Source organism: Xanthobacter sp. BG11Y11_SDJG, from assembly GCF_057364445.1.
Genome location: NZ_JBNFNU010000003.1, coordinates 1 through 51195 on the forward strand (window position 1 = coordinate 1; position 51195 = coordinate 51195).

Consider the following 51195-nt stretch of genomic DNA (forward strand, 5'->3'; position numbering starts at 1 on the left):
GCCCAGCCGGCAGGCGGCCGACCGCCTCGTCAGCGTGCTCGACCGGCCCGCGGCGCGCGACCCGGGACGCGGTGGCCATTGACTCCGCGCTACCTTCGCGGATAGCCCGGCCTGATGCTGCTCTATACCGACGCGGAGCGCCGGGACGCCGCGGGCGCGCCGATCGAGGGCGTGTTCAAGCCCGCCTTCAACCGGCATCTGCTGGAATGCTGCCCCTATTTCGGCGCGCTCACCGTGGTGCGGGGCGCGCGGGCGCGGCAGGTGGGGCTGCGCACGGACTTCGCGGGCGCCGCGCCGTACGACTTCCTGCTGCGCTATCTGGACGGGCTCGACGCGGAGGCGGTGCGGCATCTGCCGCGCATCGCCTATGGCGGCCCGGACCTTCCGGCCGGCTTTGCCGACGCCGAGACCGGCGCGCGCGCCGCCGCCGCTTTGTCGGAACACCTCTCCTTGCCGGTGGAGACCATCGAAGGCGGGCGCTTCCTGCGGCCGCTGTTCCCGGTGCCCGAAGCGCGGCCTCTGGTCTCGATCGTCGTGCCGACGCGCGACCGGGCGGAGCTGCTGGGCATGACCCTGCGCACCCTGATCGCGCAGACGCACTACCGCAATTTCGAGATCGTCATTGTCGACAACGGCTCGGTCCAGCCGGAAACGTTCGCCTTGTTCGACGAGGTGAAGGGCCTGTGGCCGGCGACGCAGATCGTGCGCGACAGCGGCAACTTCAACTTCTCGCGCATCTGCAACACTGGCGTCGCCGCGACCTCGGGCGCGCTCATCCTGCTGCTCAACAACGACATCGAGGTGATCGACGGCGCCTGGCTCGACGAGATGGTGGCGCTGATCGCGCGCCGCGACCACGGGGTCGATACCGGCGTGGTGGGGGCAAAGCTGCTCTATCCGGACCGCACCATCCAGCACGGCGGCGTCATCGTCGGCCTGTTCGACTATGCCTCGCACTGGTTCGCCGCCTGCCAGCCGGAAGCCGAGGGCCAGGAAGGCCGCCTCCTGGTGCGCCAGGATCTGAGCGCCGTCACCGGCGCCTGCCTTCTGATCCGCCGCGACGTGTGGGACGAGGTGGGCGGGCTCGACCCCGAGCGCTTCCCCGAGGACTGCAACGACATCGATCTGTGCATGCGCGTGCGCCGCGCCGGCTACAATGTGGTGTGGACGCCGCACGCGCTGATGATCCACCACGAATCGGCCTCGCGCGGGCGCCACCGCACCGCCGAGCACCGGGCGCGCCTGCGCCAGCAGCACGCGCATTTCGAAGCGCTATGGGCCTCGCACGTGTTCGTGGACCCGCACTACAATCCCAACCTCAGCCGGGTGAACCTGTTCGCATCGGTGGGCAAGGCGCCGGAGGGCCCGCGCACGGCGCGCGGCCCGGAGGTGCGCGGCGCCCGCTGACGCCGCAGGTGACGCCGCCGGCGCGATCCGGCGCGCAAAAGCGCGCAAAGACACAGGCAAACCCGGCGCGCAAAAGCGCGCCGGGGCGGCGGCGGCTCAGAGGTCGTAGCCGCGCTTCTTCATCTCGGCGCGCACACGCTCCAGCACCTCGGCATTGACCTTGGCGCCCCACACCTGGATGCCCTGCACGGTCTGCTGGACGATGGCGGGGCGGTCGGTGACCAGCTTCTTGCCGGTGGCGGTCTTGTAGAAGGCCAGCGCCTCCTTCAGCTCAGCCTCGGTAAAGCGCGTCGCGTAGGCGGCGGCGAGGATCTGCACCACCTCGCTTTGGCGCTTCTCGAACTCGGTCCGGAGCGTCTGGGCCACCTCCGACAGCGGCTTGGCGAGATCGGGATTGGTGGGCACGAAGGAGCGGGCGGCACCGTTGACGATCTCGGAGATCACGCCCTCGAAGGCGCGCGCCTCGCCGTTCGCCACCACCAGCTCCCGCGCCACGGCGATCAAAGCGGGGGACGGCTGCGCCGCCGCCTGCTGGGCGCTGGCGCTCCCCGCCTGGAACAGCGGCAGGCCGATCGGCGCCGCCGTCAATGCGAGGGCCGCCAGGAAGCCGAAGCCGGCGCGGCGGGCAAAAGTCAGTTCGCGCATGGAAATCTCCGCAATAGATGTGTCGCGCTCCGGAAGCGGGACCGGCCGGTGGATCGTCCGACCGGTGGGCGCCTCCAATGATTGAACCGGGCCGCGCCCCGCTCAGAAGCTGGTGCGGTCGAGCACCACGATGCCGTCCGTGCCGGCCAGCACGGCGCGGGTCGCGAGCCCGAGGAACAGCCCGTGCTCCACCACGCCGGGAACCTGCGCGATCGCCTGGGCGAGCAGCGCCGGATCGCCGATGCGGCCGAGATGGGCGTCGATGATGAGGTGCCCCTGATCGGTGACGAAAGCATGTCCATCACCGTCCCGGCGCAGCACCAGCGCGCCGGCGCATCCGGCCTCTTGGATGGCGTCGGCGAGGCTGCGCTCGATGCTGGCGACGCCGAAATCCACCACCTCCACCGGCAGCGGGAAGCGGCCGAGCGCAGCCACCTTCTTCGAGGCGTCGGCGATCACCACCATCTCGCGCGCGGCGCGGGCGACGATCTTCTCGCGCAGCAGCGCGCCGCCGCCGCCCTTCACCAAAGCAAGCCCCGGCCCCACTTCGTCGGCGCCATCGATGCACAGATCGAGCGCGCCCGCCTCGTCGAGGGTGGCGATCGGCACGCCGAGGTCCACGGCCTGCTGGAGCGTCTGCTCGGAGGTGGGCACGCCGAGCACGTTGAGGCCCTCGCGCACCCGCTCGGCCAGAAGATCGACGAAATGGCGCGCGGTGGAGCCGGTGCCGAGGCCGAGGCGCATGCCGTCGGTCACGAATTCGAGGGCGCGGGCGGCGGCGCGGCGCTTCAGGTCTTCGGCGGGGGCCATGGACGCTTCCGTTCTGGTTCGGTGGGCGCCGCACGCCGGGCCGGCTGGCCCGGCGGTGGCACCGGTCCTCGGCTCTAGCCTCGATCGCAGGCGCGGACAAGGGACGCGACGCCCCATCCGTGCATTTGCCCGCATTGCGCGCGCCCGCTAGCGCGAGCGCCGTCCGCGGCCGTCACTTGGCCGGCGGCGTGCAGAGCAGGATGGGATCGGTCTTGCCGCTGGCCTGGGGCGCGTCGCGCACGTAGCAGATGCTCATCTCGCCGGTGTCGCGGTTGACGCGGAAGATGCCGGTCTCGCCCGCGAAGCGGGTGGGCACGAGGTCGTAATTGCCGTCCGCCTGCGCCCCGGCACCGTCGCCCTGGGCGAAGCAGCGGGTGATGCCGGCGAAGCTGCCGGCCGGGCGCTCGAACTGGCACACCGACATCTCGCCGGTCTTGCGGTTGACGCCATAGACCCGGTTGGCCTCCGCCGACGGCGGCGAGGCGAAGCTGTAGCCGGCGGGCGCCTGGGCCGCCGCGGGCCCGGCCAGCGCCGCGCCCAGCATCAGGACGCCGAGCGCGCCTGCCCCCACCCGTCCGGTCCGCCCGAAGCCCCAAGCCGCGTCAAGACCCATCCGCATCGCCAAGCCTCCTCGTTCACGCGCGAAAGGCGAACGCCCCGCCGCGCGGCTGCGCCGCCGGGCCGCAGGACGCTGGCGCCAAAAAGCGGCAGGATTTAAGGCAAGGGCGGCGACGACACGCCCCGAGTGACCAGAGCCCCAGGAAGCCCAAGGACGCCCGATGCCTGAAACGCCCGTGATCGCCTTCGACCTCGACGGAACGCTGGTCGACACCGCGCCCGATCTGCTGGACACGCTCGACGTGGTGCTCGCCGCCCACAGGATCCCCAAGGTGGACCGCGCCGCCGCCCGCAACATGATCGGCGGCGGCGCGCGCATGCTGATCCGCCGGGCGCTGGCGAGCGAGGGCATCGCCCTGCCGGCGGAGGAGGTCGAGGCGCTGAACGCCCAGTTCCTCGCTTATTATGCCGACCACATCGCCGACGGCTCGCGGCCCTTTCCCGGCCTCCTGGAGGCGCTGGACCGCCTCGAAGCGCGCGGCGCGCGGCTCGCGGTGTGCACCAACAAGCTGGAATATCTCGCCCGGCTGCTACTGGACCGGCTGGACCTGACGGGGCGCTTCGCCGTCATCACCGGCGCCGACACCTATGCCAAGCCGAAGCCCGACCCGCTGCCGCTGCTCTCCACCATCGCCGCCGCCGGCGGCAGCGCCGGGCACGCCGTCATGGTGGGCGACAGCATCACCGACGTCAGCACCGCCCGCGCCGCCGGCGTGCCGGCCATCGCGGTCTCCTTCGGCTACACCGAGACCCCGGCCCATGGGCTGGGCGCCGACCGGCTGATCGACCATTTCGACCAGCTGGAGGCCGCTGTGCTCGCCCTGCTGGCGCGCGAGACGGCGTGAACCGGCGCGGGGCGGGACACCGGGCGCAGCCCTCTGCGCACCGGCCCATGGGGCTGGGGAAACCGGAGGCCGCCCCTTGACAGTCGGGGGCCTCCCGCCCTACATCGCCCGTCTCGCGACTGGTGCGGGCGATTAGCTCAGCGGGAGAGCACTCCCTTCACACGGGAGGGGTCACAGGTTCAATCCCTGTATCGCCCACCATTTTTCAAGCACTTAGCGACTGCCCTAAAAATCAGGCCCAAGAAACAGCCCAAGAAATGCGGGTTATGGGAGGACCGAGCTATGGCTGAAGTCAGGGATATCGCTTTGGGCGAGACGCCTCCCCAAGATGCTGACTGGGTTCTGGTGGAGCAAACGCCGGGTGGCAAGTTCACCGCGAACGGGTCCGCGGCACATCGCACCGGGGCGACGTTTTTCAACCCGTCGTCGTTTGATACCGAAATAGCAGCACTCGACGCCGCCCTCTCATGGGCGAACGAGAATGACGTACCTGTGGTCTACGTGCGCGGCCGCTCACGATCATGAGAGGACCGGAGCTCTCACAATATGGGGCCCACGTTCAGCGGGCCCCTTAGTTTAGCAGCAATAGCCCGTCAGGCGCCGTAACCCAGGCCCGCCAGCAGGTCTTGCTTAAGCTTTCCGGCCTTCTGCCAGGACTGCGATACCGCATAGTGCAGGCGCTCCAGCTGTCCGGGGTCGATCCGGAAGCAGTGCTCCTCACCCTGGTGGTGTTCGGGCTTGTCGCCCTCCATCCGGCCTTCGAACATGTTCGTCAGCAAGTCCCATACGACGCCAGCCGAGTTCTCCACGTCATAAAACGAGCTTTCGAGATCTCGGATCCGATCCAGCATCGCCTCGGCCGAGGAAGCGTTCTTGCGGGGCGGGCTCATGCTGCACCGCCTGCCAGGTGCCGCTTGATGGCCCGGGCGAGGCGCTCGCGGGCGTACCGCTCCGCCCGCTTGGCCTTCTCCAGAGCCTCGAAGGGCTTCTTGGTGGCGACCATCATGCGCGTCCAATCCAGGGTGTCGCGTTCGACATGCTCGATGTCGTGCTTCCCCTTCCAGGCGTTGTAGGCGGTCTTCAGCTCATGCTGAGCCTCCTTGCGGCGCCCCTCGGCCTCGTGCGCCTTGATGGCCATGTCCGCGACGGTGAGGGCGGACGTGATGTTGGGGATGTCCATCAGGCCCTCCCGTCCAGGAAGCTGCGGAGCGTGTCCACAATGGACAGCGGCCAGCGCACCTGCTGGTACATGCCCATGTTGTTGCTGTAGGCGCCGGCATCCAGCGTCCCGCCGGCCTGCTTGCCCTTCTCGGTCAGCGCCCACCGCGCCTTCCCCTTGTGGGTCGGCTCCATCATCTGGAGCCCCAGCTGCTGCAGATGCAGGTTCACCGTCTGGGCGGAGATACCGCCGAGCCGCCGCCCGACCTCGGTAGCGTTCAGCAGGATGTCGTCGGTGGTGTCGCTCAGCCGGGGGATGCCGAGGGCCTCCAGGTGGTCGAAGCCCGTGAGGCGGGCCGTGGCGAGGTTCGCCGCGATCAGGGCACGGGAGCCGTCAAAGCCGGCCATCTTCATGAGCTTGAGGTTGTGGGCCATGGTCAGGCGCACTTCCTTCGCGGTCGCGTCCCCCGCCGGCGGCGGCAGAGCGGTGCCGGACTTCACCATGAAGTAGGTGTCCTCCAGCTTCGAGAACACCTCCCACGCCGTCGGGCTCTCCAGGAGCTTCGCGTGGCGCAGCGCGCCGGCTTCCGTCCAGAGGATCAGGTGCGCAGCCTTCGGAGCGACCAACTCGCTGTCGGATAGCTGGTCCTTGAAGCCCTTCAACTCGCGGCCGGTGAGCTTGAAGAAGTGCGTGCCTTCCTCGAACCGCTCGCCGTTTCTCGCGTGACCCTGCTGGATGCGGATAGGCTCAACGCCGTAGGCCTTCGCGAGCTGCTCCGTCGTCATGACGGGCTTGCCGCGGAACATGATGCGCGGGCCGGGGCCTTCCCCATCGCCGCCGTTTCCGGTATTAACGAGACCGTTCATCGTCACACCTCGTGATCGTTGGATTGAGGGCGGCGACGGGGTTCGTTTCCTAGGCGCTTCCCGTCGCCGACCCTGCTCTCAGCCCCGATGGGGCCCACCATCCGATCCATCCGTTCCCGAATGCACCGGAGCACTTCGCTGTTGAGCGAGGCGCCGTTGCGCTTCGCCTGATCCTGGAGCCACGCCACTATTGTGCCTGGAGCCCGGAACTTGATCTGCTTGTCTGTTCGCACCTCTCGATCCTTCACTCTCCGTTAACCGTAACCACGGTGGTCCATTGTCGTCAAGACCACGGTGGTCCATACTTCCTACATGGCACGCGAAGATCCCCAACTGAAGCTTAGGCTCCCCGCCGATCTAAAGCAGCGCATAAGCGAAGCTGCTGAGGCTAATAATCGGTCTTTGAACGCAGAGATTCTGAGCGCGCTGGAGCGAGTGTTTCCCCCACCTCCAGAACCAGACCTTATTCTAAGCAAGCTCGATTGGGCCCTATCTTTGCTCAAGAAAAACCCTAAACATAAGGAAATGTGGGTTTATCTTAATCATAGCGCCAAAGAACTTGCTTCTCTTATTGAGTCGGCGCCCGCGACTGAGTCAAAGACCCGCAAACTCAATTTGGGGGATTAGCCCGAGCCCGGCTTTCCCCGGCGACGGCCTCCAGGCCTTTCTTGATCAGAAACCGGATCGTCTCAGATCGGCTCGCGTGGCGCGAGGCGAACCGCACGTCGTCGATCTGATCGATTTCCGATGTGGTGAAAGGCGCGGTGAGCAACTTTGTGTCGCCGCTCCCGTTCGGGACGCTTCTGCGACGCGGCACTATGATTCCTCCTTGCTAACCGTTAACGATAATCACGATATCCGTTGGCGAGGAATGTCGTCAACGATTAATGACGAGCTTCACAACGAAAATCGTCAACGGAGGCTTCATTGATATCCGCAGCCCAATCGAAAGCCGCGAGGGCATTGCTGGATTGGTCTCAGACTGATTTGGCCACCGCCTGCGGGCTTGGTGAAAGCACCATTAGAGACTTTGAGAAGGGTAGGCGCACACCCAGCCGCGAAACGCTTGCGGCAATCGAGGGCGCATTCCAAGATCATGGCGTTATATTCGTTACCAACGGAGAAAAATCAGACTTCGGAGGCGAAGGGGTTCGTTTCGCCATTGCCGATACTAAAGATCAAGATAATTTTCAGCTACTCGTTGCGACAGAATCTCTTAATGCCATGAAACTGGAAATAATTAATTTCGAAAAAAATTAAAAATTCGTTTTCGGAAGACGGTGAAGAATTTTCAAAAAGAGTGGCAATGATTAGAGTTTCTTCTAGCTTGAAGAGCGCTTATCAGGATTTGAAGCGAGAATACAATTCTCTCTACAAAACAATTCATGGCGTCGATCTATCGGACGATGACGACGACTTTCCATTCTAGAGGAATAGGGGCGGCAGCCGGGATGCCAACTCGGGGAGAGCTTGGCGTCAGTTGAAGCATCGCTAACCGAATGCGCTGCACAAATGGACACATATCTTCGCGTCAGATCAAGGCGTGTCCCGGGTCCTATCATGACACCACGAGCAACCAACTGAAATTATTGGTAATTCCCACGCCGCTCTATCTTTCAGATTTGGCGGTCGATGCCGCATCGCAATAGCATTAGGCGCAAGCCGTTGGAATCCAGTCGTTTTTTCTGATCGGTCTTCAAAACACAAAAACCCCGCCCTCCCACAGGAAGGCGGGGGCCGCAACGGGTTCCGACTTCGCCTTTATGCCGCAGCTCGCCGCTTCGCCTGAAGCTTGCTCGCCAAGTGCTTCGAGATCCGCTCCACAAGGTCGTGCTGGACCGAAGCCGCCAGGACGAAGTTCCGGCCTGTCATCACCTCTTCCCAGGCCTGGCGAAATCAAAGTCGTCCATCGCCTCGAGCAGGGCAGAGCCGGCATCCCTCCATTGGACATGCTCGGCCAGCACTTGGCAGAGGGACTCGACGATGGTGGCGCGGACCCACCCCTTGTTGCCGTCGCCGGTCTGGGTGATGCACTGGAGCGCTGAAATAAGCGTCTCGCGGCCGTACGTCTCCAGGCAGCGCCGGAGCGCACCGACGGCTTGTGTCTCGCCCTTTCTCGTTCTCGCCATGCAGAGGTTGCGGCGGGTGACGAAGACCTCAGCTGCAGCGCAGACGTTGGCGAGCTCTCGGGCCTGCGGGTCGCCGGCGGTCAGCCGAGCATGAAAGAGCTGCTGGGGCGTCGTCTTGGTGACGTGCCCGTTCACGGCTGCGAAAGCCTCGGCCTGCTTAGCTCGATCGGCCTGAACGACCTGGCACGGCACGCTTTCGATGTTCCGGAGCATCGCCGCCGTGGTGCGATGCTGACCATCTACGACCGCGAACTTCCCGCCTTCCACTGGCGCGACGATCACCGGCGCGAACTTGGACCAGTCGAAATTATCAGCGATCCGGCGGATATTTGAAGTTCCGCGCCGTCCGATTTCCCGCTGGTACTCCGGATCGACTACGAGCCGTTCCACCTCGATCCACTGAAGCATCGGCACGGGGCCCGGGTGAAACTCCCCCTTCGGCAAGTCGAACCCTTCTGTTGAAAGCTCCTTGAACATGGCGTCCTCCTTTTTTTGGGCACGGAAGCAGGCTCCCGGCAAACGAGGCTGTCATGCTGTGAGCGCGAGATGTCCCCGGTATCCCAGTGGGCAGTGCGGCACGCGATCTTACGAACTGCCGCCGCTCTGCGAGCCCCGGCGGCATGCGGCTGCCAAACTTGGGGCCTACCGGGCTACAAGGCGATAGCCGAACCTTGGCTTGCGATGTTGTACACCGGCTACACCGCAACTCTAGCAACACGATAGAGTAGCTCACGACTAAGCGTTCGCATTCTAACATTTTGTATGCATAATGAATTTGGGTTCAACTGACCGATCGAGAGGGTGGTATGAAAGAGTTGCTCGAGCGAGCGGCATCTGCCGGCGCACTGTCCTATGAGCATCTCCATATCCTCCTTGACGCAATGCCGGTTGCAGTGTCGTGGGCGAAGCTGCCTGGCGGGGACATCAAGTTCGTCAATCGGACCTTCAAGAAGTTATTCGGATATAATGATGGGGACTTTGCAACGGCGGATGAATGGATAGAAAGGTCCTATCCTCGCGAAGTTGATCGCGTTAAAGCGCGCGAGAGATGGGGCAGACTATGGGTTAATCATTCTGCTGATATATTGGAGATTGATGCATTTGATATTGAAGTTCTTTGTGCAGACAAGACCGTGAAAACCGTCCAACACAGGGGCATCCTGCTGCCAGCGATTGGTGTTGGAGTAGCTATTTTCGATGATGTTTCTCAGCGACGCATGATGGAGGATGCTTTGCGTCGCATCGCCTTCGAAGACACGGTAACCGGCTTACCGAACCGGCGGGCACTCCAGCATTATTGGGCTGACTGGGTCGCAACGAAAGGCGCCGCTGGAGAAGAGGCAGCTCTTTTGCTCCTTGATCTCGACGGGTTCAAGTCGATCAATGACAGGTTCGGCCACGACGCGGGTGATGCCGCGCTCAGGGAGGTGGCTTCACGAATGAGAGGCAGCGTGAACACCACCGACTTCGTCTGCCGAATCGGCGGTGACGAGTTTGTCGTCTATTTGCCCGGCCTAAGAGAGCCGCAGCAGGCTCAGCGGGCCTGCTGGCGCATCCTCTCCGAATTGAGCTTGCCCTGGTCGGCTTTGGAACCGCGCGTTGGGTTGCAGGCCAGCATAGGCATCAGCATCTTCCCCCAAGACGGATCGGACTTGCGCGATCTGCTTAAATGCGCGGACGCAGCACTCTATCGCGCGAAGGCGACGCATCGCGGCGGGTGCGAGTGGTTCCGGGTGCCGGACGCAGCCTAGCGGCGCGTTGTGGGCGACGAGCACGAGTTGCATTGCAGGCAGGGGCCGCGCCATAGTCCGTCCGTAACGTCCGCCTCCGCCCGCAGGTCACGCCCACGATGACCCCAGATAGCGCACGCGCGGCCATTGAGGATGCCCTCCGCCGTCAGATCGGCCCTCTCCCGCCCGGCACCATCACCGTGGTGCGCGACGACAGCGAGCCCGGCTACAACTGGACCATCCAGGTGCATGGCGGGGGCACAGCGCAGGCAGACGGCGCCGCGCTCACCCACCACCAAGAGATCATGGCGCGCTTCGAGGCGGTGCGGAACGCGAACCCCATTTTGGATTTTGCACAGGGTAGCGCGATAAGCCCTATCCCGAGTAATCTGTTCCGCGCCTATCCAAGCCCTGACCGGGTAGGCGGTGAGCCGGGCGTCCTCCCCCCTTACGGGGCGCCCGGCTCACTCCCGCGACGGCGATGGTTCTGCAGGTGCTTGCACCTCAACTCTTGCGGCCGGAGGCTCCTTTGTCGGCGCGTGTGCCAAGTACCGGTTCAGGCATCTGTCCAACGGAACGGCCACAGCCTCTACGCCGCACCAGGATGCCATACCAATCAGAAGTATCAGGACCAGCACAAAGACCATCAGCAGCCCGTACCAGGGGAGTAGCGTGGCAAAAAGCGCCATCGCAACAACCGCCAAGGTAGCCGCCCACAGAAATCGCTCCGTTCTTCGGGCATCGCGCTCTGCTTGTAGAGCCTCTTCCAAAGAGGCTCCGCTCTCGGCGAGGCGAGTATCCTTGGCTCCCTTTGAAAAGAGCCCATCACTCACGCGTGCGAGCCCTGAATTCGTCAAGAATGTCGTCCTGAGGAATGCCTACACCAAGCTCTCCCCCTGTGTAATTCTTCGCCCAAGCCCCGCTATTCCAATGGGTAATCGAAACAAGTTCGCCGGGGCTTTTGTCGATTAAGTCGTCACAGGTCGCGCGAAGAGACTTCTCTTCCGGGGTGCCGGAAATATCAGCCGCATCGAAGAAAATGTCCTGGATCGGGTTCGCGCCGAACATCCTCACCCGCCGATACAGATCCGGCTCAACCGGGCCGTACGCCCACGCTTCAAAGCGGCCATTAACCAACGGCTTTCCGGTCCATCCAAGATGGGCCATGTGCGCAAGATAGAGAATCTTCTGGAGCTTGAGGTTCGTGACGCGCCATCCGCCGCGCTCGCAAATATAGCGAGCGGCATCCGAAACGCTGATCATTGCCGCCTCCTGAGCGGCGCCCCACGCCACCGCTATATACATATTACCACAATCCACAGCATATTCCATGGGTGTGGATAACCGATAGTTAAGCGCCCATCACTCCCCCCGAACCCGATGAACGGCTCCGGCGCGGCATCCTCCGGCGCGCGGCGCGACTCGCACCAGTCGTCCCGCGCGGCCGCCACCAAGTCGGCCGCCATCATCAGGCCCGTGCGCTTGCGGAGAGGCACCCTCAGCACCTGGCGGCCGTCGCCATCGGCGAGCGGCACCACCAGTTCGACCGGCCGGGCGTGCGGACGATGTAGGGGCCGATGTTGGGGTGAGGCGTCGGGCCGCCGTTCATTTGGCGAGCGGCGGCAGGGGCGGCAGGGTCGGCGGTGGGCCGTCGCGCCAGATCCGCGCCCAGCGCATCAGCGCGTCGCACAGGCTCATGCCGATGAGGCCGAGCACAAAGCCTACCATCCCCTCAAACGACGCCGGACTGATCTCCGGCGAGGCGAGATAGCGCGCCGCGAAGGCCGCGCCCGCCGGCGTGCAATAGCCGGCGACGATGGTGCCCACCACGGCCGTGGAAAGGTGGCGGAGGGGAGACCCGCCGGGGCGGGTGAGCGAGCGCGCCAGACCGCCGGCGGCGCCGGCGAGCAAGTGAGCGAGCTTGACGCCGAGCACGGTGGGATCGGGCGGCAGATCGGCCATCAGCGCCACCCACACAGCTTGCGCCCAACGGCGTTGTGCGCCTTGGCCTGGCGGATGGTGTAGTCGGTGTCGCTCTTGGACCAGCGTACCGGCTTCGCCGAACGGCAGAAAACGTCAGTCCCGCCGGAACCCGTCGTCGTCGCGCAGGCGCTCAGGGTCAGAATTGCGGCGATCAGCGTCAGCGCGCGCGCGCTCCGCCTGCTGGACGGCACGATCTGCATTGGCCCGCTCCTTTTTGGCCTGTTGAGCGGCGCCCTTGCGCACGCCGATATGATGGATGGCGATGGCCGCGGCGCCGGCGAGCCAGGCCAGCGCCGGCTTGAGGCCGAGCGCGGACCAGAGCGCCACGAAGCCGGCGGCGCCGGCCGAGACGATGAGCGCAAGCCACCAGTCCCCGCCGCATAGCAGCGTCGCGACGAGGCTCACGGCCGCCGCAGCGGCCGGCAGCGCCCAGCCGAGGCCGAGCGCTGCCGCCCACTTGGCGGAGAGGAGAGCGAGGAGCGCGGTCATGCCGGCACCGCATCGTCCGGCTCGGCCGAGGTGCCGAGGTCCGGCGCCTTGAGGTCGAGCGCGTCCATGATCTCCGCCGCCTTGGCCTTCGCCCACTCGCGATAGACGAAGCCGAGGACGCCCACGAGCGCGCCGGCCACCATAAGGATCATGAGCACGGTCGCCGCGGTATCGCTCTTGTCGGCCAGCGGCGTGAGCGCATCGGTCGCCGTGGTGATGCCCGTGGTCACGACGCCGCCGGAGGTGAGCGCGTCGCCGATCGACTTCGGCGGCGGGGACTTGGCGGACGAGGCATAGGCCTTGCCGCAGGCCGTGGCCGTGGGCATGGGCAGACGCACCGATCCGGAGGCGATGGCCTGCCCCAGTTGCTTCGCCTCGGCGACGCGGCGGCCCCACCCCTTGCCGAAAACATCCCAGGTGCGCAGATTCTTGAGCATGGCGAGGCGACGCGCCTGGATATCGGCAATGACCGCGTCGTGGTCCTGCACCCGGTCCAGCGCGGCGAGGGTAGCCGGGCCGAGCACGCCGTCCGCCGCGATGCCCAGCGCCCGCTGCAGCCACTTGGTGGCCTGCGCCGGGCCGGAATTCACGGCGCCGTCGAACACCACGTAGTCGATGCCCGCCGGCAGCTTGTCGCCCTGAATCAGATCCCAGTAGCGGCAGCGGTAGATGTCCTGCAACTCGCTTTCCTCAAGCTGCCGCACGTCGCGCGTGGGCAGTCCCTTGGACCGGCGGTAGTCGTCATAGACCCGCTTAATGACGCCCTTCATGGTGGGGCCGCCGGGGTCGCGCGGATGGTTGAAGTAGCCCCCCTCGTGCACCAGGACAGCCGCCAGCGACGGCGCGAAATTGCTCGCGACCATAGGTCACCTCTCAGATTGTCAGGAGTGGGCCGCGCTCAGGCGGCAGGGGTCACTCTTCGACGAACGGCGGGTGAACGACGCTGTCATGAACCACGGCGTTCGGGCGCATCGCGGCGCCGCCGGCCGGTTCGTCCCAATCCGGTCGGTACTCGCACATGGTGCACCAGGGCTGGCCATAGGCGTCCAACTGGGTCAGCACGGCAGGGCCGTGGAACGGCCGCCACGACTCGGGGTCGCTCGTGCCTGCGCCCGCGTTTTCGTTCGCCCACGCCGAATAGGCGTCGCGCTCGGCCTCACCCTCGGAGGTGGCGGGCCAGATCAGGACTCGTTGGGGACCGGACATGTCAATACCTCTCCTGTAGGAGCGTGAGGAGCGCCGCGGCCTCTCCGGAGGAGAGTGGGTTGGTGACGAGGACGCAGGACACGGAGCCCTGCCAAAACAGCGCCGACAGAGCCAATTGCGCGAACATGGCGGTCCGCGCGAGCGAGGTGGACGGGACGCGGGCTGCGCTCACCGGCGTGTCGCCGTCCACCGATAGCAGCGCATCGGTCCCGGTCGCCTGCAGCCTCATGACGTGATAGCCGCTGAGGTCCGTCGTCGTTTCGGTGATGGGAACGCCAGCGCTGCCGGTGCCGACCACGCCACGGGCGCGGTTCACGCCACTCGCCACAGTCCGGTAGACGCTGCGCGCCTCATTGGAGTTGCTGGCCGTGGCGCCGTAGGAGAACAGGCGCCGGTCGGTGACATCGGCCGCGAGAGCCGTCTGGTTTGCGAGCGTCCAGATTTCGCAGGGGCTGGCTCCGCCGGGGTATGGCGAGCTTTCCGCGGACAGGTAATCGTCGATGCCGTCCGCCGTGACGCCGGGGCCGCCGGCAAACGAGTTCGCGCTGTAGATCGGTCGGGTCGTCGCCCCGCCCGGCGTCAGAGACAGCCCCGAGATCAGGTCGGCCCACGCGGTCACAGCCGAGCCGGAGAGCGTGAGCGACGCGCGGTTGGTCGCGTCGAACTGGCCCAACAGCTTCGCCGCGAGCAGGGCCTGGACCTGTTTCCAGGGAGGGTCGGCACCACCCGCCAGAGGCCCGAGGCTGTGGAGCCGCCGGAGGCCGAGCTTGCGCATCAGGCCACCGCCTTCGCCGCGACCTTCTCGCCGACGGCGAGATAGAGGTCCACCGAGCCGCCGGCGGGCACCATGACCTTCGCCGAAGACGCCGCGGTCTCGGCCGTCGCATCACAATCCGGCGTCGTGCCGGTGGCGAGATAGGCGTCCGCGTCGACGGTGATGCTCGCCACCATGTCCCGGTTCTGCGCCATCGCGGTCGTGAGCGCGCTGCTGGTGGTGTCCGCGCCGCTCGTGAAGTCGAGCACGTCGGCATAGACGGCCCGGCCGAGGACGCTGGAGCCCTTCGGAGACTGGAGGGCGACGCTGTGATAGGAGACGTAAGCCTTTGCCATGACGTGATTTCCTCAGTAGCCGATTGCGCGCCAGAAAAACCGACGGCGGTGCTCGCGCCGGTGGCGCCACCGGCGGCGGTTTGGCGCAGATACCAGGAGAACGAAGACGCGTTCGGCTCGCCGTCCAGGATCGCGGCATAGGAGGTCGCCGCGCCGCTGGAGCCGATGATCTCGAAAAAGACGCCGGCGCACGCGTTTGGAAAGGCCGCCGCGAAGTTGACCGTGCCGCTCGACGCCCCGGCCGCCACCTTGCCCCCTTTTCGATCACCCCGCTGGGTTCGGTCTTGGTCCATGTGGCCGCCTTCGTCGCCGGGCTTTTAGCAACGATCGCCTGCGCGGTCCGCTGCGGCGTCATGAGCTTGTCGGTCGCGGTTCCGGCCTCGGCCGTCGACTGGTCCGCGATCGCGGCGCTGGCCAACTTGGCGAAGGTCAGGATGCTGTCGGCCACCAGCGCGGCGTCGTCGATGGTGGCTTTGGTGGCCAGCGCGGCGAGGCCAAGCGCAGTCCGCTGGGCGGCCGCATCAGCGGCCTCCAGCAACGCGCGGCCAGCGACCGTCGAATTGCCGGTGTGCAAGGCGCCCGCCCCGGCCCCCGGCCCGCATTGCGTCAAATCGATGTGGAATCCGCGCGCGTCGCCGCCAACCTCATAGATGCGCAAGTACGGACCTGATGTGTCGATGACGACGCTTCCGGCAAGCGTCGAAGCCTCGGATTTTTCGAGGAAAATCTTTCCGCCCTCGCCACCCTGCTCCTTCGCAACCGCGCCGGAGATTTCGTCCACCACCCCGTCATCGTTGGCGTCGTAGGTAACCTTGAACATGTCGCCCACGAGGCCGGCGGCGTAGATGTCGTCCGCCAGCGCCTCCAGGTCGATCGCCGCGGCCACCGACAGCACGAAGGCGGCGAACGTCACCCGGCGCATGGCCTCCGCCTGATCGCCGAGCGCTTCCAGATAGACCGGCACATGCGTGCGGTCCGGATCGTCGACGCTCGGGTCAGAGGCGAGCGCGCCCCAGTCGTTCGCGACGGTGTAGGCGCCGGCCGCCTTGGTCACGGCGATGCCCTGCGCGCCCCACACCTGCGCCGGGAAGCGGGCCACCACCCGGCCCTTGATCGCGGTGCGGTCCTGCTGGCCGACGGCGACCTTGATGTTCGGGAAGCTGGTCATCGCGCCACCACCCCATCCACCACCGGCACGACGCCGAAGAAGAGCTGCTCGGTGACGCCCTCGATGGTCACGGTCCCGCCCACGCGATAGGTGCCGGGGCAAAGCCCGATCATCTCGTCTCGCGTGAAGGTCCATTCCGCCTTGCCAGGCGCGAGAACGACGATCTTTCCGTTGTCGGTGGTGGCGGTGAGGACCGGATTGCCGCAGTCGTCCGTCACCTGAACCACGATGTCGGCCGAAGACAGGTCGATAGCCTCGCCGCTGTCGGCGTCGGTCAGGTCGATCACGTCGGACCAGTCGGCGCGGTTCGAGACGCGCGCGAACATCACTTCGAGCATGGCCGCCTCAAATCTTGATGTACCAGGACATAAGCAAGTCCGGCTGCATGTTATTGTGGGCGCTGCCGCCGCCCTTTTCCGTCTCGCTGACGGTGATCACCGGCGTCACCTCGGAAGTTTCCTTGGTGCCTAGCTGATTGATAGAGTTGTAGAGGCCGGCCCCGGCCGCAACGTCGGTGGCGTTGCTGCCGTTCACGGTGTGCTTGTGCGGCGCCTGCGTCGCCGAGACATCGTGCTTGTGCGCGGGGATCTGCGCGAGCGTCAGGGTGTGCTCGCCGGCGCCACCGCTGGAGCCGAGCACGTTCACGCCGCCGCCAGAACTGGTGATCGAGGCCGCCGGGATGCGCCCTGATGCCGAGCTGCCCATACTGTCGAGGCCGACGATCGCGCGGCCGCGGCCATCCGGCAGTGCGATGGTCTTGTTGGCCGCCCAGTCCGCCGCCGCATTAGCGCCGCGCCCGCCGGACACGGCGAGGTTGGCGTCCTTCTGCCACAGGTGAAGGAACAGGGCCTCGTAGTCGTCGGACGCATAGTCCGCGCCGGACGCCGCAGGCCCCATGGTGCGGCCGTTGAGAAGCAGCCATCCGTCATGAAAGCCGGTGTCGTAACGCCCTTTCACGTCGCCGGTCTGGAACAACGCGCGGGCGTCCACCGGCGTCACCGGGTCGCCGCCCCCGCCGCCGCCCTCAGTCGGGCCGATCACCGGGATGCCGTCCACGTCGAAGGCGAGCGTGCCGTCTTCCATCGTGAGGCGCGCCCGGTAGAAGGTGCCGTCCTCGGCCAGGAACACCGCCGGCACGCGCCCATAGGCGTCGAGCGAGATCGGGTGCGGGTGCTCGATGCCTACGGTATAGTCGCGATAGGTGACGAGCGGGGTGCTGGTGCCGCCCTCATAGAAATAGAGCTTGCCGCCCACGGCCGGGAGCCCGGTGCGCGGGTCGAGCTGCTGCTGAAGCGACAGGTTGAACAAGCCGGGCATGAGGGCCTCACAGGAGGGCGCAATGGCGAGCTATCCCGTCCCTGAAGAACTGGAGCGCGCGCTGGACAGGTGGATGGAGCAGTTGCGGGAGCCGCCACCGGACCGCGCTACGGCGCTGGTGTGGGCGCTCCAGGACTTCTTGATGGGTCAGGGCGTCGTGCCCTACGACGAAGAGCCGGAGGGGGACTCCACCGAAGGTTGAGGCGGTGCTACGGTCCAGCCCTCAACCTGGGGAGGGTGGGATGGACGACGCCGAGCGGATCAAGAAGCTCGAAGATCAATTCTGGCGGCTGACGGGGCGCCTCAACGTCGTCGAGCAACTATTGAGAACGCAGATCTTCGACCATGCGAACTCGACCCAGGACAACCCGTTCCAGTGGATCCAGGCATATGTCGCGATGGTTGGCCGGGCGTTGAAAAACCCCACCATCGACATCCCTGCCGAGGACGCTGCTCAGCGAGCTTTTGAAGAAACGAAGCTGGCTATGGAAGAATTCCTAGAGCGCCTCATCATCGAATCTTCAACTCTCAGAGGCGCACCCAGAAACGAGGGATAGAAAACGGCTCGTTCGACCAACGCCGGACGGAAATAACCCAAGGCCCGATCTTGATGCACATGAGCGTTCTCCTATGAAATGGATCGTTGCGGCAACGCTGGTTTCCGGGATCGCGCTTCCTACGCAATTGTTCGCATATGCAAGCAATTGCAAGGACGCGATTGACCAATACAATTCAGCCGTCAGCGAAATTGATTTCACACTTAGGCGATACGTCAACTGCGTGAGTGGCAGTAACGGCAATGATGATTGCAGTTCCGAATTTCGGCGCCTGCGGAATGCTCAGGATGACTTCGAAACCGCCGTGTTCGACATCAGCACCTACTGCCGCCGGTAGCACTAGATCCGGGTCGGTATGGCGCGCTCGGGCGGTCAATCGTCCCCATCGCCTGCGGCTACAGCGGCGCGCGTGTAGACCCGCGCAAGGCTGATGGCCTGTCCCTTCGTCGGCTCGCCCGACACCTTCGCCAGCAGCGCCCGAGCGCGTTCGGGATTGAGCATCGCGTCCTTCACGATGTCGTCCACGCTCGCGAGCCCGGCCTGTCGCATCGCCTCGATGACGCGGCCATAGTGCGCACCGGCACCACCCCCCATCGCGCCACCAAACACGCCGCCCACAGCCCCGCCCGCCGCCGCTCCCATGGATGCGAGAGCGCCTGGAGACAGGATTCGGGACAGCCAGCTTTGCGCGCTGCTGGCCTTGGCGACGCCCAGGGCGTCCTGCACGCTGTTCGATCCGCCGGGCAGCTTCACGGCCATGATGGATCGATTGGACCGCTTCAGGTCCGCCGCGATGGCATGCAGCACCATGATTTCCGGCCCGGACAGCACATGCTTCAGTGCGGGCACCGACTGCCGCATGAACTGCTGGAAGGCATCCGAGCGCATCATGTCCACATTGGACGTGGCGCCCTCCATGTTGCCGACGAAGCGCAGGCTGATGTAGTCCGCGACCGCCTTGCGCAGGCCCTCCCGTGCCTCGGGGTTGCCGGCCGTCTCACGGGCCAGGCGCGCCATCTGCTGCACCTGGTCTTGCCGGCTGAAGATGCCGCCGATGGTGCGCGTTACGTCGGCCGGGTCGTCCAGATTAAGCAGGCGAGCCACGGCGCCCTTCTGGAAGCTGTCGATCTGCTCCTTCCGGAATGCCGCGAGGCGCGCGAGGGTCTCCGACGCCTTCACCGGATCGGCGAGCATGGCGTTCACATCGGGGATGGCCCTGAGCGCATCGGCGTGCACCTGGCGCCAGCGCTGCACCTTGGCGGGGTCCAAGGTCCCGTCCGGCAGCATCGCGTCCCGGCGCAGGGTGGAGATGGCGTAGGCGCGGACCTGAGCCATGGAGCCGGGATGGGCGGCTTTCAGGTTCTGCATGGCCTCGAAGCCGCGCGGGCCCGGGCGGAAGAACCGGCTGGGCACGACGCCGGCCGGAAGGGCGAAATTGTCGGAGGCGCTGCCCCGCATGACCTCGCCCACCGGGCCTTCGTCATAGGTGCGGGCACGCTGCTGCGTCGCCTGCGAAGCCTCACTCAGTCGGCCGGCGGCTCCGTCGTCGAAATTGGGCTGGAGGTCGTCGGGGAAGAGGCCAGAGCCCTGTACTCTTTCACCGCGCGGATCTTGGCCAGATCGCCCTCGGCCCTGCCAGTTTGCTCCAGATGCTGGAGAAAAAGAGGTCGATCCTGCGGAGGCATTTCCAAAAGAGCCTTCTGCAGTGCTCTGCCCCAACGCAGTTTCTGAGGGTCGCTGTTCACGCCACGTTTCCGTCCACTTCCGGATATTTGCGGCGATGGTGTCCTCTTCGGACATCGCGCCGGCCTGCACCGCCCGCTCTTCCATCGCCGCCTTGGCCGCCACCGCGCCCTCAATATCGGCCTCGATGGCGCCGCGCAGCTGCGACAACCTCCCATATACACGGGTCTTGCCGTGCCGGTCGAGTTCCTCGCGCATCGCTTCGGAGACGCGGCTGCGCAGTGCAGCCATCTCCCGGAACTGGACCACTTCGGGATACTGGAGCGCGACGACGATGGAGCCGCGCTCCTCCCCCGCCAATGGGGCGGCGGACTTCTCCAGGCCCCGGACGATGTCGCGCGCCGCCTGCCGCGTGCCAGAGGCGTTGAGGTTCAGGCTGCCATCAGGATCGACCGCGTCCCACAGAGCGTCTTCCCGCGCCTTCACGGCCTGGCGTGCCTCGGCCACCTGCTGGCGGATGCGCAGGCCATAGCTCTCGGGCGTACCCGTCCCGCCGAGCCTGTCGGCCGTGGACTGGGCGGCCTTCATGGCGTCGTCGACCGTCTGGCCAAGCGACTGGTCCAGGTTGGACAGGTTCTGGCGCAGTGCCTGCACCACCTGTTCCGGCGCACCCCTGGGCTGGATCTGCTCCATGGCGCCCACGCGGGCCGTGTTCTGTTCGGCACGGCGCTGCATGAACTCGGCCGGATTCTGCGCGGCGCTGGCGCGTTCCAGGCCGCCGAGGCCCATATCCCCGGTCGCCTGGAAGGTCGTCGGCTTAGAGCCTGGCACGATCTCGTTCGGCCGCTCCAGGGCATCCCGGACGGCATAGGGATCGCTTGCCGCCTGATGCAGCCGTTCACCGGCCGCGCGCTCCTGCGCCGTCGGGTCGGAGAGGCGGAAGTCCCGCCACGCCTGAGGCAGGCCGGCAACGCCGCGCCCCGCCGCTACCGCGCCGACGCCGACACCGGCGCCCGCCATGCCGCCCACGGTCTCGGCGAGAGGCTTCCACGGTTCCGGGACGACCTGCCCCGCCATGTCGGCCGCCGACCCCCGCCGCGGCGCCCACGCCGGCATTCACCGCCACATCGCCCGCCGACGCCGAGCGGCCGAAGAGCCGCCCGAGCATACCCATGGCGCCCTCGCCGATCACACCTGCTCGGCCGAGCGCACCCAGTGCCGCTTCCGGAGCGAGCATGCCACCCCGCGCCCCGTGCCGGCCGCGCGCGCCAGCTTCTCTTGGGTGCTGGTGGCCTGCACCTTCGCCGGATCGTTCACGCCCACGGCCTCGCCGGTGCGCGCCAGCCACCGGCTGGAGCCGGGAAGGTCGGTCCGCGCCTGGGGCAGCTCGGCGCCGGTGGCGGCGTTGATGCCCTGCACCGCCTTGTTCGTGATCCAGGTGGCGGCATCCACCGGTGCTCCCAGCGTCGAATAGATGGCATCGTTCGCGCCGGCCGTGAGGTTGCTCCACAGGCCGGACGGGGCCGGCGCCGAGGGCTCCTGAGATGGAGCATCCGGGAACTGCGCCCACGGGTCGTTCTGAGGCACGGCAGGCTGAGGCGCGGCAGGCGCGTCGGGAAAGCGCGCCCAGGGATCTTCGGCCATCACGGCACCACCTTCTCGCGGCCATCAGGCGTGATGAAGCGCGTTCCACGGGGCAGGCGCGCGGCCTCCTCCGGGCTCGAAACCCGAACCGGCGCGCCCTGCACGCCCGGCCGCGCACGATCCTCGTTCTTGTCGGACCCGGGCGTCGGCGTCGGAGGCACGTAGTTCTGCGCATTCGCCATGGTGCTGTTCGGATCGCGTGCGACCTGCTCCAGCTTCGCCAGCCCATCCTTGATCGCGCTCCGGAACTCCTCAAGCGCCGCTTTGAAATCGGCCGGGTTCTGCGCCGTATTGAGGCGCGCAAGGGCTGCCTCCGCCTTCCTGCTTTCGAAGTCCGTGATCGCACCGCCACCCTTGAGCGCCTGACGCGCCTGGAGGAAGGCACCTCCGGATAGCTGGTCAATGCGGGACTGCACCCGGGCCGCCTCTGCCGAGACGTTCGGCAGGCGGGACATGAGCGGGCCGAGCATATTCGGCAGGTACGGGTCTTGGGCGAGGTCCGTGATCTGCTGGTCCATCAGCGCGACATTGCCCCGCTGGGCCGGAAGCTGCGCAGCCGCTTCGCCCTGCGCCGTCCCCTGCGCCTTCGCCGCCGCGGCGGCCTGCACGTTTTTCGGGATCGTCTGCGTGACCTGCCGGGTGACGGGATCCGTGAACACGAAATGGGTGCCGGTGTCGCTGACGATCGGCTTCCCCGAGAGGGTGACGCCGGGTGGCATCTGCGCCGCGCGCATGACGCCATCGGAACCGAGCTGGAGCGCGATGGGGTTGTTGTCCTTGTCCACCCCGTAGATCGGGTTCATGCCGAACTTGGGCTGATCCCCCTTGCCGGCGCTCTGCCGCGCGATGTCGATCTTCTGGCGCTGGAAATCGTCCTGGATCTTGTCCCGACCCCGCTGGTAGGCGCGCTCCTCCGCCTGCTGCCCGAGGCCCTGATAGACGCGCGCACCCTCCAGATCGCCGGCGCCGAGAAGACGCTGCGCATAGGTCGGGTTCACCGAGCCGTCGGGCAGGTACAGGTTCTCGGCCGCGAGGCTCTTGCGTGCGTCCAGCACGTCGCTCTGCCGGCGCTGGGCCCGCCCGTCGTCATAGGCGCCCATCAGCCGGTCAGCGTAGCTCGCGATCTGCTGGCCCTGGTTGACCTGCACCGGGATATGAAAGTTCGGAACCTCCCAGGCCATCGATCACACTCCCAAGCCCATGAGGCGACTGATGGCCGCGCTCCAGTCCATCGAGCCCGGCGCCTGCGCGTCGGGGAAGAACGTGCCGAGCGGCGAGCCGGGCCGGAACATGGGCGTCGGCGCGGTGCCGGCGGTCGCCGCCGTGTTGCCTGCCATGTCGGTGCTGCTGGCCGCCACCGGCCGGCCCTGTGGCTGCTGTCCACCGCCCGGCGCGCCGATCTTGCCGAACGCCTGCTGGATCACCTGCGCGTGGTCGCTGGAGCCGGTCGAGAACTTCGGAACGTCCCACGCCATAATCAGCCTCCAAAGCCGAGCAGGCGCGCGCCCAGCGACGCGCCGCCCATGATTGCGCCGAGCTGGTTCCCGCCGACGTTGTATTTGTTCATTTCCTGCTCGGCCAAGGCGCTGCCGATGCCCGTCTCGGTGTTCCAACCGATCTGGCCCTTAGCCATGCCGGTGCCGTAGAGCCGGTCGCCGAGCGTGGTGGTGATCGCCGCCCGCGCGCCTGTCGTCTGCCCATACTGGTCGTTCAGGCCGCCCAGCCGGTCGAGCCAGGAATTGTAGTCGGCGTCGGCCTGGCCCATGGCGTAGCGGATCGCGTCCGCGCTCGCTCCGCCGGAGGCCAGGGAGCCGGCCGCGGCGCGCTGGCGGTCGAGCGCCTGGAGCCCCTGCTCCATCTGGAAGTCGTAGCCGGGCGTCGTCGTGTAGGAGCTGCGCGCTGCAGCGGCGGCATCCGCTCCGTTCAGCCCCAGCGCGTCGGCATAGGTCCGATTGGCCGAGGTGCCGGTCTGATCGAGCTGATCGTAATAGCCGAGGGCCTTGTCCGACTGTCCGGTGTAATCGGCCTGACCCTTGTCGATCTGCTTATAGGCCTGGACGCGCCCCTTCTGAAGCCCGCCAATCTGGTAGCCGGCCGCCTTCTGCGCGGAATCGTTGGAGAAGAGGTTTTCGAGGGCCATCACAGGGGCTCCACGGTCGTGCACACTTGGCGCAGCAGGCGGTCAAGCGCCGCGAAATACTGCGCCCAGTCGCGGTTCATCATCCCGTTCGCGCCCACCACCGGGACGGTCGCCGGGTTCGGCATGGCGGGCAGTTTGGAAAGGTCGGCCATCAGCTTTTGCCCTCAAGCACAGCCATGTTCCCGCCCAGCAGGCCGACATAGACGGGGTCGGACACCTCCACCCGCCAGCGCCGGCCTTTCACGCCCGTGCGGCCGGTCCGGTTCAGCGTCACGCGGGTGTTTCCCTTCGCCTGCCGGCCGAGTTCGCGCATGACAGGCACCGACCAGACGTAGCCGCCGTCATCGGTCCACGAAATCCAGCACTGGGGGTCGGTCTCGATGGGCTCGGCGCCAGCGGCCCGGCCCGTGCCCACCACGAAATCGAAATACGCCTCACCGACGCGGTAAGGGCGCGGAAAGGCGCCCATTTGGATGCTCTCCACCACCACCCGGATCGGCCACCCGTTGTCGGTCTGGCGGGCGCTCGTGACCTCGAAGAGGCTGCCGTCGGCGATGTCGGCCGCGATCCACTTGCCGAAGGCGTAGACGCCGCCGGTGGCCCGCCAGCGGTCGTAATAGTGGCTCTTGCGCTCGTGCCAGGCCCGCGCGTCCAGGTCAAAAACCCACGTCCAGTCAGCGCAGGACAAGACCCAGCAGGGCCGGCCATCAACGATGTATACGCTCGCCTCAAGCGTGCTCTTGTCCGCCACCGCGGCAATCAGACGCTCCAGATCGGGGGTGGACACCTTCACGGGCGTGTAGCCGGAGAGCTCGCACACCGAATTGTCGTCCGCGACCCACAGCAGCGCCTTGGTGAAGCTGTCCTCCCAGCCGGAGATGGCCCGCGCGCTGGCGAGGCCCCGGTCCACCACCGCGGCGCGGGAGAAGGGGAAGCCGGTCGACTCCGCCGTGTTCTGGTAGACCTCGATCGCAGCCGGGCCGCAGGCAAACAGCTCGCGGCCGAACGGCACCACCCGCAGCAGGCCGCCGGCCCGCGATTGGGCGGTGGTGTAATCGAGCGCGTTGATGGCCGTGGCGTTCAGGCCGGAGGCGAAAATCCGCCCATCCGCGATCGAAAAGAAGAAGTAGCCGTCCAGGAAGCACACCGAATTCGGCTGCGGCAAATCGGCGTCCACGAGCTCAGTGATGGCCGACGTGGTCGAGATGAAGACGCCGTTCTCGGTGACCCACGCGATGTCCGGCACCGGCTGCTTATTGTTGCGCGCCGCGAAAACCGGCGTGGTGCCTTCCAGCGCGCCAACGGTCGTGACCGTGCCATTGCTCGCCACCAGAACCAGCGTGTCCTCGTAGGCCGCGAACAGCCCATAGGGCGACACGTTGAGCATGCCGCGAAAGCCGGTCAACTCGGTGTCGGCGAACAGCGCCAAGCCCGGCGCACGGCGCCGCACAGCCGGCGCGCCTGCGCCCTCGGGAAGCGGCTCGGCGTAGCAGTTGATGAGCCGGCCCGCGCTCTCCTGCGGCGTGGCGCCCGGCGCCGTCTCGGTGGGAAAGCCGATGTCGGGCATCAAAAATACTCGGCCGTCATCCGCTGGCCGGTCGGCCGGCCGCGGTTCATGAAGCGCAGGTCCGCCTTCGCCTGGGCGTCCTTCACCCGCATCTCAGCCTTTTCGGCGTCTCCGACCGCGAAGTCGGTGCACACGGCATAAGCAAGCACGTCGGCGATGGGGTTCAGGAACTCGGCCGGGATTTCGTCCGGGTCGGCCACATAGACGACCTCCAGGCCGGCGAGCACGCCCAGCACCGGGTCCACCTGGGCGTCCACGGCCGCGAAGTCCTCGGCGGCAGGGGCTTGCCCCACCGCCGAGACGCCGAGCACGTCGAGCGTGCGCAGGACGAGGTCACGCCTCGTCTTCGTCGCGCTCATCATCGCCCGCCTTGGCCGCCGCGATAGCCGCCTTCAGCTTCGCCACGCCCCAGCGCTTGTCGAAGTCGATGCCGAGGCCTTCAGCCTCTGCCTGGAGCGCGTCCTTCTCGTCCGGCTCCGGAGCGGCCTTGGCCTCGCCGTCCACGTCGAAGAAAGGATTGCCCGCCGCCTTGCGCAGGATGAACGGGGTCGTCACCTCCACAGGCACGTTGGCCGGAAAGGTCTTCCCCATCCATTCGACGGTTGCCGGGTCATGAGGACCCGGCCGATAGGTCACCGCCGTCATCGGCTCAGCCCTCCGCGGCGGCGTAGCAGATGACCACCTCGGCCTCGCCGGTGGTCGCCGCGGTGCCGGTCAGGCCGACCGTCGCCGTGATCGTGGTGTCCGCCGCGACGCGGAAGCCGCCGATGGCCTCGTCCAGCGGGACGAAGGCGAGCGCGGCGCCGGACAGATCGGTGCCGAACAGGTCATCGTCGGCCGTGGTGCCGATGTCGACGTAGTTGTTCGTGCCGGCGTTGAACACCGTGATCACCTGCATGCCCGACATGGGCTTGATGATCAGCGCGCCGGCCGGGATGGTGCCGACCACCGCGACCTTGCCGTTATCGGCGAAGGTGATCTTCTTGCGCAGGTAGGAGATGACCTGCTGCGACGGAACGCGAGCGGGAGGATAAGACGCCATGGCGCCCTCCGTGATATGGAATGTAGAGGGAAATGGGCGGCGGCAGCCCGCCGCCCGCACTCATCAGGCGTCGGCGACGCTCGCCACGTACATGGTGGCCATGCCCCAATCCACGAGGCTCGAAGTGCCGGGCAGCGCCTTGGCGATCTTGGCGATGCCGTAGCACATCTTGATGCCGACACCCTTGACGAACTCGTAGTCCGTCTCATCGCGCCGCGTCGGGGTGGGCATCTTCGCCCAGGCGACGGCCGCGGCCATCTGACCGCAGAAGAACACCGGCGCCACGTCGATGCTGTCCGCACCGGCGCCCGTGACGGTGCACAGCTCGTCCATCTCGGGGATTTCCCGGATGATGATGCCGTCCCACAGCAGATCGCCGTCCTGGAACAAGGGATTCTCGTCCATGCCGCGATCCTCGCGCGCACGGGCGTCCTTGTTGATCGCCTCCAGATCAGCCTTCAGATCCCGGAACGCGAGAGAGCCGGCGAAGGCCACGAAATACTCGCGGCCGCTCTTCACCTTGAAGGGGCGGATGCGAGGCCGCGCCTTCTTCACCATGCGCTTCAGGAGGCTCAGAGACGAGCGCTTCAGCTTGTCGTTGGTCGCATCGATGTTGGCGAGGCTCGATGCGTGGTTGCCGGTCACGAAGTTCGCCTTGGCGCTGCCATAGAGCACGCGGCTGGCGTTGTTGGTGTGCCAGGTGTTCTTCTCCGAGGCCGAGGCCGCGGAATAGAGCACGCCGTTCACCCGCTGACCGGCATCCGAACCGAGCCCAGTCGGCGGAGCGCTGGTGGGCAGGGCGTGGAAAGCAAGGATCAGTTCGTCCCGCTGCTGATCCTTGCCCCAGTCCGACAGGAGCGGCTTGGCCTCGCCGAACACGTCGGCGCTGTCCTTCTGCTCCTCGGCGTCGTTGGTCACGACGGCGTGTCGGTTCCAATCGACGAAGGCCCGAAAGCCGTAATTGTCGATCTTCTCCTCGTTGCCGACCAGCGTGCCGGTACCCTTGCCGGACCCGTTCAGGGCGCCGACCAGCGGCACATTGACCTGCTCGCCGCCCTTCTTGTTGTCGTAGATTTCGCGGATGATGGCCGTGACACCATCGCCATAGTAGGGCGAGAACAGGTTCTCGCGACGGTACTCGCGCGTGATGTCCTTGCGGAACTGCACCAACTTGTTGTTGGCGTGGACGGTCGAGAGGGCCATGATCAGGCTCCTTCAAGCGGCGCGGCGCAGTATTACCTGCGGTTCGGCGCCGAAGTCACTCGGAAGAGGTCCCGGTCGCTCAGGTCTTCTTCATCCGCGTCGTTGATGGGCGCGGCCGAAGTCGTGCGCGTGAGAGACGGGAGCCCGGCGGGGGTTCCGGGACGAATGGTGGGATTGGCCGCAGCAACCGCGCGGGCTGCCTTGGTCGCCTCAGCCAGGAAGGCGGGGTCCTTCAGAAGGGCTTCCTTCTGCTCCTGCAGGATGCGTTCCCTGTAGGCGCCGAGGTTGCCGCCGCTCTCCTCCAGGATCTGGCGGGAGCGGAACCATTGCATCACTGCCTCGCCCGGGTCGGGCGAGTTGATGATGCGCTCGCGCAGCATCACGTCGTCGCCCTTGTTCGGGGCCGCGGCGTCTTCGAGTGCGGCGAACGCCTTCAAGAATTCCTCGCCGTGCTGGCGCTGGGCAAAGGAGAAGGACGTGTTGATGGAGTGAACCCGCATGCGCTGGTCCAACTCTCGCTGCTGCCGCTCGAAGCGCTGTTCGATGGTCTCCTGAAAGCGCTGGGGATCCGAAAGAAGATCGACCGGCTGCTGCGGCTGGCGCATCGCCTCAAGCTGGCGCTGGAGTTCGGCGCGCTGCCGCTTCTCCTCCGCAAGCTCTCGCTCGAATTGCTGGCGCCGCTCCCTTTCTGCCAGGTGCTCGGCAAGAGGGATGCGGTGCACCTGCTCCTGCTGATCCTGCTTCGGAGGATCGCCTGCCGCAGCCTGCTGAGCAGGGGCCTGCTGCTGGGCCGGCTGGGTCGTGCCCTGGCCTTCGGCAGGCGGCGCCTGCCCTCCGGCTCCGGGATCGTCGTCCAGGGCGGCACCTGCGAACAGGGCGGCATCGTCGATATCGGACAAAGTCTCGTCTTCGCCTGGCATCATGGCCATTCGTCCTCGCTGTATCGTCGCTGATCACGAAATCGCCCCGTGCGCCGGGCGTCGCGGATCGGGCTCTTGGGGCCGCCCGTGGCCTGCGCCGTGTCGTGGTCGCCTACGAAGGGTCAGAAGGGCGCGGGCGCGCCCATGTCGGCCGGCATCGCCGGCGGCATGAAGCCGGCCGGATCGCGCGGCATCGTCACCAGTGGCGGGCCGCCCTGCGGCATGCCCTGCTGCGGACCTGGCATCGGCGCGTCTCCGCCATACTCGCCGGGGAGCGCCTGCGGTGCGAACGCCTGGGCGAATTTCTGGGACGCGCTGGCGAACTTGTCCAAGGCCTCGGCCTTCGTCTTGCCGACCTCGGCCTTGGCGTTCTCCATTTCCAGCGCCGCCTTCTCGCCGGCCTGCGGGTCCTGGCCTTCGCCCTGAAGGATCGCCAGCACCTTGCGCTTGATCCGGCTCGGCAAGCTCGACATCTCGATGATCACCTGAGGCGGCACCGGCACATTGTTCTGCACCAGGCTCTGCAAGATATCGAAGGTGTCCTGCATCACGTTCATCGTGTCCGGGCCCTCATCGAGGATCACGTCCACGTCGAGTTCGCCCAGCATGTTTTCCATGGAGAGCTGGCCCATCGCATCCAGCGTCATCCGATTGACGGGGAGCGCGGTCGGATTGTCCGCGTCGTCACCAGCGATGCGAAGCACCTCTTCCACGTCCCAGTAGTCCTGGATCGCGCCCCAAACTGCCCGATAAACGCGCAGCTTCCAGCCACGGAAAGCACTGAGGAACGGCCCGAGCTGCGCCATCCCCGCCTGCTGGAGCAACTGCACCGCTCGCCCCGAGCTGCTCTCCAGCCCCTGCCCGAGAAGCGACGGGTTCGGCCCGAAGTTCTCCAGGGCCGTGCGGGCATCCTCAAGGAGCTTCAGATGGCCGGCCAGATCCGCCTGGCGGGCGGCATCGTCCGGCTGAATGCTGTCCATCTCATCGACTTCGACCCAGCCGTCAGGCCGCGCCCACTCGGCCCGCGCCTTCTCGACATTGTCCACCGCATCCTTCTTCGCGATGATCCGCCGAGTGTGCAGCATGTGCAGGATTTTCGAGGCCCGCGCGTTCACGGCGTCCTGAAGCGACTTCATGTTGCGGATGAAGCCGTACCGGTCCCCGTCGTGGTCCACGTAGGCCGAGAAGGCGATGAAGCGGCAGATCGTGTGCCCGTCCTCATCCTTGAACGGGGAGATGCCGCGCGCGAGTTCGATGCTTCCGCAGTAGAAGCAGAACATCCACTCCTCATCGACCTCGATCTGCCCGTCCTCGTTCATGGAAGGGACAGCGCAGCGATACCAGTGCTCGACGACGCGCACGCGCTTCTCGTCCACGTCGATCCAGCGCTTTTCCCGATCCTGCTGCTGCCAGGACTCCATGTCAGCCCCGGACGACGCCAGCGCGGCCACCTCCTCCGCCTTGTCGGGGAACATGATCTGCGCCTGCTCCACGTCGAGCATGCGCGCGACGCCCATGTAGCGAGCATCGGAGAAATCGTGCCGCGTCGAGCGCGGGTCATAGAAGAAAGTGTCGGCCTCAACCGAGATGAGGCTGACCTTCGGGTTCGTCGCGGCCCGGCGGCGGCGCTTTGACTTGCGGCGCTCGATGGAGAGTTCCACCACGCCGATGCCGTTGATGCCACCGTTCCGGCCACCATCGGCGCTCACCGTGGGCCAGTCCGTCTTGTCCATCGCGTAGCGAAGGACTTCGGTGCTCACGTCGGCCGCATCCTGGTCCGTCTCGCCGCGAGGATAGGCCTTCGGGTCCTGCCGCGTGCGCTCCAGGAGGCCGATCACGCCATCGATCTTGCGCGCGATGAGGTTGTCCGTCTGCACGGGCTGCTTCCGCTTCCGCAGAATCCGCAGTTCTTCCGCCGACCACTGGTCACCGTGGTAGTAGTGCCTGGCCCCCCGCTGCTCCTTGATCTCCTCCCGCTTCGAACTGCAGAAGTCGTCGTACTGGCGGCGCAGGCGCGTAACGGAATAGCCCTCAGGGTGCGCGCCTGGCACCGCCGGCATTCCTTCCATCTGCTGCGCCTGAGCGTCCATCATCCGACCTTCGCGTAATCGACGCCATCGCCATCATCCCGGCTGCTGTAGCCGGATCGGTCGCGCACGGGCTCGGTTTCGACCTTGCGCACCCACGGCCGGCTCATGCAGGCGTAGCGAACCTCATCCGCCGCGTGGTCTTCCATGGTCGTGTCGAGGTCCTCGAGGTGATCTTCATCGTGCTGGAGCGCCGGAATGGTGCGGATCGCGTGCACGCTCGTCTCGAAGAAGATCAGCATCGGCCGACCTTCGTCTTCGCCTTCCAGGCGCGACCGCATCTGGTCCCAGCCGCCCATCGCGCCACGCCCAGGAGTGCGCTTGTTGTCCGCCTCTCGGAACGCCACGCCATTGGATCCGGACGTGCCCTTCTTGATCCGCTCAGCGATGGAGGGGCCGCCATCCGAGGCGAAGGCCGCGGGGTCGAGCACACCGTAGCTCATGCGCTCCCGCCCATCCCGCTCGCGAATGCCGGCTCCGACCCTCTCCGCCGTCATCTTGAGGCCAGCGTCCGGGACGAAGCGGCCCTCTGCATCCGTCTTGATCCCGTACCATTCCCGGTAGCGCACCAAGCCGCCCCGCGGCAGCACCAAGCCTGGGCGGACAACGTGGTCATCGGAAGCGACGGCATACCAGCCGAACGAGAACGGCTTCGCGCTGCCCCAGTCGCCGGCCCGGAAGCGCATCCAGTGGTCCGGAATGGCGAACGGCCGCACGACATGCCGCGCCGCCGACCACTTGTCGAAATACGCGCCCTCCACAATGTCCCAATCGCCGTGACGCATCGCGCGCACGAGGCTTTCCGACCCGAGGCCCATAAGCCGCTGCTCGTAGCCTGGATCATCCGCCGCCATGGACGGATTATCCTCCAGCCGCGCCGGGATGAACTGGCGCAGCATGCCACCCTCGCTCGCCGGCGCCCGGCTCACCTTGTATGCGATCGCACCGTCGATGAACGTGGCCTTGACGAACTGGTGGCCGATGCCGCCGGGGTTCGCGCCGCAGATGATGCGCGGGAACCGGCCCACATACTGCGGAGGCAGCGTGATCCCCACCATGCGCACGCGGTTGCGCAGGAAGCGGTAGATCTTGTCGGTGAAGTGGGTCAGCTCATCCACCAGCAGGACGTGGATTTCCGCGCCCTGGTACTTGAAGCGGTCCTTCTCGTCCTTGCAGTGGCAGAGGTAGATCTTGGACCCGTTCCAGAACCGAATTTCGTCCTCGACGATCCGACAGAACCCGCAGGTCACCCACCCCGCCAGCAGCACCCGGAAGCCCCTCGGGCCTTCCATGTGGTTCTTGATCAGGTCGTCCCTGATGCGGCGGAACAGGTAGACCTGAAGGCCAGGGATCGCCGCACACCAGAGGATCGCCGCGATCCGCATGAGGTGGCTCTTGCCGCCGCCCGCCGCTCCGCCGAACAGGATCTCCGTCGCGACACTGTCCAGCGCCAGCATCTGCTTCGGGTGCAGATCGGCGCTGATATGCGCATCAGCCTGGCTTGCCATTGATCGTGATCGACGGCGTCAAGGCTACCGCGCCGCTGTGCTCCACCTTCTCGGTGAACATGCCCAGGTGCTTGCCGATGGTGACCAGCGCCGCCTGCTTGTCGTGCAGCTTCACCTTCAGCGTGCCTTCCTTGGTCTGCGACACCTCGGAGATGGCGCCGGCCGTGTCATCGTCAATCTGCGAACTGTCGACGATCTCGACCTCGTTGAAGGCGCGCATCTGGTCCGCGCCCGTGTCCGGGTCCTCACCAACCACCGTCGCGTTGGATCGCCACTTCACCAGCTTGCGGATGTCGGAGAAGCCGATCTTGGCCAGTTCGCGGATCACCCGTTCAACCGTCACTTCCGCCCGCTCGGCGCCGCGCTGCTGGATTTCAGCGACCCGGCTCACGACGCTCTCATTTGAGCTCAGTCTTGAGGCATTCCCGCGATGTGCCGAATATCCGGCCGCTTGATATGCCTCGTCCGCGCTTTTGCCCTTGGCCAGCTCTTGCGCCATCCGCTCGTGACGCTGGTTCTTAAGGACCGGCATCAGATGCTCTCACGGATCCACTGCTTCAGGCGGGACACCGCCTTGTCTAGCCCGTGGGGCAGGTCGACCGAGATCCCGGTCTTCCGGCCACCGGCTTCAACGCGGATGCTCGCCCGGTCTCCGTCGCGCATCTCCACATTCACGCTCTCGGCGCCGGCATCCGTCAGGACGGAGATCGCTTCCTCGATGGTCATGGCCATCAGCCGATGCGCACGGCGTCGCCGGTCTCGGGGGAGAGGTCGAACAGGCGCTCCAGCCGGTCGAGAGCGGCGCGAGCGGCGCGCACCTCCGACATCGCGTCGTCAGCGGCAGCCACCAGAGACGGGATGGCGCCGCTCGGATTGCTTCGCACGCCATGAAGGCCATTCGCCAACGCCGGCGCCGAGCCCGCAAGACGATCCACCAGCTTGCTCACGCGAGACGCGAGGTCGGACGAGGCAACGAGCGTATCGCGGACATGGCCGATGCCGCGAAGTGGCGCCACCGAGGCGCATCCCAGTCCGATCTGCCCGCTCGCTCCGCCCAGGGCGGCATACTGGTGGGGGTCCATGGTGTACGTCCTTTCAGCAGGGAAATTCGCCGCGCAGCAGCGGCGCTCGACGGTCGAGAACTGCTGCACCGCGACGCATATTGCACATACAATCCGATTGACCGCGCATATCAGATCGCATATACAATTTGATATGAAGATCACCTGGGACGAGCCGAAGCGCCTCGCGAACCTCGCCAAGCACGGCTTGGACTTCGCGGACCTGACGGTCGAGTTCTTCCTCTCGTCCGTGGTGATCCCCGCGAAGAAGCGCCGGCAGATGGCCATCGGCCGCGACGCCAACGGGACGATTGTGGTGGTGTTCGCCACCCTGCGCCGAGGGCATCTCGGTCATCAGCATGCGCCCCGCCGGGCGGAAGGAACGGAGGCTCCTTGATGACTAAGCGCAAGGTGAAGGAATTCGAGCCCGACCAGGGCTACACCAAGGCGGACTGGGACGAGGTGTCGGACAGCCCCGAGATCACGGCAGACGACCTGAAGAAGGCCAAGCCCTTTGCGAAAGCCTTCCCCAAGCTCGCTGAGAGCGCTCGCCGGATGCGTGGCCCCCAGAAGGCACCCACCAAGGTGCCTGTCTCGATCCGCCTCAGCCCCGAGGTGGTGGAGCACTTCAAGGCGGGGGGCGCAGGATGGCAATCGCGGATGAACGCGGCGCTGGAAACTATGGACGCCTTGCTTCGGCGAGGGCCGTGTTACCTGAAGCTTCTGCCTACGAGTGATCATCTCGATCGACGGCAGGCAGATTGCTGCTTAAAATTTCTCAATGTGAGCGACGCGCTCAGGCATCTCGCGATTAAGGCACCTCACGAGTTGGAGTATGCCTACATCGAAATCGAAGGTGGAACGACGCTCACGCCGAAGGACATTCCAAGCCTTCTTGATCTCGTGGCAGCCTGAAACGCAAAACCCCCGCCGAAGCGAGGGTTTCAGGTTCAGGGCGCAAATCGCCGATTGGCGCAATCAGGCCACATCAGAGGCCCCCTGTCAACTCCGCGCTTCGGCGCGAAGCATCCGATTTGCCCTTAGGATCTCCGTAACCTGCCGCTTCATCTCAGCGATCATGCTCGCCTTAATGTCGTTTCCGTCACAGGTATAGGTCACGTTCGGCATCGAGAGAAAAGCAATCGATTGCCGGCGCTCAGCGAGCCAGCGCTGATTACGCTTTAGCGATTTCGCGATCCACTGCATTGGAACCACCTCGAGTCGTCTCGGGCAGAGTATACAGTAATCAGAAGATTTCTCATCACTTCGCTCCGGGTACGTGCATCAGCTTGTCCACAGCCCGCGCCGGACGCACCAGGTCGTGCAGCACCTGCGGCCCGGTCACGCTGATGGTCCCGGTGCCCTTGATCTTCGGCCGAGCGGCTCCCTCGGCGATCAAGCCCCACCGGTCCACCAACTGGTCCAAGGCTTCGATCAGCCGGCCGGTGACATAGCCCTGGGCGCGCTTGTCCTGCAGGTGCGGATAGCGCTTCGCGATGACATCCAAGCCTACGCCTTCGCCTACCACGTCGATCAGGAGCGCCGCAGCAACCCGCCCCACGCCCTTGTTGGTCGCGGCAAGCTCGCGCGCAGCATCCAGCATCCCATCGCTGAACGCGTCGCCGGCACCACCGCCGTCGAGCTTCTCCTTCACCGGATCCATGGCGCGCAGCGGCCCGAGCTGCGCCCGCTCATAGAGCGCCCGGTACCGATCCGCCGCGTCCTTCTGCGCGCCGTCGATCCGCCTGCGCGCGGCCATGTGCTCAATCGGGCTCTCGCGGGTGTTGCAGGGCACCGAGATGCGGGCTCCGGGCTCCCACGGGTCCGGAACCTCCTTCCGCCCGCGCACGACCTTCCCGTCCTCACCCTCCGCCCGACCACCCCGCCGCCGCCGGCGAAGGTCAGTCACGCGAGCCTTCTCCCGGTCCGCAGCCCATCCTGCCGCCGCCGCGGGCGCCGACGAAACCACCCGATCCGCCAGCTTCAACCCGGCACGGATGGCGACCTGCGCCGCCTTCTCCCGCTTCAGAGCCTTGGGCAGGCCCTCGCGCACGTGCACGAGACGGCCCTGGGCGGCGGCGAGCCGATCGCGCGACCGGTCCAGCCTGTCCAAAATGGACGCCACCCGATCGGCATTGCCCGCCTCGGCGGCGCGCGTCATTTCGGCTTCCGCCTTCGCGATGGACTTGCGCCAGCGGGCCACCGCGGCCTCGGCGGCTGCGAGGCGGCCGCGGGCATCAAGCTTCGGTTTCGTCATGCAGCCTCCAGTTCGCGCATGTGCACGTCGTTCCAGTCGTCGCCGGCATTCGGGGGAATTTGGACATCCACGGCGAGGCCCTTGGCAGCCAGGCGCTTTGCCAGCGCGTAGGCCGCCTCTTGCCCCGTCCAGCTTTCGTCGTTGTCGCCGAACACGATCACCCGGCGCGCTTCCGACGGTGGGAGCCAATCCTGCAGGAGCCGGGCATTGAGCGCCGACCAGCACGGCACCGAGAACATCGCGGACGCCGACAGGGCCGTTTCGATGCCCTCGGCGATGCCGAGTTCTTCCGCCGGCGGGGACAGCCTCACCGAGGCGCCTCTCGCGACGTGGCCGGGCATCAACCTGCGCACGGCCTCCACCTGGGCTTTCTGGCCATCCGCCGTCAGATACGTTCGGTGCAACGTGCACGGCCGCCCGTCCGCAGCCGACACCAGCGCGACCATGCCGGGATGAAAGGTCGCTGGGCTGGCGTGATACCGCATGCGCGCGATCGACCGCAGAGCCTCAGGGAAGGCCACCACGCCCGTTCGGCGGCGAAGCCAGCGGCCGGCGGCAGAATTCACGCTGACGGCCCCCGTATCGCACCACAGCCGCCTCAGGGCGCGTCGCAGATCGTCTTCCGACATCGCCGGGCGGGGCGCGGACGGCTCGACGGCGCCTACAAGCGCATTCACTCGATCCGCCGCCTCCCGGAAGCTCCAGCCGTTCTTCCGCATCACGAGGCCGAGCCCATCCCCGGAGCCGCAGCGATTGCAGATCCAGGTTCCGTTGCCGTCCTTGTCGTCGAAGCGGAACCGGTCCTTCCCGCCGCCGTCGACGCAAAGAGGGCACGCCACGTGGCGACCGGTGAGCGAGCTTGAGGAGATGCCCAGCGCCGGAAGGATGCCCGCCCATCGGCCGGTCGCGGCTTCCCTACGCCACGTGGCCATGCTGTGCCCTTTCGCGGCCCTTGATGTAGCGGATCATCGAATGGCGGACGAAGCGGAGAACCTCGCGGTCCGGGGGCAGTGAAACGTTGCTCATCCCCTTGGGCCAGACACCGAACTTTTGCCGGTACTGGTTCGATGCCCAGCCCTCCTTGTAGCCCCGGTCGTGCGCCACGTGCAGCAGCATCGCGTACCAGCGCTTCTTGGTCTCCATGTCGGCCTGCGCCTTGGACTTGCCGACCTCGATCAGCTCGCCATCCTCGTTCTCGACCCCGGACTGGCGCTCCGGCTTGAAGCCGCAGGCGGGACAGTTCGCGACCCTGGCCGGCTTGAGGAACGAGCAGCTCGGGCACTCCTTCGGGAGCGCCTGCTTGCGGTCCCGAGCCTTCGCGGGCCCGCGCTCTTTGCCGTCATCGAGCCGCTCGTGGTGGATGTCCGTCACAAAGCCGAGACGCTGGTGCGTGTCGCTGTGATCGAGCACGAGGCAGTCGGCTTTTCCGTCGGCAGTCCGCAACCCGCGGCCGATGATCTGCACGAACAGCATCTCCGACTTCGTCGGCCGAGCGAGGATGATGCAGCGCACGTCCCAGTCCACGCCCGTCGTCAGGCAGCCCACGTTGCAGACGACCTCGATGGAACGCCGGTGGAACGCCCGCCGGATGCGCTCGCGATCTTCCGGGCTCGTGTAGGCGTCGACGTAGCCGGCGGCGATCCCCGATTCCTGGAACCTCGTCTGCAGGCTCTTCGCGTGCGCCCGGTCCACAGCGAAGCACAGGGTCGGCCGGCGCTCGCCGATCCGCTGCCAGGTCTCCACCACGTCCGCCACCAGTTGCGGCTTGTCCATCGCCTTGGACAGGTCGCCCTCATGGAAATCACCGGCGACGGTCCGAACGCCAGTCAGGTCCGGATGCGAAGGGGCAAAGACCCGGAAGGGAGACAGGAAGCCGGCATCGATCAACTGGCGCGTGGTGGCCGCGATGATCAGGTCGTCGAAATGCTTTCCGAGCCCCCGGGTCCACGGCGTGGCGCTCAACCCGACGAACGGGATTTTCAGCCAGGCAGGATCGGACATCCACCGGCCGAGAAAATCGAACCAGCGATGCGCCTCGTCCACCAGCACGATATCGGCACTGGGAAGCGACGCGCGGCGCTGCAGGGTCTGGACGCTGGCGACCTGCACGGGCTTGGACCAGTCCGTCATCGGGTGGTCGGCCTGGATCACGCCGACGGCCTCGATGCCGTCGTGCCAGAGCGAGGTGACGGTCTGGTCCACCAGCGACACCGCCGGGACCACCAGCACTACCCGCTTCCCCTTCCGCAGGGCGCCGGTCACGATGCCGCTGGCGAGCACGGTCTTCCCGAAGCCGGTCGGCGCCTGGATCAGCGGGCGGCGTCGGCCGGCGCTCAGCGATGCCCGGAGCATGTCGAGCGCCCGGACCTGATGAGGATGCAGATCCCTCACGGCGCCACCTCGCGGCCGAAGGGGTGGCTCGCGTCCCAGGCACCATCATGCGCCCCCTGCTCTACATCCTGAGAGGTATCTGTACCTCCTGGCTGAAATACTACTACTGTCCCCTCTCCCCTCTCCCCTCTCACCTTGGTATTCCCAGGGTATCCCTCAGCGATGGCTTCAGGAGTACCAGCGGTATTCCGAATGTATTCCTCCGGAGCAGCGTCAGAGATACCAGCGGTATCCCCACGGTATTCATCTGAAGTGGCCTCGGGCCTTGAAACCAATATCTTCTGGATGTCCGGCTTGCGGAAAACCCCGGCGGACGGGTTCAGTCCTCGCAGCAGGGTGGCCGCCGCAAGAATGTCCGCTTCGATCCCGGCGGTGTCGGCGGGCTTGCCCCAGCGCTTCGCAATCGCGAGCCCGCCGCGCAGGCGTTGCGTGAGGCGACCAATCCACGCTTCGAGCGCTTTCTCAGCGACGACGGGATGATAGAGCCTGCCATCGCAACACTCGATCCATCCGCGAAGGGCTTTCGACCGGACCTTCTTCCACCCGCGAATGTCTCGCCCGAATTCCGCGAGGCGCGCCAATTGCAGGTCGTCAGCAGGCAGAGAAGCGGCAGGAACTTGGTGGTAGCTCTTCAGCCAAAGCGTCACCCCCGCGCGCCATTCCGCGTCGCTCGATTGCCCGTGGAACTCGCTGCCGAACAGCCGCGCGATATCCACCGGCATGAAGGGAAAATCACGCAGATCGGCATCGATGGGGACAAGGGGATGCGGCAGCGAGCCGCCTTGTTCGGCCATGACGATCAGATCCCCGAAGGCATTTTGAGCGTGGCGGTGATCAGTCCATGCTCATCGAGGACGCGAGAGATGAAGCCGCCGGCCTCCAGTTCGCGCAACATCGATGAGACTGCATCAGCGGAAAGCTCTGTCTCCCGCATCGCCACCAGATGTGCCAGGCGCACCTCTCCCTTCGGGTCCGCGCGATCCGCAAGGGCCAGCAGCAGGAGCTTGCGGATCGGGCTTCCGGTGCGTTGGGACTTCGCCCACGAGATCGCCTGCACGCTCATGCTTCACCTCGGTGAGAAAGAATTTCGTCGGCGGCCCGGTAGACCTCCTCAGCGGCAGCCGCCGGGCCGGCATGCTCCGCCAGCGCCTGGGCCGCCGCGCGCATCACTGCCCGCGCGGTTTCGATCGCTGCTCCGGAACCATCCGCTGTTTTGGTTAGCGCCACCGCATCCGCCACGATGGGCGTGACGGCGCGCTCGATCGCCCTGCGCGCGGCGGGGCCTCCCGTGCCGAATTCACCCACGGCCGGGCAGCCTCTTGATGGCCCTGCGCAACTCGGGCTCGTTCGCCTGCCAGATGCGCAGCAGCCGGGCGATCTCCCAGAACACGGCTGCCTTCCGCATCTGCCCCGGATGGACGACCTCGCGATCTCCGGCGGCTACGAGCACGCGCTGAACGCTCTCGATGCGGCAGGCCTCTTCCTCGGCGGTCTCCACCATCTCGGCCGCCGATATGGGCTTCGCGGCGCCCCCCTCGGAAGCGCCAGACCGGCGCGTGTCGGTCACTTCGGCTCGTCCTTCTTCGGGACGATGGAGAACAGCTTCCCTTGGCCGACGCGCTCCTTGATCCAGTCCTCGATCTCGCTCCGACCGCCGGCATCCAACCATGCCTTGGTGGCTGCCGGATCGAATAGCTTCGCTGTCATGCGGCCGAGCCGGCCGAGCCGCAGCGCGGCACCGTGCTGAAGATGCCAACGCTCCAGGCGACGGGAGACGAATCCGGCGAGGCCCTTCAGCCCTTTCCGGCGGGAGACCCCCGCCAGCGCCAGCACGTCACCGGCCGTGAGGCCTGGGTCCTGCATGAGAGACTGCCCGGAGAGAAACGCCACGAACCGCCGCTCCAGCGCGTCCATGCACTGGTGAGCGAACGCCGCCGGATCGGGAACCGCGATCCTCTTCACGAGGAAGTAGGCGTTCTGCATTTCGTCATGCAGCGCCCACGCCCGGTCGTCATTCCAGGCCCGCACGATCTTGCCGTAGCCACGCTCGGTGAACAGCTTCATCGTTGTCCCGCCGCGCGCCCCGACAAGACCGGGGAAACGGTTCCGAAATTCGGAGGCGTTTACGGAGATGAAGTCTTCGCCTTCAACGTACCGCCCTTCGTGACGGGCGAACTGCTTGTAAGCGGCGTCTTCCGGGCGCCCGTGCAGCGCATCGATCTGCGCCAGCAAGACGACCCGCTCGCCCTTGTACTCGACCACCTGCACGTCGGTGCCGAGGATGGAGACGGTTCCGGTGCTCATGGCTGGGCCTCCCCAGTCGGGGCCGTCACCTTCGCGTTGCGCACACGGGCGGCGATCAGACGTTCCGCCGCATCGCGCGCAGCATACCAGTTGTCGAGGCGGGGAACGGTCGCGCCCCTCCGCCACCGCGTCCACATTGAGCGGTCTATGTTCGCCTCTTCCAGCATCTCGCCGATGGAGATGCCGAAATCGGTCAGGCGGGCTTGGAGCGAGGCAATTTCGTTCTGGATCGTCATGGCTCGATAACCATGATGCAGCAAAGCTCTGAATGCAAGCTTTAATGCATGATGCAATTATGCACATGGCGGTGCATAACGGAGACATGAGCACGAACGAACCCGCCGCCACCGCCTATCTTCGCTTCGTTCTGAAGGAGATGGGGATATCCGCCACCGAGCTCGCGAAGCGCGCAGGGGTTGCCGCGACCACGCTCACGCGCCCCTTGAACGATCCGGGTCACAAGTTCACGCTGACGACAAAGACGATTGGCCGGATTGCTGAGGCCAGCGGGATAAGCCCTGGCCCGTTTTTCTCTGCCCCGGATTCTGTCGCTTTGAACCTTGCTCCCTATTATAACCCCGACATCTACGATCAAAAGCGCTGGGGTGCCCCGGGTGAAGATCCAGGCGCGACGGTCGTAATAGGAGCGGCTGAACCCGGCGCATGGCGCGAGCCCGAAATCAGCGATGACCGGGAATTCGGATATTTGTTGATCCGTTCCTCAAACTACGATCCCCGCTCATGCTTTGGCGTCGTGATGCGGGGACGGAGTTTGGATCGAATTGCTGACGACGGAGATATACTGTTCTGTGTGCGTTCCGAGGCGACCAAGCGTGCACCGATGGCAGGAGATGTTGTGATCGTCGAGCGGCAATCGCCAGACGGCCACTTGATCGAGGTGTCCGCGCGCGTTGTGGCTCACGGCGCTCATGGGCCGATCCTGCGGTTCTCCTCACGAGACCAGCGCTTCGCCTCCGCGATCCCATATCCCCACGATGGCGACAAGTCAGTGAAAATCATAGGAGAAGTGCTCTATGTGGTGCGGCACGCCCACGAACGATGAGCATTTTTTGCAATTTCACGATTGACCAAAAATAGCATTAATGCATTATCGCTCCATCGCCACCCGATGGAGTGCCCGCCATGCTCGCCAAGAGCCCCCCGCATAAAGCGTTACCCGCCGTTGCGACCCGGAGTGAGCCTAAGAAGGCTCGCCCTGCGGCGCCTCAGTTCGCCCAGCTCATGGCCGACTGGGAAGCGCTCCTCGCTCGCGACGAAGACCTGAAGCGCCGTCGCGACCCGCTCGAAGAGCGCGCCTGCGAATTGCTGTCCCCGAGGCTGAGCGACCCGGCGCTGCTCTACCGGGACAGTGACGCCGCGCTGAACCTCACCTGCGGCATTCCGAAGGAGCGGGAGATCGGTTCCGACCCCGCATGGTATCATGGCGGTTATGCCAAGATCCTCAGGTGCACGCCGCAGGGCTCCATGTCGGCGCAGGCGCGGGCTTCGGAAATTCTCGCCGCGTGGGTGCGTCGCGAGGGCGAAGCGCTCGGCATCAACCGTTCCCTGGGCCTAGATCTGATCGAGGCTGAGGACAGTCGCCTTAGCGAGGAGATGTTCGCGAAGCGCCACCAAATCATGCTGGCCAAGGCCTCGTCCATCGCGGAGATCATATTCAAGGCCAAGGTGGCGTTCTACTGCACCGGCGAGGAGACCGTAGCGGCCATCTGCACCGATGCGGACGAGGCCGACGCCGAGGGCCTCGCCTTCTCCGTCGTCCGCGACCTCCTGATGATGGAGGGCGCCAATGTCTGAGATCCCCAACACCCGCCGCGCTGTCCTGAAGGCTGCCGGCGCCCTGGGCACCGTCGCCGCGCTCGCGGTGCCTGTCGCGATCCTGCCGAAGGCCCAAGCCGGCGAGCACCCCGACGCCGCGCTCCTGGCCATGGGGCGTCGGCTCGATGATCTGTGGTCGACGGAACGCGAGCTGGTCGCCGAGGAAAAGCGGCTGGTGAACGTTGCCGAGCAAATCCGGCCGCGCCTGCGCCGGAGTTGCTCGCCTACGAGCGCGGCGGAGAGCACCTCTTGCAGGAGAAGAAGGGGCGGCTCTGGGTGAACTACCGCCTGCATGATCACCTGCGGACGCTCGATCGGGCCTGCAATACGCCCAACATCGTGACCCGCCCGCGCGCGGCCGCACTGCTCGCCGCACTGGATGCTTGGCACGCCGGGGGCGAAGAGGCGCGGCGCACCACCGGGGCGGAGGCTGTGAACGCCGAATTCGAGCGCGTCACGGACGAGATCAGCGAACTCTGCCGCGTCATCATCGGAACGACCGCGAAAACCGCAGCGGGCGTCATGGTGAAGATGCGCGCCCTCGAATGGTGCTATCCGGAGGAGGTGCACACCGACGCCCTCCGGGAGTTGGCCGAGGAAGAAAGCTCGAACACGAGCGAGCGCCTCATTGCGAGCGCCCTTCTCGATGCCCTCGCCATCCTGGTGCCGGGCACGCGCGCGAAGGCGAAATCATGAACAACGTCGTGCCCATGAGGCGCCGGCCCCGCGCCGAGCGGAAGCACCCGCACCTGCACACCCTGTGCTATCACCCGCTTGCGCGCAGCCAGGACGAGAACAGCCTTCTCGGCGAGATTTGCCACTACGACGACCACGTGGTGGTGCATGCCCTGCTGGAGGAGCGGCACTGGCGCAAGGTCCGCGGCGAGAGCCGGCTGCTTCGCAAGTCGCGCAAGTATGTCGTGGACACGCCCATCGAGGGCATCCGCCTGCTGCTGCGCGTCAACGGCCTTCACCACGCGACCGTCCAGCCTTCGCCGGACGGCTTCAGGGTCCACGTGCCTGCGCTTCCGGCCGGGGAGGCTTCATGAGCCAGGCCGACATTCAGGCTTCAGTGCTCGCCGCTTTCGAGCGGAGCATTCAGCGCCAGAAGGACGAGAGACGGGCGCGCCGGCTCCTGCGCAAGCGTGGCCTCGTGCTCAGGGAGCAAGGCGGAGCCTACCTGGTGGTCGACCCCTATATGGAAGCGGTGCCAGCCGACGCTCCGATAGGAAGCCTCGATGTGATTCTGGGATGGATCGCTACCGACAACCCCCGCGAGCGGACGCGGGCGGGAGAGAGGGTGCGGTGACGCGGGACCAGAGGGCCAGCGCGCGCCCACGGCCGGAAGAGTGGGGCCATGACGAGCTGATGACCTTGGGCGAAGCGGTTGCGGTCTTCTGGCCCGCCGGACCGCTTACCGTGTCGTCGCTTCGGACGGAGATCCGCGCCGGCCGGTTGACGGCCGAGTTCATCGCGGGGAAGTTCTTCGTCACCCCAGCCGCTATCCGGGACATGAGACGCCGATGCCGCGCCCACCAAAAGGCCCCCGCCTCTTCCTGCGCGAGCGCAGGGGCCGTGCGCCCATCTTCGTCATCCTCGATTCCGGCGGGGTTGAGGTCAGCACAGGCTGCGGCCCTGGAGAGCGTGCAGGAGCGGAGGAAGCGCTTGCGCGCTACCTGACGAGGAAGCACACCAGCGCCATCGGCACCCACAATCCCGGCATGCTCCCCATCGCGGACGTGCTCAATTTCTATGCCGATCACAAGGATCCAGGCGAAGGCGCGACGCCGCGCGAGAAGGACCTCTACGACCGCAGCCTGATCTATGTGGAGCACCTTCTGCGGTTCTTCGGCACGAAGCCCATATCGGACATTCGCGCCGCGATCTGCCGCGACTATGTGCGTTGGCGGACCCATGAGGGGCCTGCCGCGCCAGAGTGGCCCGAGCGCCGGGAGCGGAAGGTGTCGGACCAGACCGCTCGCCGCGAGCTCGTGGTCCTCAGCGCCGCGATCAACCACTACCACGCGGAATTCACACTCGACATGGTGCCAGTGGTGACCATGCCTGCCATGGCCCCGACCAACCGCCGGGGGCTGGAGCACCGGGAAGCCGCCGCCCTGCTGGCCGGTGCGCTGGGCTTCTACAGGGAGAACGGCACGCTTCTGCGCCGTCCGAAGTCCACGCGGACCCAGCGCAAGCGCACCGCGCGCCTGATCCTTCTCGCCCTCTATTCAGGCTCCCGCCACGGTGCGATCCGGGAATCGTCCTGGTTGCCGCGCATGGACGGGCCGTGGATCGACGTGGACCGGGGCATACTCCACCGCCGGGGCCTGGCGGAAAAGGAGACGGACAAGCGCCGACCACCGGCCCGTATCCCCCCTCGCCTATTGGCACACCTGCGGCGTTGGCAAGCTGCGGATCTGGTTCGCCGGCGAATGGGTTATCTCGGTGGGCGCCGAGAAGGTCGCAGGCAAGGTGCGCAAGGGCTGGGTCGGCGCACGTGAGGACGGTCGGACGCTGTGCGACACGCTGCCGGAAAAGGTGACGCCCCACTGGCTACGCCACACCGCCGGCACTTGGTTGGCCCAGGGCGGAGCGAGCGTGCGGGAAGGCGCCGACTATCTCGGCATGTCCGAAGAGGTGTTCGAGCGGGTCTATTACCACCAGTCCCCTGACTTCCAGGAGCGCATTGGGGACGCCTTCTCAGCGGCCAAGGGACGCGCGCGCGTCATCCGGGAACAGAAGCAGGCTGCGCCCAAGAATGCCCAAGAAACCCCCGGAAAAGGGTGAACGAAACGCGGCCAAACGCTCTCGGTGATCCAGCAATACCAACGGCTTCAAAGGAGAGCGCTCCCTTCACACGGGAGGGGTCGCAGGTTCAATCCCTGCATCGCCCACCATTCTCTATTGAAATTATTAGGAAATTCCCCGTTGTCGTGGTCATAACCCACGATGACCCACGGTTTGGCGCCGAATGATTGACGGCAAGAGAACGAATAGAGAACAAACTCGTTGCAGGCCCCACCTCACTCTCATAGGTTGTGCTTGTGGCGCACGTCAGCGCTAGAGAGCGAAGGGATCGACCATGACCGTGAAAATCGAGAAGGTGCGCACCGGCCGGGTTCTGACCAGCCTGAAGGACGCCGCGCCCGCCGAGGTGCCTGCGAAGGCCAAGGGCGAGTCGGTGGCCACAGTGCAGCCGAAGGCCGGGGCCAAGCTGGGCGCCAAGCCCAAGGCCGACGCGGCTCGCGAGGAGCAGTTGAAGGCCGCCACTGGCCTTGTCCGCCGGGAGCAGAACGGCATCAAGGAGCCCACCGCCGGGGGCCAGTGCTGGCTCGCGTGGCAGGCGTGCGACAAAGCCATGGCCGACCTCGGGCGCACCCCGACCTCGGGCGAGGTGGCCGCCAGCAAGCACGCGGCGGGGCTCAACGCCACCAACGTGAAGGTCGAGTATTCCTACTGGCGCCGGTTCTACGGACACCCGCGCGCCGCACTGCCGCCCATCGGCCTCGTCACGAAGGCCAGCAAGGGGACGGCGGCGCAGGAGGGCAAAGAAGCCTGACGGCCGCTGCACTTGTGGTTATCGAACGGGGCGCCTTTTTCGTCGGACGGGCTATCTAAGCGAGCCGTGCTACCAATTTTGCCAATCAAATTAAGCCGGCTTTCCGAACTTGGATGCCTGCGGGTCTGCGAGTGCCTTGGACCACATTGATGCCTGTGCCTCGCTCTCCGCGCGTCGATGCTCTGACGCTTCGTCTGCGGCTTCTTGGAGATACGCCGCGTAGTCGTAACCCGGCTTGTAAGCTGAGAACTTATATCGTTGCGCAACGTTTTGCGAGGCGCAAAGCCTCGAGACCAAGCTGGCAAGCTTCTTCAAGGCACTTTCGCTGCGAAATGTCGTCCTCGCATCCAACCTCGCCAGCGAAATCAATGCCCCGCTGACTTGCTGGGATTTTGTTCGGAAGACTTAAAACTTCTTCCACCAATTCTAAATCCATCGCGCGCCAACTCTCATCGTCAACTGGATAAGGTGCGAGTTGCGGGAGATCCTTGGTGGCGCTGCCAACGATCCCACGAGAGGATTCAAAGTTGCGAATTTCGGATACGACCTCCGAACATATCGCGGCGAACCCCTCAAGGACAACGGCGATCCGGATGGCAAGGTAAGCTGCGTTGGCCGTCTTCCTACGCCATGTGCCAAAGCTCTCACGCCCCCACACGAGCACTTGAGTCACGATTGCCGCAGAGACACCAGCCGTCCCTGCTATTTTTAGAACCTCACTCCAGTCCATGTCATTAATCCCGACACATAGTTCGGCTACCGGAGCGCCCCTCGAACGACTCACAGTCTCTGTTACTGATAGGCGGCGGTGGCAGGATTAACTGGATAGTAATTATCAGAGCAATCAGGGCGAAAGCGCCGCCTAGACGCTTCAGAATGCCAAGCCAATGAGGCCAATAATTCCAGTCGCGGAAGCTAAATATTTCAGCCACGCCGCTGAAAAACAGATAGATCGCCAATAATACGAATGTGCCCGATAAAAAATAATTGATATACCCGCCAATCGGCGTGAATAGCAAAATGGCGCTCAAAGCCAGCATCGGCGCAGCGATGCGGATCACCCGCTCTAGTCTCGCTTGCACGGCTCCCCCCAAATGGAAGTGCAGAGTGACAAGCTAAAAGCCTACCCGCGTAGGTGCAAGCGTCGTGGCCGTCCCACTAAAGTGGGCCGGGTGCCCAGCGTGGCGCTAGGCCGGACACCGGCAAGCTGTGAAATGCCGCCAGCGCCTGCCCCACGCGACGGCCCGGCCGTCAGGCCGACTCGGGCACGGGCTGGCGCCACGCGTTGGCCATGTCGCGCTCATACTTCTCGCGGGCCTTCTTCACCTCGGGGGTTTCCTGCTCGCCGTGCCGGGCGATGGTGGGCTCGGTGTTCACCGACACGCCGGAAGGCTCAGCGTCGCCGGCCTTGTACGCGTCCCGCAGTTCGGCCTCAGAGGTCAACCGTGCGCCTAGCGCCCGGCCGTCCGCACGATCATCGCCGGAGGTGGTGCCCGTGGGCAGGAGCCGGCCGTAGCTGTCCCGGAAGAAGCCGGCGGGCACGTCATCGGCCTTGCCGCCGGCCGCGTCCCGAATGAAGGTCGCGAGCGCGGCATCGCCCATGTGGCGGGTGCGCGCGGGGTTGTGCAGCTTATCCATGGGGACGTATGCCGACTCGCCCTCCTGAAGAATGTAGCCAGCCGGCACTTCCTTGGGGCGTCCGAAGCGGTCGAGAATCGTGGTCATCGGTTGTCCTTTCCGTTGCTCAGCGGGGGTTTCGTCGTGGGCTGTGGCCACATGGGTGGCATCAGCCCTTGGCCCCGCTTGTCTGTGGGCGGCACCGGTAGGAACCGAACCGCGAATGGATGCCGGATGCGGGACGCGGCAGTCTCAGAGCCTGCCGCCTTTCGTGCGCTCCTCTAGGACGCACGCCGCATCCGGCTTTTCCGACCGAGGGCTTGGCGGTCACACGGTCGCCCGCCATCGGTCGAAACTATGGGCACCACCGGGGACGGTTCGGGATGCGGGACAGGGGAACCGCCTCCGTCTTCCTTTCGTGCCGAGTCGTCACAAGCACGCCCGGTGGTGCCTGTGCTCGACCGCCGGGAAGGAACCGAACCGGCGGGAGCGACCTGAATCATCACGCGGCCCGCGCCTTGACGCCGACCTCGACCCGGACGCCGAGCACTGCGAACGGGTCCGCATCAGCCCGGCGGGTGCCGCCGTCCCGCAGAAGCAGGGTTTCCTCCAGCACCTCGGCCTCGAACAACCGCGCCCGAAGGTCCGCGAGCTGCGTCGCCTTCTCGGCCGCCGGCATGGCGCCGCTCTCGCGCAAGGCGCCTTCGGCCACCATCCGCTCGAACACCGCTTCCGGGAATGCCCAGCACGCCACGGCCAGAGCCGCACTCTGTGCGTTAGCTGTGGGGGCGATCTTCAGACGGCCGGCGCGGTCCAAGCGCGGCCGTCCGGCTTCCGCCCGCGCGGCAATGGCGGCACGTAGCGCGGCTTCCTGCTCCTCGATGGTGGGCGCGGACGTCTCCAGCGTGTGGATGTCGCCCTTCAGGCCGACGATGGTTTCGCGGACGCTGGTGAGCGTCTGGCCCTTCTTCGGCTCGGGCGCCGGGACCGCCACGAGGCGGGCATTGGATGGCAGGGCTTCGAGCGCACGGTGGATGCCGCCGAACGCCACGTTGGCCGCGATGCGTTCGGCCTGAAAGCGCCGCAGCACTTCCTCGCGGTGCTCCAGCTCGGCTTCAAGCTGCGCAAGTCGCTCAAGGTTGCCGGGATGTGGGGCGGTGCTCTGCGCCACCGTCGTGCGCAATTCTGCGACCGGGCGAGCCACCTCGTCGCGCTTCGCCCGAGCCGCCGCGACTGCGCCCTCGCCGGCAAGTGCCGCGTCCTCGATCTGGCGCAGCCTCGCCGCAGCAGTCGATGGCAGCTTAGCGACCGCTGCGGCCAGAGCATCGCGCGCCTCGGCGACATAGCGGGGCGGGAACCCCTGCTCGCTGTGGTTCAATCGGGGATCGATCATCGTCACTGCTCCGTGTTTTCGGTGGTGGTGTGGTCATCGTCCGGCTCGTCCGGCCATTCGTCGGCCGGGTGCAGCGGCTCGCCGTGCTCCAGGTGCAAGGCGGCGATCAGGCGGCCGAGCTCCACGTCCTGCCGCCTCGTGAACGCGTGATCCGCACCCCAAAGAGCAGCGGTGATTTCGCACTCGATCTGCTTCGCGGCGACGCGTTCGGCGATTTCCTTCACCGTGGGCGTATGTTTACCCCGCAGGCGGCCCAGATAGCTTTCGCGAATTTGGGTCAGCCGAACCTCGGTCGGATTGACCGGCGCGCGGTCCTCCATGAACAGCTTGCGAGGGCGGCCCCGAATGGCCTCCAGGTCTTCGTTCGGAATGCGTTGGAGCTTGAGAAACATCGCGGGTGTCCTTTCAGGTGATGGAGGGGGCGAAGCCGGGAGGAGGGGCGCCGAACTGCGGCGGTACAGGGGGCGGCGGCTCCACCCCGAGCCCAAAAACCCTGCGGCTCATGCCGATCCGGTAGAACGCCCGCAGCGCCAGCCCGTGGCATTCATCCCAAAGCGCGCCTGCGTGGTCCGCCTCGTTCTGGCTGGCGAAGGCGACCTCCGCGCCTCGGAGCGTCATGGCTTCGTGCTCGAAGGCGTTCAGCGCGGCGTGGAGCCGATGGTCGCCGCTGCGCTCATGGGCATAGAAGAATTTGCCCCGCAGGGTGACAAGTCGTTTGACGAGGGCTCCGCCAGTAATCGCTTTCATAACTTGCACTCCACCTGCGCTGTTCGGCCCTTCTATTCGTGGAACGGGGGCTTGTTATTGTGAAATAATAACGGTTGTTTTTCGAAATGCAAGAATAAATTGTCTGACACAGCGCCATATGCTACGGTTGTAGAAAGTAATCAAGCTAATGGATGCCGTATGGCGACCAAACGTAAGTCGAATACACCCGCTCCGCTGACAAGAACTGAGAGCGTCTACAAGGCAAAGCTGAGGTGGAAGCCTCGCCCATTGCCCCCAGACCTACAGGCGCGCGAGGACAGGCTGCTCGCCAAGTTCACAGGCGGGTATCACCCGGATATGTGCGAGGTCGTGCTCATGCGGATGGCCGAGGGCCACAGCGTCGCGGCCGTGGCCGGCATCCTCGGGATCGCGAAAGATACTTTGTTCACGTGGGCGAACCAGCGTGAGGCCATGGGCCACGCCTTGCGCATTGGGCAGGGGTTGCGGGTCTGGTTCTATGAGCAGCGCATCAAGGAAGAAGCCGCCATAGGCAATGCCGAGGGTGTCAGATGGTGCATGAACATGCTCCGCAGCGCCGATCCGATTTACCGGAATGCGGGGCCCATGATCGAGCAGAACGTCACGGTCACGAGCGCCCCCGCCGTGGAGTTCAACGAGGAGCTTCGAGGGGCGCTGGATGCTGTGGCCTCCAAGCTCGCTGGCAACTTCACGCAGCCGAGCATCCCGGCGCTGGTGTCCGTCGCGAGCGACGAGGGCGAGCAGTGACCACATGGGGATCATCGCAGCCGGCGATGCGCCGGGTCTCAGGGGGCTGGCCTCGGGGCTGGCCTTGGATCACACTGGAATGCCCTTGGAGGTCAACGGGCGCAGGTGGGCGGCTTGGGAACCGAACCAGGGTGCAAAAGTTGATGAACTGGCGCCATAAGTAAAAGCGACGTATAAAACACAACACCCCCGCACCGGGAAGCGCGAGGGTGTCATATGGCGGGAAGCCGATGTGTATGCAGGAAGTTGGCAATTCCTGTGTACACCAAGCCACAAAGCCTTGCAAGGCCCAGCGGCGGCTTCTTCTGCTTTGACTTCCCGCAGGAGAGTTAGCTTTGTGGTGGATTTAGTCAAAGAACTCGGCAAGCCTTTTGATGTTACTTCCGCCGGCCCGGAGCCTGACGAGTTGCCGCCGGACTATGCGGCCTTGCTCCACGAGCAGTGGCACGAGCGGATGCGTGACACCCTACTGGCCCGTCTGAATAACCTGCCGCGCGAGGCGCGGGAGCGGAAGCAGTGGGCGTTCGCGCTGCGTCACAGCAAAGCTCCTATGCGGGTGATGGACGGCGCGCCGCTGAATGCCAGCTCGACGAACCCGAACACATGGATGGACTTCGGCGCGGCGGTTGAGGCGGCGCTGCGTTTCGGCGGCGATGTCGGGTTCATGCTGACGAAGGAAGACCCGTTCGCGGTCATCGACATTGACGCGAAAGGCGACGTTCCGGCTGACCGGCTCGAATTGTATCATCGGGTTGTTGAGGCGTTCGACAGCTACACTGAATACAGTCGCAGCGGAAAGGGTGTCCACATCTGGCTTTATGGCGATCTTGAATCGGGCAAGCGGCGTGACGGCATCGAGGTGTACAGCTTCTCCCGCTTCATGATCTGTACTGGCAATCTCGTCCACAAATCCGATGTCAAGGAAGGTGGCGAAAAGCTCACCAACATGGTGGAGCAGATTAAGAAAGCACAGGGCGCATCGAAGGTTGCGGAGGAGGACATCCCCGACGAGCTTGAGCGGGAAACGGATGAGGAGATTCTGGCGAAGTGCCGTGGGGCTGCGAATTCCCAAAAGTTCGTCACCCTGTATGAAGATGGGGACTGGAAGCTCGCAAAAAAGGCAGACGGCTCCCCGTATGAGAGTCAGAGCGAGGCGGACATCGCGCTCGTCTGCATGCTGGCGTTCCACACCGGCAACCGGGTTCAGTTGGTGCGCCTGTTCCGGGCCTCGCAGCTTGGCAGACGGGAGAAGGCGTCACGCGACTATTACGCATTCCGCACCGTCCGCACTGCGCTCGCGTTTCAGGTTGCGGATCGGCAGAAGAAGCGCGCGGATTTTATTCGGAAACTAGATACCGTTGAAGACATTAACTCCATTGATTGGACAATGGATGTTGACACCATGCTAGAATGCTTCGTCGAGGTGTCGATGAAGGATGTGGAAATT

At 65.7% G+C, this 51195-nt stretch carries 73 protein-coding genes, 1 tRNA gene and 1 pseudogene (1 of these 75 only partly in view); 24 read left to right on the forward strand and 51 right to left on the reverse strand.

The features are described from left to right. Positions 1–114 precede the first annotated feature (114 nt). Positions 115–1407, forward strand: coding sequence for a glycosyltransferase (locus tag AC2W7M_RS00910; RefSeq protein WP_486129400.1), 1293 nt, complete (start codon positions 115–117; stop codon positions 1405–1407). Positions 1408–1503: 96 nt separating this feature from the next. Here AC2W7M_RS00910 and AC2W7M_RS00915 read toward each other — a convergent pair whose 3' ends face one another. From AC2W7M_RS00915 to AC2W7M_RS00925, 3 genes are all read right to left on the reverse strand, one after another. After that, complete coding sequence (locus AC2W7M_RS00915; protein ID WP_486129401.1) at positions 1504–2052, reverse strand: DUF2059 domain-containing protein; 549 nt, start codon at positions 2050–2052, stop codon at positions 1504–1506. Between the two features lie 102 nt (positions 2053–2154). Continuing rightward, positions 2155–2862, reverse strand: a complete 708-nt coding sequence (rpiA, locus tag AC2W7M_RS00920; protein WP_486129402.1) for a ribose-5-phosphate isomerase RpiA — start codon at positions 2860–2862, stop codon at positions 2155–2157. Between the two features lie 172 nt (positions 2863–3034). Further along, positions 3035–3481: a hypothetical protein gene (locus tag AC2W7M_RS00925; protein ID WP_486129403.1), complete on the reverse strand. Its 447-nt coding sequence runs from the start codon at positions 3479–3481 to the stop codon at positions 3035–3037. A 160-nt stretch (positions 3482–3641) separates the two neighbouring features. Between AC2W7M_RS00925 and gph the strand changes: the two genes are divergently transcribed. The 3 genes from gph (at position 3642) to AC2W7M_RS00940 (ending at position 4850) form a co-directional block, all read left to right on the forward strand. Then, entirely contained in the window at positions 3642–4325 is a 684-nt protein-coding gene (gene gph, locus AC2W7M_RS00930; RefSeq protein ID WP_486129404.1) for a phosphoglycolate phosphatase, read from the forward strand. A 126-nt stretch (positions 4326–4451) separates the two neighbouring features. Further along, positions 4452–4526, forward strand: a tRNA-Val gene (locus AC2W7M_RS00935). Positions 4527–4607: 81 nt separating this feature from the next. After that, positions 4608–4850: a hypothetical protein gene (locus tag AC2W7M_RS00940; protein ID WP_486129405.1), complete on the forward strand. Its 243-nt coding sequence runs from the start codon at positions 4608–4610 to the stop codon at positions 4848–4850. A 68-nt stretch (positions 4851–4918) separates the two neighbouring features. Here the strand turns inward: AC2W7M_RS00940 and AC2W7M_RS00945 are convergent, their stop codons facing one another. From AC2W7M_RS00945 to AC2W7M_RS00960, 4 genes are read right to left on the reverse strand one after another with little or no spacing between them, the layout of a single operon-like run. Further along, positions 4919–5215, reverse strand: coding sequence for a hypothetical protein (locus tag AC2W7M_RS00945; RefSeq protein ID WP_486129406.1), 297 nt, complete (start codon positions 5213–5215; stop codon positions 4919–4921). Then, complete coding sequence (locus tag AC2W7M_RS00950) at positions 5212–5505, reverse strand: hypothetical protein (RefSeq protein WP_486129407.1); 294 nt, start codon at positions 5503–5505, stop codon at positions 5212–5214. The genes AC2W7M_RS00945 and AC2W7M_RS00950 overlap by 4 nt, the downstream gene beginning before the upstream one ends. Continuing rightward, the gene (locus AC2W7M_RS00955; protein ID WP_486129408.1) at positions 5505–6350 is read right to left on the reverse strand and encodes an ORF6N domain-containing protein; all 846 of its coding nucleotides are present in this window, start codon (positions 6348–6350) and stop codon (positions 5505–5507) included. Before AC2W7M_RS00955 ends, AC2W7M_RS00950 begins: the two co-directional genes overlap by 1 nt. Before the next feature lie 2 nt (positions 6351–6352). After that, entirely contained in the window at positions 6353–6598 is a 246-nt protein-coding gene (locus AC2W7M_RS00960) for an Arc family DNA-binding protein (RefSeq protein WP_486129409.1), read from the reverse strand. A 64-nt stretch (positions 6599–6662) separates the two neighbouring features. On the opposite strand from AC2W7M_RS00960, the gene AC2W7M_RS00965 reads away from it, so the two are divergent. Both AC2W7M_RS00965 and AC2W7M_RS00970 read left to right on the forward strand, forming a co-directional pair. After that, positions 6663–6977, forward strand: coding sequence for an Arc family DNA-binding protein (locus AC2W7M_RS00965; protein ID WP_486129484.1), 315 nt, complete (start codon positions 6663–6665; stop codon positions 6975–6977). Positions 6978–7277: 300 nt separating this feature from the next. Further along, entirely contained in the window at positions 7278–7610 is a 333-nt protein-coding gene (locus AC2W7M_RS00970) for a helix-turn-helix domain-containing protein (protein WP_486129410.1), read from the forward strand. A gap of 611 nt (positions 7611–8221) precedes the next feature. Here the strand turns inward: AC2W7M_RS00970 and AC2W7M_RS00975 are convergent. Beyond that, positions 8222–8956: a DUF6551 family protein gene (locus AC2W7M_RS00975; RefSeq protein ID WP_486129411.1), complete on the reverse strand. Its 735-nt coding sequence runs from the start codon at positions 8954–8956 to the stop codon at positions 8222–8224. Between the two features lie 329 nt (positions 8957–9285). On the opposite strand from AC2W7M_RS00975, the gene AC2W7M_RS00980 reads away from it, so the two are divergent. After that, on the forward strand, positions 9286–10230 hold the full coding sequence (locus tag AC2W7M_RS00980; protein ID WP_486129412.1) for a diguanylate cyclase domain-containing protein: 945 nt from the start codon (positions 9286–9288) through the stop codon (positions 10228–10230). Between the two features lie 804 nt (positions 10231–11034). Here the strand turns inward: AC2W7M_RS00980 and AC2W7M_RS00985 are convergent. From AC2W7M_RS00985 to AC2W7M_RS01035, 11 genes are all read right to left on the reverse strand, one after another. Continuing rightward, entirely contained in the window at positions 11035–11472 is a 438-nt protein-coding gene (locus AC2W7M_RS00985; RefSeq protein ID WP_486129413.1) for a Panacea domain-containing protein, read from the reverse strand. A gap of 32 nt (positions 11473–11504) precedes the next feature. Beyond that, positions 11505–11744 (reverse strand): hypothetical protein, encoded by a 240-nt coding sequence (locus tag AC2W7M_RS00990; RefSeq protein WP_486129414.1) that lies wholly within the window; start codon positions 11742–11744, stop codon positions 11505–11507. A 70-nt stretch (positions 11745–11814) separates the two neighbouring features. Then, positions 11815–12186, reverse strand: coding sequence for a hypothetical protein (locus tag AC2W7M_RS00995; RefSeq protein ID WP_486129415.1), 372 nt, complete (start codon positions 12184–12186; stop codon positions 11815–11817). Positions 12187–12285: 99 nt separating this feature from the next. After that, positions 12286–12681, reverse strand: a complete 396-nt coding sequence (locus tag AC2W7M_RS01000) for a hypothetical protein (RefSeq protein ID WP_486129416.1) — start codon at positions 12679–12681, stop codon at positions 12286–12288. After that, positions 12678–13544, reverse strand: coding sequence for a glycoside hydrolase family 108 protein (locus AC2W7M_RS01005; RefSeq protein WP_486129417.1), 867 nt, complete (start codon positions 13542–13544; stop codon positions 12678–12680). The genes AC2W7M_RS01000 and AC2W7M_RS01005 overlap by 4 nt, the downstream gene beginning before the upstream one ends. Before the next feature lie 49 nt (positions 13545–13593). Continuing rightward, complete coding sequence (locus AC2W7M_RS01010; RefSeq protein ID WP_486129418.1) at positions 13594–13887, reverse strand: hypothetical protein; 294 nt, start codon at positions 13885–13887, stop codon at positions 13594–13596. A gap of 1 nt (position 13888) precedes the next feature. Continuing rightward, on the reverse strand, positions 13889–14662 hold the full coding sequence (locus tag AC2W7M_RS01015) for a hypothetical protein (protein WP_486129419.1): 774 nt from the start codon (positions 14660–14662) through the stop codon (positions 13889–13891). Continuing rightward, a complete protein-coding gene (locus AC2W7M_RS01020) occupies positions 14662–14838 on the reverse strand; it encodes a hypothetical protein (protein WP_486129420.1) in 177 nt (58 codons plus the stop codon). Before AC2W7M_RS01020 ends, AC2W7M_RS01015 begins: the two co-directional genes overlap by 1 nt. Further along, a complete protein-coding gene (locus AC2W7M_RS01025; protein ID WP_486129421.1) occupies positions 14774–16165 on the reverse strand; it encodes a hypothetical protein in 1392 nt (463 codons plus the stop codon). The genes AC2W7M_RS01020 and AC2W7M_RS01025 overlap by 65 nt, the downstream gene beginning before the upstream one ends. Further along, positions 16162–16503 (reverse strand): hypothetical protein, encoded by a 342-nt coding sequence (locus AC2W7M_RS01030; protein WP_486129422.1) that lies wholly within the window; start codon positions 16501–16503, stop codon positions 16162–16164. Before AC2W7M_RS01030 ends, AC2W7M_RS01025 begins: the two co-directional genes overlap by 4 nt. Before the next feature lie 7 nt (positions 16504–16510). Then, positions 16511–17482 (reverse strand): phage tail protein, encoded by a 972-nt coding sequence (locus AC2W7M_RS01035; protein WP_486129423.1) that lies wholly within the window; start codon positions 17480–17482, stop codon positions 16511–16513. Between AC2W7M_RS01035 and AC2W7M_RS01040 the strand changes: the two genes are divergently transcribed. From AC2W7M_RS01040 to AC2W7M_RS01050, 3 genes are all read left to right on the forward strand, one after another. Continuing rightward, complete coding sequence (locus AC2W7M_RS01040; protein WP_486129424.1) at positions 17481–17684, forward strand: hypothetical protein; 204 nt, start codon at positions 17481–17483, stop codon at positions 17682–17684. The two genes, AC2W7M_RS01035 and AC2W7M_RS01040, sit on opposite strands and share 2 nt — an antisense overlap. A gap of 40 nt (positions 17685–17724) precedes the next feature. Continuing rightward, the gene (locus AC2W7M_RS01045) at positions 17725–18039 is read left to right on the forward strand and encodes a hypothetical protein (protein ID WP_486129425.1); all 315 of its coding nucleotides are present in this window, start codon (positions 17725–17727) and stop codon (positions 18037–18039) included. A 73-nt stretch (positions 18040–18112) separates the two neighbouring features. Beyond that, positions 18113–18376, forward strand: a complete 264-nt coding sequence (locus tag AC2W7M_RS01050; protein ID WP_486129426.1) for a hypothetical protein — start codon at positions 18113–18115, stop codon at positions 18374–18376. A 35-nt stretch (positions 18377–18411) separates the two neighbouring features. Here AC2W7M_RS01050 and AC2W7M_RS01055 read toward each other — a convergent pair whose 3' ends face one another. The 12 genes from AC2W7M_RS01055 to AC2W7M_RS01110 form a co-directional block, all read right to left on the reverse strand. Beyond that, the gene (locus AC2W7M_RS01055) at positions 18412–20799 is read right to left on the reverse strand and encodes a hypothetical protein (RefSeq protein WP_486129427.1); all 2388 of its coding nucleotides are present in this window, start codon (positions 20797–20799) and stop codon (positions 18412–18414) included. 111 nt (positions 20800–20910) lie between these two features. Next, positions 20911–21366 (reverse strand): hypothetical protein, encoded by a 456-nt coding sequence (locus AC2W7M_RS01060; RefSeq protein WP_486129428.1) that lies wholly within the window; start codon positions 21364–21366, stop codon positions 20911–20913. After that, positions 21366–22547 (reverse strand): hypothetical protein, encoded by a 1182-nt coding sequence (locus AC2W7M_RS01065; protein WP_486129429.1) that lies wholly within the window; start codon positions 22545–22547, stop codon positions 21366–21368. The genes AC2W7M_RS01060 and AC2W7M_RS01065 overlap by 1 nt, the downstream gene beginning before the upstream one ends. 3 nt (positions 22548–22550) lie before the next feature. Continuing rightward, entirely contained in the window at positions 22551–22841 is a 291-nt protein-coding gene (locus tag AC2W7M_RS01070) for a hypothetical protein (protein ID WP_486129430.1), read from the reverse strand. A 2-nt stretch (positions 22842–22843) separates the two neighbouring features. Beyond that, positions 22844–23506, reverse strand: a complete 663-nt coding sequence (locus AC2W7M_RS01075; protein ID WP_486129431.1) for a hypothetical protein — start codon at positions 23504–23506, stop codon at positions 22844–22846. After that, positions 23506–23658: a hypothetical protein gene (locus AC2W7M_RS01080; RefSeq protein ID WP_486129432.1), complete on the reverse strand. Its 153-nt coding sequence runs from the start codon at positions 23656–23658 to the stop codon at positions 23506–23508. Before AC2W7M_RS01080 ends, AC2W7M_RS01075 begins: the two co-directional genes overlap by 1 nt. After that, positions 23658–24935, reverse strand: coding sequence for a hypothetical protein (locus AC2W7M_RS01085; RefSeq protein WP_486129433.1), 1278 nt, complete (start codon positions 24933–24935; stop codon positions 23658–23660). The genes AC2W7M_RS01080 and AC2W7M_RS01085 overlap by 1 nt, the downstream gene beginning before the upstream one ends. Before the next feature lie 137 nt (positions 24936–25072). Then, entirely contained in the window at positions 25073–25432 is a 360-nt protein-coding gene (locus AC2W7M_RS01090) for a hypothetical protein (protein ID WP_486129434.1), read from the reverse strand. Beyond that, positions 25407–25664, reverse strand: coding sequence for a hypothetical protein (locus AC2W7M_RS01095; protein WP_486129435.1), 258 nt, complete (start codon positions 25662–25664; stop codon positions 25407–25409). The genes AC2W7M_RS01090 and AC2W7M_RS01095 overlap by 26 nt, the downstream gene beginning before the upstream one ends. 58 nt (positions 25665–25722) lie before the next feature. Beyond that, complete coding sequence (locus AC2W7M_RS01100; protein WP_486129436.1) at positions 25723–26115, reverse strand: hypothetical protein; 393 nt, start codon at positions 26113–26115, stop codon at positions 25723–25725. 63 nt (positions 26116–26178) lie between these two features. Next, positions 26179–27318, reverse strand: a complete 1140-nt coding sequence (locus AC2W7M_RS01105) for a phage capsid family protein (RefSeq protein WP_486129437.1) — start codon at positions 27316–27318, stop codon at positions 26179–26181. A 32-nt stretch (positions 27319–27350) separates the two neighbouring features. Further along, positions 27351–27755, reverse strand: coding sequence for a hypothetical protein (locus AC2W7M_RS01110; RefSeq protein WP_486129438.1), 405 nt, complete (start codon positions 27753–27755; stop codon positions 27351–27353). Between the two features lie 12 nt (positions 27756–27767). On the opposite strand from AC2W7M_RS01110, the gene AC2W7M_RS01115 reads away from it, so the two are divergent. Further along, positions 27768–28271, forward strand: a complete 504-nt coding sequence (locus tag AC2W7M_RS01115; RefSeq protein WP_486129439.1) for a hypothetical protein — start codon at positions 27768–27770, stop codon at positions 28269–28271. Positions 28272–28360: 89 nt separating this feature from the next. Here AC2W7M_RS01115 and AC2W7M_RS01120 read toward each other — a convergent pair whose 3' ends face one another. The 5 genes from AC2W7M_RS01120 to AC2W7M_RS01140 are packed head-to-tail and all read right to left on the reverse strand — an operon-like array spanning position 28361 to position 32915. Further along, positions 28361–30331: a portal protein gene (locus AC2W7M_RS01120; protein WP_486129440.1), complete on the reverse strand. Its 1971-nt coding sequence runs from the start codon at positions 30329–30331 to the stop codon at positions 28361–28363. Further along, entirely contained in the window at positions 30328–31833 is a 1506-nt protein-coding gene (locus AC2W7M_RS01125) for a terminase (protein WP_486129441.1), read from the reverse strand. The genes AC2W7M_RS01120 and AC2W7M_RS01125 overlap by 4 nt, the downstream gene beginning before the upstream one ends. Continuing rightward, on the reverse strand, positions 31817–32365 hold the full coding sequence (locus AC2W7M_RS01130; protein ID WP_486129442.1) for a terminase small subunit: 549 nt from the start codon (positions 32363–32365) through the stop codon (positions 31817–31819). The genes AC2W7M_RS01125 and AC2W7M_RS01130 overlap by 17 nt, the downstream gene beginning before the upstream one ends. Next, the gene (locus tag AC2W7M_RS01135) at positions 32365–32559 is read right to left on the reverse strand and encodes a hypothetical protein (RefSeq protein ID WP_486129443.1); all 195 of its coding nucleotides are present in this window, start codon (positions 32557–32559) and stop codon (positions 32365–32367) included. Before AC2W7M_RS01135 ends, AC2W7M_RS01130 begins: the two co-directional genes overlap by 1 nt. Before the next feature lie 5 nt (positions 32560–32564). Further along, a complete protein-coding gene (locus AC2W7M_RS01140; RefSeq protein WP_486129444.1) occupies positions 32565–32915 on the reverse strand; it encodes a hypothetical protein in 351 nt (116 codons plus the stop codon). 133 nt (positions 32916–33048) lie between these two features. Between AC2W7M_RS01140 and AC2W7M_RS01145 the strand changes: the two are divergent. Together AC2W7M_RS01145 and AC2W7M_RS01150 are read left to right on the forward strand one after the other, a co-directional pair. Continuing rightward, positions 33049–33298, forward strand: a pseudogene (locus AC2W7M_RS01145) (BrnT family toxin). Next, positions 33291–33809 (forward strand): BrnA antitoxin family protein, encoded by a 519-nt coding sequence (locus tag AC2W7M_RS01150; RefSeq protein WP_486129445.1) that lies wholly within the window; start codon positions 33291–33293, stop codon positions 33807–33809. The pseudogene AC2W7M_RS01145 and the gene AC2W7M_RS01150 overlap by 8 nt, the downstream one beginning before the upstream one ends. Before the next feature lie 346 nt (positions 33810–34155). Here AC2W7M_RS01150 and AC2W7M_RS01155 read toward each other — a convergent pair whose 3' ends face one another. From AC2W7M_RS01155 to AC2W7M_RS01195, 9 genes are all read right to left on the reverse strand, one after another. Continuing rightward, complete coding sequence (locus AC2W7M_RS01155; protein WP_486129446.1) at positions 34156–35151, reverse strand: hypothetical protein; 996 nt, start codon at positions 35149–35151, stop codon at positions 34156–34158. Then, positions 35148–36083 (reverse strand): toprim domain-containing protein, encoded by a 936-nt coding sequence (locus AC2W7M_RS01160; RefSeq protein ID WP_486129447.1) that lies wholly within the window; start codon positions 36081–36083, stop codon positions 35148–35150. Before AC2W7M_RS01160 ends, AC2W7M_RS01155 begins: the two co-directional genes overlap by 4 nt. Continuing rightward, a complete protein-coding gene (locus AC2W7M_RS01165) occupies positions 36067–37542 on the reverse strand; it encodes a DEAD/DEAH box helicase (protein WP_486129448.1) in 1476 nt (491 codons plus the stop codon). Before AC2W7M_RS01165 ends, AC2W7M_RS01160 begins: the two co-directional genes overlap by 17 nt. Further along, a complete protein-coding gene (locus AC2W7M_RS01170) occupies positions 37539–38336 on the reverse strand; it encodes a DUF1376 domain-containing protein (RefSeq protein WP_486129449.1) in 798 nt (265 codons plus the stop codon). Before AC2W7M_RS01170 ends, AC2W7M_RS01165 begins: the two co-directional genes overlap by 4 nt. A 5-nt stretch (positions 38337–38341) precedes the next feature. Beyond that, a complete protein-coding gene (locus tag AC2W7M_RS01175; protein WP_486129450.1) occupies positions 38342–38605 on the reverse strand; it encodes a hypothetical protein in 264 nt (87 codons plus the stop codon). Next, complete coding sequence (locus AC2W7M_RS01180) at positions 38602–38847, reverse strand: hypothetical protein (protein ID WP_486129451.1); 246 nt, start codon at positions 38845–38847, stop codon at positions 38602–38604. Before AC2W7M_RS01180 ends, AC2W7M_RS01175 begins: the two co-directional genes overlap by 4 nt. Further along, complete coding sequence (locus tag AC2W7M_RS01185; protein ID WP_486129452.1) at positions 38840–39043, reverse strand: hypothetical protein; 204 nt, start codon at positions 39041–39043, stop codon at positions 38840–38842. Before AC2W7M_RS01185 ends, AC2W7M_RS01180 begins: the two co-directional genes overlap by 8 nt. 62 nt (positions 39044–39105) lie before the next feature. Next, positions 39106–39846: an ORF6N domain-containing protein gene (locus AC2W7M_RS01190; RefSeq protein ID WP_486129453.1), complete on the reverse strand. Its 741-nt coding sequence runs from the start codon at positions 39844–39846 to the stop codon at positions 39106–39108. Then, positions 39843–40082: a hypothetical protein gene (locus AC2W7M_RS01195; protein WP_486129454.1), complete on the reverse strand. Its 240-nt coding sequence runs from the start codon at positions 40080–40082 to the stop codon at positions 39843–39845. Before AC2W7M_RS01195 ends, AC2W7M_RS01190 begins: the two co-directional genes overlap by 4 nt. A gap of 86 nt (positions 40083–40168) precedes the next feature. Between AC2W7M_RS01195 and AC2W7M_RS01200 the strand changes: the two genes are divergently transcribed. From AC2W7M_RS01200 to AC2W7M_RS01240, 9 genes are all read left to right on the forward strand, one after another. After that, a complete protein-coding gene (locus AC2W7M_RS01200) occupies positions 40169–40909 on the forward strand; it encodes a helix-turn-helix domain-containing protein (RefSeq protein ID WP_486129455.1) in 741 nt (246 codons plus the stop codon). 80 nt (positions 40910–40989) lie between these two features. Continuing rightward, positions 40990–41661 carry a hypothetical protein gene (locus AC2W7M_RS01205; RefSeq protein WP_486129456.1) on the forward strand — a complete coding sequence of 224 codons (672 nt, stop codon included), beginning with the start codon at positions 40990–40992 and terminating at the stop codon, positions 41659–41661. Then, positions 41654–41962: a twin-arginine translocation signal domain-containing protein gene (locus tag AC2W7M_RS01210; protein WP_486129457.1), complete on the forward strand. Its 309-nt coding sequence runs from the start codon at positions 41654–41656 to the stop codon at positions 41960–41962. Before AC2W7M_RS01205 ends, AC2W7M_RS01210 begins: the two co-directional genes overlap by 8 nt. Further along, complete coding sequence (locus AC2W7M_RS01215; protein ID WP_486129458.1) at positions 41932–42378, forward strand: hypothetical protein; 447 nt, start codon at positions 41932–41934, stop codon at positions 42376–42378. The genes AC2W7M_RS01210 and AC2W7M_RS01215 overlap by 31 nt, the downstream gene beginning before the upstream one ends. Beyond that, positions 42375–42731 carry a hypothetical protein gene (locus AC2W7M_RS01220; RefSeq protein WP_486129459.1) on the forward strand — a complete coding sequence of 119 codons (357 nt, stop codon included), beginning with the start codon at positions 42375–42377 and terminating at the stop codon, positions 42729–42731. The genes AC2W7M_RS01215 and AC2W7M_RS01220 overlap by 4 nt, the downstream gene beginning before the upstream one ends. Continuing rightward, positions 42728–42991 (forward strand): hypothetical protein, encoded by a 264-nt coding sequence (locus AC2W7M_RS01225; protein ID WP_486129460.1) that lies wholly within the window; start codon positions 42728–42730, stop codon positions 42989–42991. The genes AC2W7M_RS01220 and AC2W7M_RS01225 overlap by 4 nt, the downstream gene beginning before the upstream one ends. A gap of 214 nt (positions 42992–43205) precedes the next feature. Further along, positions 43206–44186 carry a site-specific integrase gene (locus tag AC2W7M_RS01230; protein WP_486129461.1) on the forward strand — a complete coding sequence of 327 codons (981 nt, stop codon included), beginning with the start codon at positions 43206–43208 and terminating at the stop codon, positions 44184–44186. Beyond that, on the forward strand, positions 44131–44472 hold the full coding sequence (locus AC2W7M_RS01235) for a hypothetical protein (protein WP_486129462.1): 342 nt from the start codon (positions 44131–44133) through the stop codon (positions 44470–44472). The genes AC2W7M_RS01230 and AC2W7M_RS01235 overlap by 56 nt, the downstream gene beginning before the upstream one ends. A gap of 295 nt (positions 44473–44767) precedes the next feature. Then, a complete protein-coding gene (locus AC2W7M_RS01240; protein WP_486129463.1) occupies positions 44768–45244 on the forward strand; it encodes a hypothetical protein in 477 nt (158 codons plus the stop codon). Between the two features lie 250 nt (positions 45245–45494). Here the strand turns inward: AC2W7M_RS01240 and AC2W7M_RS01245 are convergent, their stop codons facing one another. From AC2W7M_RS01245 to AC2W7M_RS01270, 6 genes are all read right to left on the reverse strand, one after another. Then, complete coding sequence (locus AC2W7M_RS01245) at positions 45495–45974, reverse strand: hypothetical protein (RefSeq protein WP_486129464.1); 480 nt, start codon at positions 45972–45974, stop codon at positions 45495–45497. 4 nt (positions 45975–45978) lie between these two features. Then, positions 45979–46305: a hypothetical protein gene (locus AC2W7M_RS01250; protein WP_486129465.1), complete on the reverse strand. Its 327-nt coding sequence runs from the start codon at positions 46303–46305 to the stop codon at positions 45979–45981. 190 nt (positions 46306–46495) lie between these two features. Further along, a complete protein-coding gene (locus tag AC2W7M_RS01255) occupies positions 46496–46969 on the reverse strand; it encodes a hypothetical protein (RefSeq protein WP_486129466.1) in 474 nt (157 codons plus the stop codon). 394 nt (positions 46970–47363) lie between these two features. After that, positions 47364–48254 carry a hypothetical protein gene (locus tag AC2W7M_RS01260; protein WP_486129467.1) on the reverse strand — a complete coding sequence of 297 codons (891 nt, stop codon included), beginning with the start codon at positions 48252–48254 and terminating at the stop codon, positions 47364–47366. A 2-nt stretch (positions 48255–48256) separates the two neighbouring features. Next, positions 48257–48646, reverse strand: coding sequence for a hypothetical protein (locus tag AC2W7M_RS01265; RefSeq protein ID WP_486129468.1), 390 nt, complete (start codon positions 48644–48646; stop codon positions 48257–48259). A 13-nt stretch (positions 48647–48659) separates the two neighbouring features. After that, entirely contained in the window at positions 48660–49001 is a 342-nt protein-coding gene (locus AC2W7M_RS01270) for a hypothetical protein (protein WP_486129469.1), read from the reverse strand. Between the two features lie 318 nt (positions 49002–49319). Here AC2W7M_RS01270 and AC2W7M_RS01275 point away from each other — a divergent pair, with 318 nt between their 5' ends. Further along, positions 49320–49748, forward strand: coding sequence for a helix-turn-helix domain-containing protein (locus AC2W7M_RS01275; protein ID WP_486129470.1), 429 nt, complete (start codon positions 49320–49322; stop codon positions 49746–49748). Between the two features lie 337 nt (positions 49749–50085). Continuing rightward, positions 50086–51195: the 5' portion of a phage NrS-1 polymerase family protein gene (locus AC2W7M_RS01280; RefSeq protein WP_486129471.1), read on the forward strand. Its footprint extends 294 nt past the window's final position; the window shows 1110 of its 1404 coding nt (coding positions 1–1110); the start codon lies at positions 50086–50088; its stop codon lies off the right edge, out of view.

Coding starts and splice junctions, on each gene's coding strand:
- AC2W7M_RS00975 (WP_486129411.1), bottom strand. CDS start 8,956: ATGTTCAAGGAGCTTTCAACAGAAGGGTTCGACTTGCCGAAGGGGGAG.
- AC2W7M_RS00925 (WP_486129403.1), bottom strand. CDS start 3,481: ATGCGGATGGGTCTTGACGCGGCTTGGGGCTTCGGGCGGACCGGACGG.
- AC2W7M_RS01275 (WP_486129470.1), top strand. CDS start 49,320: ATGTGCGAGGTCGTGCTCATGCGGATGGCCGAGGGCCACAGCGTCGCG.
- AC2W7M_RS01245 (WP_486129464.1), bottom strand. CDS start 45,974: ATGGACTGGAGTGAGGTTCTAAAAATAGCAGGGACGGCTGGTGTCTCT.
- AC2W7M_RS00915 (WP_486129401.1), bottom strand. CDS start 2,052: ATGCGCGAACTGACTTTTGCCCGCCGCGCCGGCTTCGGCTTCCTGGCG.
- rpiA (WP_486129402.1), bottom strand. CDS start 2,862: ATGGCCCCCGCCGAAGACCTGAAGCGCCGCGCCGCCGCCCGCGCCCTC.
- AC2W7M_RS01210 (WP_486129457.1), top strand. CDS start 41,654: ATGTCTGAGATCCCCAACACCCGCCGCGCTGTCCTGAAGGCTGCCGGC.
- AC2W7M_RS01160 (WP_486129447.1), bottom strand. CDS start 36,083: ATGGCCACGTGGCGTAGGGAAGCCGCGACCGGCCGATGGGCGGGCATC.
- AC2W7M_RS01190 (WP_486129453.1), bottom strand. CDS start 39,846: ATGAGCACCGGAACCGTCTCCATCCTCGGCACCGACGTGCAGGTGGTC.
- AC2W7M_RS01065 (WP_486129429.1), bottom strand. CDS start 22,547: ATGGCCTGGGAGGTTCCGAACTTTCATATCCCGGTGCAGGTCAACCAG.
- AC2W7M_RS01090 (WP_486129434.1), bottom strand. CDS start 25,432: ATGAGCGCGACGAAGACGAGGCGTGACCTCGTCCTGCGCACGCTCGAC.
- AC2W7M_RS01095 (WP_486129435.1), bottom strand. CDS start 25,664: ATGGGGAAGACCTTTCCGGCCAACGTGCCTGTGGAGGTGACGACCCCG.
- AC2W7M_RS01120 (WP_486129440.1), bottom strand. CDS start 30,331: ATGATGGACGCTCAGGCGCAGCAGATGGAAGGAATGCCGGCGGTGCCA.
- AC2W7M_RS00910 (WP_486129400.1), top strand. CDS start 115: ATGCTGCTCTATACCGACGCGGAGCGCCGGGACGCCGCGGGCGCGCCG.
- AC2W7M_RS01050 (WP_486129426.1), top strand. CDS start 18,113: ATGAAATGGATCGTTGCGGCAACGCTGGTTTCCGGGATCGCGCTTCCT.
- AC2W7M_RS01260 (WP_486129467.1), bottom strand. CDS start 48,254: ATGATCGATCCCCGATTGAACCACAGCGAGCAGGGGTTCCCGCCCCGC.
- AC2W7M_RS01020 (WP_486129420.1), bottom strand. CDS start 14,838: ATGGTGGCGAGCATCACCGTCGACGCGGACGCCTATCTCGCCACCGGC.
- AC2W7M_RS01105 (WP_486129437.1), bottom strand. CDS start 27,318: ATGGCCCTCTCGACCGTCCACGCCAACAACAAGTTGGTGCAGTTCCGC.
- AC2W7M_RS01045 (WP_486129425.1), top strand. CDS start 17,725: ATGGACGACGCCGAGCGGATCAAGAAGCTCGAAGATCAATTCTGGCGG.
- AC2W7M_RS01205 (WP_486129456.1), top strand. CDS start 40,990: ATGCTCGCCAAGAGCCCCCCGCATAAAGCGTTACCCGCCGTTGCGACC.
- AC2W7M_RS01025 (WP_486129421.1), bottom strand. CDS start 16,165: ATGACCAGCTTCCCGAACATCAAGGTCGCCGTCGGCCAGCAGGACCGC.
- AC2W7M_RS00945 (WP_486129406.1), bottom strand. CDS start 5,215: ATGAGCCCGCCCCGCAAGAACGCTTCCTCGGCCGAGGCGATGCTGGAT.
- AC2W7M_RS01000 (WP_486129416.1), bottom strand. CDS start 12,681: ATGACCGCGCTCCTCGCTCTCCTCTCCGCCAAGTGGGCGGCAGCGCTC.
- gph (WP_486129404.1), top strand. CDS start 3,642: ATGCCTGAAACGCCCGTGATCGCCTTCGACCTCGACGGAACGCTGGTC.
- AC2W7M_RS01055 (WP_486129427.1), bottom strand. CDS start 20,799: ATGGCGGGGCAGGTCGTCCCGGAACCGTGGAAGCCTCTCGCCGAGACC.
- AC2W7M_RS01220 (WP_486129459.1), top strand. CDS start 42,375: ATGAACAACGTCGTGCCCATGAGGCGCCGGCCCCGCGCCGAGCGGAAG.
- AC2W7M_RS01230 (WP_486129461.1), top strand. CDS start 43,206: ATGCCGCGCCCACCAAAAGGCCCCCGCCTCTTCCTGCGCGAGCGCAGG.
- AC2W7M_RS01195 (WP_486129454.1), bottom strand. CDS start 40,082: ATGACGATCCAGAACGAAATTGCCTCGCTCCAAGCCCGCCTGACCGAT.
- AC2W7M_RS01005 (WP_486129417.1), bottom strand. CDS start 13,544: ATGGTCGCGAGCAATTTCGCGCCGTCGCTGGCGGCTGTCCTGGTGCAC.
- AC2W7M_RS01150 (WP_486129445.1), top strand. CDS start 33,291: ATGACTAAGCGCAAGGTGAAGGAATTCGAGCCCGACCAGGGCTACACC.
- AC2W7M_RS00950 (WP_486129407.1), bottom strand. CDS start 5,505: ATGGACATCCCCAACATCACGTCCGCCCTCACCGTCGCGGACATGGCC.
- AC2W7M_RS01175 (WP_486129450.1), bottom strand. CDS start 38,605: ATGAGCGTGCAGGCGATCTCGTGGGCGAAGTCCCAACGCACCGGAAGC.
- AC2W7M_RS01075 (WP_486129431.1), bottom strand. CDS start 23,506: ATGGCCCTCGAAAACCTCTTCTCCAACGATTCCGCGCAGAAGGCGGCC.
- AC2W7M_RS01200 (WP_486129455.1), top strand. CDS start 40,169: ATGAGCACGAACGAACCCGCCGCCACCGCCTATCTTCGCTTCGTTCTG.
- AC2W7M_RS01155 (WP_486129446.1), bottom strand. CDS start 35,151: ATGACGAAACCGAAGCTTGATGCCCGCGGCCGCCTCGCAGCCGCCGAG.
- AC2W7M_RS01265 (WP_486129468.1), bottom strand. CDS start 48,646: ATGTTTCTCAAGCTCCAACGCATTCCGAACGAAGACCTGGAGGCCATT.
- AC2W7M_RS00940 (WP_486129405.1), top strand. CDS start 4,608: ATGGCTGAAGTCAGGGATATCGCTTTGGGCGAGACGCCTCCCCAAGAT.
- AC2W7M_RS00965 (WP_486129484.1), top strand. CDS start 6,663: ATGGCACGCGAAGATCCCCAACTGAAGCTTAGGCTCCCCGCCGATCTA.
- AC2W7M_RS01225 (WP_486129460.1), top strand. CDS start 42,728: ATGAGCCAGGCCGACATTCAGGCTTCAGTGCTCGCCGCTTTCGAGCGG.
- AC2W7M_RS01140 (WP_486129444.1), bottom strand. CDS start 32,915: ATGGACCCCCACCAGTATGCCGCCCTGGGCGGAGCGAGCGGGCAGATC.
- AC2W7M_RS00985 (WP_486129413.1), bottom strand. CDS start 11,472: ATGATCAGCGTTTCGGATGCCGCTCGCTATATTTGCGAGCGCGGCGGA.
- AC2W7M_RS00955 (WP_486129408.1), bottom strand. CDS start 6,350: ATGAACGGTCTCGTTAATACCGGAAACGGCGGCGATGGGGAAGGCCCC.
- AC2W7M_RS01080 (WP_486129432.1), bottom strand. CDS start 23,658: ATGGCCGACCTTTCCAAACTGCCCGCCATGCCGAACCCGGCGACCGTC.
- AC2W7M_RS01100 (WP_486129436.1), bottom strand. CDS start 26,115: ATGGCGTCTTATCCTCCCGCTCGCGTTCCGTCGCAGCAGGTCATCTCC.
- AC2W7M_RS00980 (WP_486129412.1), top strand. CDS start 9,286: ATGAAAGAGTTGCTCGAGCGAGCGGCATCTGCCGGCGCACTGTCCTAT.
- AC2W7M_RS01040 (WP_486129424.1), top strand. CDS start 17,481: ATGAGGGCCTCACAGGAGGGCGCAATGGCGAGCTATCCCGTCCCTGAA.
- AC2W7M_RS01270 (WP_486129469.1), bottom strand. CDS start 49,001: ATGAAAGCGATTACTGGCGGAGCCCTCGTCAAACGACTTGTCACCCTG.
- AC2W7M_RS01030 (WP_486129422.1), bottom strand. CDS start 16,503: ATGCTCGAAGTGATGTTCGCGCGCGTCTCGAACCGCGCCGACTGGTCC.
- AC2W7M_RS01070 (WP_486129430.1), bottom strand. CDS start 22,841: ATGGCGTGGGACGTTCCGAAGTTCTCGACCGGCTCCAGCGACCACGCG.
- AC2W7M_RS01170 (WP_486129449.1), bottom strand. CDS start 38,336: ATGGCCGAACAAGGCGGCTCGCTGCCGCATCCCCTTGTCCCCATCGAT.
- AC2W7M_RS01130 (WP_486129442.1), bottom strand. CDS start 32,365: ATGCCGGTCCTTAAGAACCAGCGTCACGAGCGGATGGCGCAAGAGCTG.
- AC2W7M_RS01060 (WP_486129428.1), bottom strand. CDS start 21,366: ATGGCCGAAGATCCCTGGGCGCGCTTTCCCGACGCGCCTGCCGCGCCT.
- AC2W7M_RS01035 (WP_486129423.1), bottom strand. CDS start 17,482: ATGCCCGGCTTGTTCAACCTGTCGCTTCAGCAGCAGCTCGACCCGCGC.
- AC2W7M_RS01015 (WP_486129419.1), bottom strand. CDS start 14,662: ATGCGCAAGCTCGGCCTCCGGCGGCTCCACAGCCTCGGGCCTCTGGCG.
- AC2W7M_RS01185 (WP_486129452.1), bottom strand. CDS start 39,043: ATGGTGGAGACCGCCGAGGAAGAGGCCTGCCGCATCGAGAGCGTTCAG.
- AC2W7M_RS01125 (WP_486129441.1), bottom strand. CDS start 31,833: ATGGCAAGCCAGGCTGATGCGCATATCAGCGCCGATCTGCACCCGAAG.
- AC2W7M_RS01135 (WP_486129443.1), bottom strand. CDS start 32,559: ATGACCATCGAGGAAGCGATCTCCGTCCTGACGGATGCCGGCGCCGAG.
- AC2W7M_RS01255 (WP_486129466.1), bottom strand. CDS start 46,969: ATGACCACGATTCTCGACCGCTTCGGACGCCCCAAGGAAGTGCCGGCT.
- AC2W7M_RS01240 (WP_486129463.1), top strand. CDS start 44,768: ATGACCGTGAAAATCGAGAAGGTGCGCACCGGCCGGGTTCTGACCAGC.
- AC2W7M_RS01010 (WP_486129418.1), bottom strand. CDS start 13,887: ATGTCCGGTCCCCAACGAGTCCTGATCTGGCCCGCCACCTCCGAGGGT.